The organism is Labilithrix sp., from assembly GCA_019637155.1.
Taxonomy (GTDB): domain Bacteria; phylum Myxococcota_A; class Polyangia; order Polyangiales; family Polyangiaceae; genus Labilithrix.
Genome location: JAHBWE010000004.1, coordinates 459,039 through 514,266, shown reverse-complemented (window position 1 = coordinate 514,266; position 55,228 = coordinate 459,039). Strand labels below are relative to the sequence as shown.

The 55,228-nt window shown below is 70.3% G+C and carries 61 protein-coding genes (2 of these 61 only partly in view); 27 read left to right on the top strand and 34 right to left on the bottom strand.

All coding sequences use genetic code 11. From position 1 onward, the window contains the following. Together KF837_10860 and KF837_10855 are read right to left on the bottom strand one after the other, a co-directional pair. Positions 1–738, bottom strand: the 5' portion of a protein-coding gene (locus KF837_10860; GenBank protein MBX3227809.1) for a VWA domain-containing protein. It extends 162 nt beyond the left edge of the window; the window shows 738 of its 900 coding nt (coding positions 1–738); the start codon lies at positions 736–738; its stop codon lies beyond the left edge, outside the window. A 35-nt stretch (positions 739–773) separates the two neighbouring features. Then, the gene (locus KF837_10855) at positions 774–1,709 is read right to left on the bottom strand and encodes a hypothetical protein (GenBank protein MBX3227808.1); all 936 of its coding nucleotides are present in this window, start codon (positions 1,707–1,709) and stop codon (positions 774–776) included. Positions 1,710–1,955: 246 nt separating this feature from the next. Here KF837_10855 and KF837_10850 point away from each other — a divergent pair, with 246 nt between their 5' ends. Next, complete coding sequence (locus KF837_10850) at positions 1,956–2,807, top strand: phosphatase PAP2 family protein (GenBank protein ID MBX3227807.1); 852 nt, start codon at positions 1,956–1,958, stop codon at positions 2,805–2,807. Between the two features lie 198 nt (positions 2,808–3,005). On the opposite strand, the gene KF837_10845 is transcribed toward KF837_10850, so the two are convergent. The 8 genes from KF837_10845 to KF837_10810 form a co-directional block, all read right to left on the bottom strand. After that, positions 3,006–4,064 carry an NADH:flavin oxidoreductase/NADH oxidase gene (locus tag KF837_10845; protein MBX3227806.1) on the bottom strand — a complete coding sequence of 353 codons (1,059 nt, stop codon included), beginning with the start codon at positions 4,062–4,064 and terminating at the stop codon, positions 3,006–3,008. A gap of 127 nt (positions 4,065–4,191) precedes the next feature. After that, positions 4,192–4,485 (bottom strand): DUF3817 domain-containing protein, encoded by a 294-nt coding sequence (locus KF837_10840; protein ID MBX3227805.1) that lies wholly within the window; start codon positions 4,483–4,485, stop codon positions 4,192–4,194. Then, positions 4,464–4,832, bottom strand: a complete 369-nt coding sequence (locus KF837_10835) for a hypothetical protein (protein ID MBX3227804.1) — start codon at positions 4,830–4,832, stop codon at positions 4,464–4,466. The genes KF837_10840 and KF837_10835 overlap by 22 nt, the downstream gene beginning before the upstream one ends. Next, the gene (locus KF837_10830; GenBank protein ID MBX3227803.1) at positions 4,829–5,296 is read right to left on the bottom strand and encodes a DUF1905 domain-containing protein; all 468 of its coding nucleotides are present in this window, start codon (positions 5,294–5,296) and stop codon (positions 4,829–4,831) included. The genes KF837_10835 and KF837_10830 overlap by 4 nt, the downstream gene beginning before the upstream one ends. Positions 5,297–5,312: 16 nt before the next feature. After that, positions 5,313–6,704 carry a hypothetical protein gene (locus tag KF837_10825; protein MBX3227802.1) on the bottom strand — a complete coding sequence of 464 codons (1,392 nt, stop codon included), beginning with the start codon at positions 6,702–6,704 and terminating at the stop codon, positions 5,313–5,315. Next, on the bottom strand, positions 6,704–6,919 hold the full coding sequence (locus tag KF837_10820; GenBank protein MBX3227801.1) for a hypothetical protein: 216 nt from the start codon (positions 6,917–6,919) through the stop codon (positions 6,704–6,706). The genes KF837_10825 and KF837_10820 overlap by 1 nt, the downstream gene beginning before the upstream one ends. After that, positions 6,919–8,355, bottom strand: coding sequence for a signal peptidase I (gene lepB / locus KF837_10815; GenBank protein ID MBX3227800.1), 1,437 nt, complete (start codon positions 8,353–8,355; stop codon positions 6,919–6,921). Before lepB ends, KF837_10820 begins: the two co-directional genes overlap by 1 nt. Next, on the bottom strand, positions 8,352–9,413 hold the full coding sequence (locus tag KF837_10810) for a hypothetical protein (GenBank protein ID MBX3227799.1): 1,062 nt from the start codon (positions 9,411–9,413) through the stop codon (positions 8,352–8,354). Before KF837_10810 ends, lepB begins: the two co-directional genes overlap by 4 nt. A 37-nt stretch (positions 9,414–9,450) precedes the next feature. On the opposite strand from KF837_10810, the gene KF837_10805 reads away from it, so the two are divergent. From KF837_10805 to KF837_10795, 3 genes are read left to right on the top strand one after another with little or no spacing between them, the layout of a single operon-like run. Continuing rightward, the gene (locus KF837_10805; GenBank protein ID MBX3227798.1) at positions 9,451–10,506 is read left to right on the top strand and encodes an NAD(P)-dependent glycerol-3-phosphate dehydrogenase; all 1,056 of its coding nucleotides are present in this window, start codon (positions 9,451–9,453) and stop codon (positions 10,504–10,506) included. Positions 10,507–10,517: 11 nt separating this feature from the next. Continuing rightward, on the top strand, positions 10,518–11,732 hold the full coding sequence (locus KF837_10800; GenBank protein MBX3227797.1) for a hypothetical protein: 1,215 nt from the start codon (positions 10,518–10,520) through the stop codon (positions 11,730–11,732). Between the two features lie 44 nt (positions 11,733–11,776). Continuing rightward, on the top strand, positions 11,777–11,956 hold the full coding sequence (locus tag KF837_10795) for a hypothetical protein (protein ID MBX3227796.1): 180 nt from the start codon (positions 11,777–11,779) through the stop codon (positions 11,954–11,956). A 7-nt stretch (positions 11,957–11,963) separates the two neighbouring features. On the opposite strand, the gene KF837_10790 is transcribed toward KF837_10795, so the two are convergent. After that, positions 11,964–12,131: a hypothetical protein gene (locus KF837_10790; protein ID MBX3227795.1), complete on the bottom strand. Its 168-nt coding sequence runs from the start codon at positions 12,129–12,131 to the stop codon at positions 11,964–11,966. Positions 12,132–12,188: 57 nt separating this feature from the next. Between KF837_10790 and KF837_10785 the strand changes: the two genes are divergently transcribed. The 8 genes from KF837_10785 to KF837_10750 all read left to right on the top strand — a co-directional run bounded on the left by KF837_10785 (position 12,189) and on the right by KF837_10750 (position 21,088). Then, on the top strand, positions 12,189–14,108 hold the full coding sequence (locus KF837_10785; GenBank protein MBX3227794.1) for a sigma 54-interacting transcriptional regulator: 1,920 nt from the start codon (positions 12,189–12,191) through the stop codon (positions 14,106–14,108). Positions 14,109–14,121: 13 nt separating this feature from the next. After that, on the top strand, positions 14,122–14,712 hold the full coding sequence (locus KF837_10780; GenBank protein MBX3227793.1) for a hypothetical protein: 591 nt from the start codon (positions 14,122–14,124) through the stop codon (positions 14,710–14,712). 17 nt (positions 14,713–14,729) lie between these two features. After that, entirely contained in the window at positions 14,730–15,788 is a 1,059-nt protein-coding gene (locus KF837_10775) for an acyltransferase (protein MBX3227792.1), read from the top strand. 87 nt (positions 15,789–15,875) lie between these two features. Then, a complete protein-coding gene (locus tag KF837_10770) occupies positions 15,876–18,326 on the top strand; it encodes a Smr/MutS family protein (protein ID MBX3227791.1) in 2,451 nt (816 codons plus the stop codon). A 220-nt stretch (positions 18,327–18,546) separates the two neighbouring features. Then, entirely contained in the window at positions 18,547–19,206 is a 660-nt protein-coding gene (locus tag KF837_10765; protein MBX3227790.1) for a hypothetical protein, read from the top strand. A gap of 359 nt (positions 19,207–19,565) precedes the next feature. Further along, positions 19,566–20,558 (top strand): alpha/beta fold hydrolase, encoded by a 993-nt coding sequence (locus KF837_10760; protein ID MBX3227789.1) that lies wholly within the window; start codon positions 19,566–19,568, stop codon positions 20,556–20,558. Between the two features lie 9 nt (positions 20,559–20,567). Next, positions 20,568–20,744: a TIGR02996 domain-containing protein gene (locus KF837_10755; protein ID MBX3227788.1), complete on the top strand. Its 177-nt coding sequence runs from the start codon at positions 20,568–20,570 to the stop codon at positions 20,742–20,744. A gap of 23 nt (positions 20,745–20,767) precedes the next feature. Further along, positions 20,768–21,088 carry a hypothetical protein gene (locus KF837_10750; GenBank protein ID MBX3227787.1) on the top strand — a complete coding sequence of 107 codons (321 nt, stop codon included), beginning with the start codon at positions 20,768–20,770 and terminating at the stop codon, positions 21,086–21,088. Here the strand turns inward: KF837_10750 and map are convergent. Next, positions 21,081–21,845, bottom strand: a complete 765-nt coding sequence (gene map, locus KF837_10745; GenBank protein MBX3227786.1) for a type I methionyl aminopeptidase — start codon at positions 21,843–21,845, stop codon at positions 21,081–21,083. The two genes, KF837_10750 and map, sit on opposite strands and share 8 nt — an antisense overlap. Before the next feature lie 65 nt (positions 21,846–21,910). Here map and KF837_10740 point away from each other — a divergent pair, with 65 nt between their 5' ends. Continuing rightward, positions 21,911–22,189 carry a LysR family transcriptional regulator gene (locus KF837_10740; GenBank protein ID MBX3227785.1) on the top strand — a complete coding sequence of 93 codons (279 nt, stop codon included), beginning with the start codon at positions 21,911–21,913 and terminating at the stop codon, positions 22,187–22,189. On the opposite strand, the gene KF837_10735 is transcribed toward KF837_10740, so the two are convergent. Further along, on the bottom strand, positions 22,155–22,607 hold the full coding sequence (locus KF837_10735) for a TerB family tellurite resistance protein (GenBank protein MBX3227784.1): 453 nt from the start codon (positions 22,605–22,607) through the stop codon (positions 22,155–22,157). The genes KF837_10740 and KF837_10735 overlap by 35 nt on opposite strands. A 99-nt stretch (positions 22,608–22,706) precedes the next feature. Here KF837_10735 and KF837_10730 point away from each other — a divergent pair, with 99 nt between their 5' ends. Further along, on the top strand, positions 22,707–23,540 hold the full coding sequence (locus KF837_10730; protein ID MBX3227783.1) for a Uma2 family endonuclease: 834 nt from the start codon (positions 22,707–22,709) through the stop codon (positions 23,538–23,540). A gap of 94 nt (positions 23,541–23,634) precedes the next feature. On the opposite strand, the gene KF837_10725 is transcribed toward KF837_10730, so the two are convergent. From KF837_10725 to glpK, 5 genes are all read right to left on the bottom strand, one after another. Further along, positions 23,635–24,663 carry a BMP family ABC transporter substrate-binding protein gene (locus tag KF837_10725; GenBank protein ID MBX3227782.1) on the bottom strand — a complete coding sequence of 343 codons (1,029 nt, stop codon included), beginning with the start codon at positions 24,661–24,663 and terminating at the stop codon, positions 23,635–23,637. Continuing rightward, positions 24,660–25,685 (bottom strand): cation transporter, encoded by a 1,026-nt coding sequence (locus KF837_10720; protein ID MBX3227781.1) that lies wholly within the window; start codon positions 25,683–25,685, stop codon positions 24,660–24,662. The genes KF837_10725 and KF837_10720 overlap by 4 nt, the downstream gene beginning before the upstream one ends. Next, on the bottom strand, positions 25,682–26,383 hold the full coding sequence (locus KF837_10715) for a hypothetical protein (protein ID MBX3227780.1): 702 nt from the start codon (positions 26,381–26,383) through the stop codon (positions 25,682–25,684). The genes KF837_10720 and KF837_10715 overlap by 4 nt, the downstream gene beginning before the upstream one ends. A gap of 5 nt (positions 26,384–26,388) precedes the next feature. After that, positions 26,389–27,240 carry a hypothetical protein gene (locus tag KF837_10710; protein ID MBX3227779.1) on the bottom strand — a complete coding sequence of 284 codons (852 nt, stop codon included), beginning with the start codon at positions 27,238–27,240 and terminating at the stop codon, positions 26,389–26,391. 189 nt (positions 27,241–27,429) lie between these two features. Next, a complete protein-coding gene (gene glpK / locus KF837_10705) occupies positions 27,430–28,926 on the bottom strand; it encodes a glycerol kinase GlpK (protein MBX3227778.1) in 1,497 nt (498 codons plus the stop codon). Between the two features lie 33 nt (positions 28,927–28,959). Between glpK and KF837_10700 the strand changes: the two genes are divergently transcribed. The 4 genes from KF837_10700 to KF837_10685 all read left to right on the top strand — a co-directional run bounded on the left by KF837_10700 (position 28,960) and on the right by KF837_10685 (position 33,503). Next, entirely contained in the window at positions 28,960–30,294 is a 1,335-nt protein-coding gene (locus KF837_10700) for an aminotransferase class III-fold pyridoxal phosphate-dependent enzyme (protein ID MBX3227777.1), read from the top strand. 20 nt (positions 30,295–30,314) lie between these two features. Further along, positions 30,315–30,866 (top strand): hypothetical protein, encoded by a 552-nt coding sequence (locus tag KF837_10695; protein ID MBX3227776.1) that lies wholly within the window; start codon positions 30,315–30,317, stop codon positions 30,864–30,866. A gap of 579 nt (positions 30,867–31,445) precedes the next feature. Further along, positions 31,446–32,954 (top strand): hypothetical protein, encoded by a 1,509-nt coding sequence (locus tag KF837_10690; GenBank protein MBX3227775.1) that lies wholly within the window; start codon positions 31,446–31,448, stop codon positions 32,952–32,954. Between the two features lie 3 nt (positions 32,955–32,957). After that, positions 32,958–33,503, top strand: coding sequence for a YbhB/YbcL family Raf kinase inhibitor-like protein (locus KF837_10685; protein ID MBX3227774.1), 546 nt, complete (start codon positions 32,958–32,960; stop codon positions 33,501–33,503). 23 nt (positions 33,504–33,526) lie between these two features. On the opposite strand, the gene KF837_10680 is transcribed toward KF837_10685, so the two are convergent. From KF837_10680 to KF837_10660, 5 genes are all read right to left on the bottom strand, one after another. After that, complete coding sequence (locus KF837_10680) at positions 33,527–34,165, bottom strand: hypothetical protein (GenBank protein ID MBX3227773.1); 639 nt, start codon at positions 34,163–34,165, stop codon at positions 33,527–33,529. Positions 34,166–34,169: 4 nt separating this feature from the next. Beyond that, the gene (locus KF837_10675) at positions 34,170–34,814 is read right to left on the bottom strand and encodes a hypothetical protein (GenBank protein MBX3227772.1); all 645 of its coding nucleotides are present in this window, start codon (positions 34,812–34,814) and stop codon (positions 34,170–34,172) included. Between the two features lie 146 nt (positions 34,815–34,960). After that, positions 34,961–35,737, bottom strand: coding sequence for a peptidylprolyl isomerase (locus KF837_10670; GenBank protein ID MBX3227771.1), 777 nt, complete (start codon positions 35,735–35,737; stop codon positions 34,961–34,963). Between the two features lie 15 nt (positions 35,738–35,752). Continuing rightward, a complete protein-coding gene (locus KF837_10665) occupies positions 35,753–36,412 on the bottom strand; it encodes a DUF192 domain-containing protein (GenBank protein ID MBX3227770.1) in 660 nt (219 codons plus the stop codon). A gap of 233 nt (positions 36,413–36,645) precedes the next feature. Beyond that, the gene (locus KF837_10660) at positions 36,646–37,551 is read right to left on the bottom strand and encodes a hydroxymethylglutaryl-CoA lyase (GenBank protein MBX3227769.1); all 906 of its coding nucleotides are present in this window, start codon (positions 37,549–37,551) and stop codon (positions 36,646–36,648) included. A gap of 112 nt (positions 37,552–37,663) precedes the next feature. On the opposite strand from KF837_10660, the gene KF837_10655 reads away from it, so the two are divergent. After that, complete coding sequence (locus tag KF837_10655; GenBank protein MBX3227768.1) at positions 37,664–38,404, top strand: hypothetical protein; 741 nt, start codon at positions 37,664–37,666, stop codon at positions 38,402–38,404. A gap of 19 nt (positions 38,405–38,423) precedes the next feature. Here the strand turns inward: KF837_10655 and KF837_10650 are convergent, their stop codons facing one another. Then, positions 38,424–38,678, bottom strand: coding sequence for a hypothetical protein (locus KF837_10650; protein MBX3227767.1), 255 nt, complete (start codon positions 38,676–38,678; stop codon positions 38,424–38,426). Positions 38,679–38,690: 12 nt separating this feature from the next. Continuing rightward, positions 38,691–38,936: a DUF485 domain-containing protein gene (locus tag KF837_10645; GenBank protein MBX3227766.1), complete on the bottom strand. Its 246-nt coding sequence runs from the start codon at positions 38,934–38,936 to the stop codon at positions 38,691–38,693. Here KF837_10645 and KF837_10640 point away from each other — a divergent pair. Next, positions 38,935–39,783 carry a tetratricopeptide repeat protein gene (locus KF837_10640; GenBank protein ID MBX3227765.1) on the top strand — a complete coding sequence of 283 codons (849 nt, stop codon included), beginning with the start codon at positions 38,935–38,937 and terminating at the stop codon, positions 39,781–39,783. The two genes, KF837_10645 and KF837_10640, sit on opposite strands and share 2 nt — an antisense overlap. A 14-nt stretch (positions 39,784–39,797) precedes the next feature. Here the strand turns inward: KF837_10640 and KF837_10635 are convergent, their stop codons facing one another. Together KF837_10635 and KF837_10630 are read right to left on the bottom strand one after the other, a co-directional pair. Then, a complete protein-coding gene (locus tag KF837_10635) occupies positions 39,798–41,306 on the bottom strand; it encodes an amidophosphoribosyltransferase (GenBank protein ID MBX3227764.1) in 1,509 nt (502 codons plus the stop codon). 59 nt (positions 41,307–41,365) lie between these two features. Next, positions 41,366–41,641, bottom strand: coding sequence for a hypothetical protein (locus KF837_10630; protein MBX3227763.1), 276 nt, complete (start codon positions 41,639–41,641; stop codon positions 41,366–41,368). A gap of 232 nt (positions 41,642–41,873) precedes the next feature. On the opposite strand from KF837_10630, the gene KF837_10625 reads away from it, so the two are divergent. Continuing rightward, complete coding sequence (locus tag KF837_10625) at positions 41,874–42,278, top strand: hypothetical protein (protein ID MBX3227762.1); 405 nt, start codon at positions 41,874–41,876, stop codon at positions 42,276–42,278. Here the strand turns inward: KF837_10625 and KF837_10620 are convergent. After that, positions 42,247–42,945: a hypothetical protein gene (locus KF837_10620; protein MBX3227761.1), complete on the bottom strand. Its 699-nt coding sequence runs from the start codon at positions 42,943–42,945 to the stop codon at positions 42,247–42,249. The two genes, KF837_10625 and KF837_10620, sit on opposite strands and share 32 nt — an antisense overlap. 9 nt (positions 42,946–42,954) lie before the next feature. Then, entirely contained in the window at positions 42,955–44,673 is a 1,719-nt protein-coding gene (locus KF837_10615; protein MBX3227760.1) for a protein kinase, read from the bottom strand. Positions 44,674–44,928: 255 nt separating this feature from the next. On the opposite strand from KF837_10615, the gene KF837_10610 reads away from it, so the two are divergent. From KF837_10610 to KF837_10590, 5 genes are all read left to right on the top strand, one after another. Next, positions 44,929–45,426, top strand: coding sequence for a hypothetical protein (locus tag KF837_10610; protein ID MBX3227759.1), 498 nt, complete (start codon positions 44,929–44,931; stop codon positions 45,424–45,426). Between the two features lie 182 nt (positions 45,427–45,608). After that, a complete protein-coding gene (locus tag KF837_10605; protein ID MBX3227758.1) occupies positions 45,609–46,382 on the top strand; it encodes a LexA family transcriptional regulator in 774 nt (257 codons plus the stop codon). A 99-nt stretch (positions 46,383–46,481) separates the two neighbouring features. Next, the gene (locus KF837_10600; GenBank protein MBX3227757.1) at positions 46,482–46,940 is read left to right on the top strand and encodes a helix-turn-helix transcriptional regulator; all 459 of its coding nucleotides are present in this window, start codon (positions 46,482–46,484) and stop codon (positions 46,938–46,940) included. A 71-nt stretch (positions 46,941–47,011) separates the two neighbouring features. After that, positions 47,012–47,761 (top strand): Uma2 family endonuclease, encoded by a 750-nt coding sequence (locus tag KF837_10595; protein ID MBX3227756.1) that lies wholly within the window; start codon positions 47,012–47,014, stop codon positions 47,759–47,761. Between the two features lie 19 nt (positions 47,762–47,780). Then, complete coding sequence (locus tag KF837_10590) at positions 47,781–48,569, top strand: Uma2 family endonuclease (protein MBX3227755.1); 789 nt, start codon at positions 47,781–47,783, stop codon at positions 48,567–48,569. Between the two features lie 17 nt (positions 48,570–48,586). On the opposite strand, the gene alaS is transcribed toward KF837_10590, so the two are convergent. Further along, positions 48,587–51,337: an alanine--tRNA ligase gene (alaS, locus tag KF837_10585; protein ID MBX3227754.1), complete on the bottom strand. Its 2,751-nt coding sequence runs from the start codon at positions 51,335–51,337 to the stop codon at positions 48,587–48,589. 51 nt (positions 51,338–51,388) lie between these two features. Between alaS and KF837_10580 the strand changes: the two genes are divergently transcribed. Further along, a complete protein-coding gene (locus KF837_10580; GenBank protein ID MBX3227753.1) occupies positions 51,389–51,946 on the top strand; it encodes a Uma2 family endonuclease in 558 nt (185 codons plus the stop codon). Positions 51,947–51,948: 2 nt separating this feature from the next. Here KF837_10580 and KF837_10575 read toward each other — a convergent pair whose 3' ends face one another. The 4 genes from KF837_10575 to KF837_10560 all read right to left on the bottom strand — a co-directional run. Then, positions 51,949–52,749 (bottom strand): HEAT repeat domain-containing protein, encoded by an 801-nt coding sequence (locus KF837_10575; GenBank protein ID MBX3227752.1) that lies wholly within the window; start codon positions 52,747–52,749, stop codon positions 51,949–51,951. Between the two features lie 195 nt (positions 52,750–52,944). Further along, entirely contained in the window at positions 52,945–53,826 is an 882-nt protein-coding gene (locus KF837_10570; GenBank protein ID MBX3227751.1) for a hypothetical protein, read from the bottom strand. Positions 53,827–53,853: 27 nt separating this feature from the next. Then, the gene (gene dapE / locus KF837_10565; GenBank protein MBX3227750.1) at positions 53,854–54,939 is read right to left on the bottom strand and encodes a succinyl-diaminopimelate desuccinylase; all 1,086 of its coding nucleotides are present in this window, start codon (positions 54,937–54,939) and stop codon (positions 53,854–53,856) included. Beyond that, positions 54,936–55,228 carry the 3' portion of a 2,3,4,5-tetrahydropyridine-2,6-dicarboxylate N-succinyltransferase gene (locus KF837_10560; GenBank protein MBX3227749.1) on the bottom strand. It continues 529 nt past the right edge of the window, so 293 of the gene's 822 nt are visible here — the last part of the coding sequence; its start codon lies beyond the right edge, outside the window; the stop codon is at positions 54,936–54,938. The genes dapE and KF837_10560 overlap by 4 nt, the downstream gene beginning before the upstream one ends.

Below are 55,228 nucleotides of genomic sequence, written 5' to 3'. Positions count from 1 at the left end.
GTCCTCCGGGCTCGCGAGCACGATCGCGCGTTCGCCGAGGTACTTCTTCCAGAACGGCGCGACGCGGGCGCCGCGCGCGGCGTCGGGGACGAGATAGAAGGCGTGGAAGGTCTGCTCGAGATCGGCGACGACCTTGTCGAGCGGGATGTCCGCGGCGGGCTTGTCGCCGACGAATCGCTCCACCCACTCCGCCTTGAGCGCCGGGTAACACGGCTCGTCGCCGCTCATGAAGAAGTATCCCTTCTTCTTTCGCTTCTCGAAGCAATCCATCTTCGTGTGATGCGCCGCGAAATAGAAGGCGAGGTCGTACGACTCGTATGCGCTCGCGCCGCCGCCCATGATCCAGCACCACGTGAGCCACTGATCCATGAGCTCGGCGGTCGACTCGAACTGACCCACCTGGAGCGGGGCCACGCCGCCGGCGCAGTCCTGGAATGCCATGAAGAGGACCTGCGGGTCCGCGACGCCGGCGTTCCCGAGCGCCTTCATGAAGGTCGGGAGCTCCTTGCGCGCGATCTGCTCGGGGATCTGGCCCATCGATCCGCTCACGTCCAAAGCGAAGACGATGCCGATCGAATTCGGGTGATCGGGGCTGTCGCGGCACTCGCGGAACTTTACCCCTTTCGGATCCATGAGCGGATGAATGCTGCGCTGGCTGAAGACCTCTTGCGCCGGCAGCGCAGCGCGCTTCGCGGCGATCGCCTGGTGCGCTTCGTAGCTATAGCTCCCAAACCCCATATCGTTGCCTCCTCGTGCTCAATTGCCCAATAGCGTCAAGACCAACCCGGCATCTCGAATCGAACGAACCGCGGCGGTCCGAAGACCTCGCGCGCGACGGCGTCGAGGCGGTCCTTGAGCGCCCAGGCGTCGGTCTCGCACCCTGCCTCGCGGTGAGCGTGCATCTCGAGCAGTCGCGCGAGCGGCGCGGGCGCGGATGCCCCGCCGAGCGCGCGCAGGATGGCCTGTGCGCTCATCGCGATGTCCGTCTGCGGCGTGACGGAGCCGCCGCTCCGGGCTGCGCTCGACCACCCGGCGAGGACGACGCCATGATCCCGCGCGTGCAAGAGCATGTGCGCCGGCACCACCGCGCCGTGCACGACGTCGTTTCGGTGAACCCACCCGAGGAGCTCGAGGACGCGCTTCCACATCCACACCGAGCTCTCCGGCGTGACGCCGGCGGAGTGCGCGCGGAAGACGTCGTCGAAGGTGTGAACGAAGCCGCTCCGCCAGCGCAGGACGGTGCAGCGGCACTCTCCGTCGCGGCCGTTCATGCCGAGCCGCGCGACGCCGTGATCGACGCGTTGCGGAAGGAGCCGCGTGAAATGCGCGGCGCCCTGGACGCGCGACGACTCGAGCGCGGCGAGCGTCTCCTGTTCGCGTTCGAGGCGCGCGTGGTCGGCCTCCGTGCGCGCGATCTTGAGGAGCACGTGCTCGGTGAGCCGCGCGTCGCGTCGCGCACGATAGACGTCGCTCGCGTCGCCGTGGGCGAGGCGCCCGAGCACGGCGTAGCGGAGGCCGCCGACCCAGAGCCGCGGCAAGTGCGGCTCGAGCAGCGGTTCGTCCCGCGCCTCCGCCGGCGCCGCGCGCCACCCACCTGGTCCCGGCGCGAGGAGGAGCGAGCAGAACTTGCAGCGCTCCATCCGCGTCGCCGACGGCGCCGGCAAAGGACCGCCGCAGTGCGGACAGCGATGAACGGTGTAGCCAGTCACGTTCCCTCCTCGACCTCGCCCGGCGCCCCTCGACCCTCGACCGAGCCACGCTATCCGATCTCGCGACCGTTCGACGCCCGTTCCGACCGGTCACCACGTTCCGCCTCGCGCGACGCGGCAAACCGCGCATGCTGAACGGGAATGCGCGCAAGGTGGTTGGTCGTACTGATGGGGCTGGGAATGGTCGCGTGTGCCCTCGCGCTCGAGCATGTGGCGCCGTCCGCAGGTTCGCTCCTCGGTCGAGCGTTGGCCAGCGAGCCCCTTCACATCGTCGCGCACAGCGTCCTTTATGGCTCGCTGGCGGTGGCGCTGGCCGCGTGGTTGTTTCCGTCGTCGTCGCCTGGCGCGGCGCGCGTGGTCCTCGCCGCGGGGGCGTTCTTGCTCGTGGCGGGCTCGCAGGAGCTCGCGCAGGCGCTCTCGAGGTCACGTCTTCCCGGTGGTGAGGAGCTGTTCGATCTCGTGGTCGACGCGGCAGGTGCGTCCGTCGGCTTGATCGTCTGGTCGCTCTTCGACCGGCGCCGCGTCTACCCGCTCGCGCGATCGCTGGGCGTGGCGCTGCATCCGGGGTTCATCGGTCCTCTCGGCGTCTTCGCGCTCGCGTGGAGCACGCTCCGCGACACACGCGCGGCCCTCGGCTGGACGCTGGTGCTCGTCCTCGCGGTGCTCCCGCTCGCGGCGACCTGGTGGGTCGGCTTGAAGCGAGGCTGGTACTCGGATCGTGACCTGTCGGTGCGCGCCGAGCGGCCCCGGTTCCTCTTGCTCGCCCTCGTCGCCGCGACGGTCATCCTCGTCGCGGTGCATCTCGTGGACGCCCCGGCGATCGTGCGCGACATCACGACCGCGAACCTGATCGCGACCGCGCTCTTCACGCTGACGACGGTGGTCGGGACCAAGGTGAGCGGCCACGTCGCGGTCCCGGTCGGCGTGGTCGTGCTCATCTCCGCGACGTCGTCGCGAGGCCCATGGCCGTTCCTCATCGTCGCGCTCTCGGTCAGCTGGGCCCGCGTGCGCGAGGGCCGCCACACGCCCCGCGAAGTCCTCGCGGGATGGGGCATCGCCGGCGCCTCGTGCCTGCTCACACGACTCGTGGGTTCGTAGTCGCGTCGAGCCCCACGTCCGGCCGCCGTGGCCAACGAATCGAGGCAGCTCACGTAGCACTCACACCCAAGCGACAGCTCGTCCGCGCCCATTCCCGTTCAACACGCAGATCGAATTTGCCTCGAATCTAACTAGCCGCCGACCGCGAAAACAGCGACAGGCCGACAGCTAGCGCGCCTCGAGGAAGATGCGATTCGCCTACCACGCGCGGGCGTATTGGCGCGGCGGCGCCACCCCCGCGCCCAGCGCGCCTGCGGCGCGCTGGGGCCAATATGGGTCGCGAAGGAGCTCCCGCGCGAGGAAGACCAGGTCGGCTTGCTCCGTCCGGATGACGTGGTCCGCTTGCTGCGGCGACGTGATGAGGCCCACCGCGCCCGTGCGTAGGCCGCTTCGGCGGCGGACCTCGGCGGCGAAAGGTGTCTGGTAGCCCGGGCCGAGCGGGATCCGCTGCTGCGGGGAGAGGCCGCCGCTCGAGACGTCGAGCAGGTCCACGCCTGCGTCTACCAGCGACTGCGCGAGGGTGCAGGTGTCGTCGAGGGTCCAGCCACCGTCGACCCAGTCCGTCGCCGAGACGCGGACGAAGAGCGGGCACGCGTCCGGGATCGACGCGCGCACGCGCTCGACGACGCGGCGGAGGAGGCGCGTGCGGCCCTCGAACGTGCCGCCGTAGTCGTCCGTGCGATGGTTCGAGAGCGGCGACAGATGTTCGTGGAGCAGGTAGCCGTGCGCGGCGTGGATCTCGACGACGCGGAAGCCCGCGGCCACCGCGCGCGCCGCGGCGGCGGCGAAGGCCTCGACGACGCCGTCGATCTCCGCGCGCGTGAGCGCCGCGGGGAGCGGGTAGCCGTCGGCGAAGGGGAGCGCGCTCGGCGCGACGGGTTGCCAGCCGCCCGCGGCGGGAGGCACCTCCTTGCCGCCGTCCCACGGCGGGGCCGTGCTCGCCTTGCGGCCCGCGTGCGCGAGCTGCATCGCGGGGACGGCGCCGTGCGCGGCGATGAAGCGCGCGATCGGGGCCCAGCTCTCCGCGTGCGCGTCGCTCCAGATGCCCGTGTCGGCGGGAGAGATGCGGCCCCGCGGCTCCACCGCCGTCGCCTCCGTGAAGACGAGCGCGGCGCCGCCCACCGCGCGGCTGCCGAGATGGACGAGATGCCACGTGCCCGGATGCCCGTCCTCCGCCGAGTACTGGCACATCGGAGAGACGACGATGCGGTTCGCGAGGGTGACGCCACGAAGCGCGAGCGGCTCGAAGAGATGCATCGCGCACGAGTCTAGACCGCGCCGAAGAGACGCGTCAGGAGACCCGGACGCCGCCACTGCGCGGCCGGCCCCGCGTTTCAGTCGAAGCCCTGCTGCACGATGAACTGCACGAGGTGCTTCGTGCTCGTCATGCGTCGCGTCGCAGCTCGCGCTCGATCGGGATGAACCCGAACGGGAGCAGCGCGAGGGCGATGAGGCGCGCGACGCGCGACAACGGCCAGCCGCGCTCGCTCTGCGTCCGCACCAGCGCCGAGACGAGCGCGAGGAACAAGACGCCGTGGATCATCCCGCAGATCCGGACCGCGAGCGGCATGTGCCAGACGTGCTTCAGCGGCATCGCGATGCCGACGAGCACGAGGAGCGAGATCCCTTCGAGCAGGCTCACGAGCCGAAGCGTCTTCATCGCAGCACTCCTTCCCACGTCGGCTTCAACACCATGCACGCGACCACGACGACGAGCGGCGCCGCGGTGCCGACCCACGCCCAGCGCGGGAGCGACGGCCGCCCGACGTTGCGGATCAGGATCAGGTTCGCCGCGAGCGAGCCGACCGCGCCCGCCACGATCCAGAGCTCGGTGAACCGGATCTCCTTGAGCGTCATCAGCGTATAACCCGCCGTCCACACGACCGTGATCGCCGGCCCCGCCACGCGGTGCGCCAGCCACTTCCGCGCCGCCGCGTCCGGCGCGAGATAAGCGGCAGTCGCCGCGCCGGCATAAGCCATTACGGCGAGGAACTTGAGGATCAGCAACGTCGCGTAAAAGGTCATTTCGCCTTCGATTTTGCCTTCGGCTTCGACAGCATCTCCACCGCCTTCTCGAGCCGGCGCGCGCGGGTCTCCGGCTTCTTCGCCTCCTCGATCGCCTCGACGTGCTCGCGCTGGTGCGAGAACGAGAGCGCCTTCCAGGCGTCCCACGCCGGCGGCGCGGCCTCGAGCGCCTTCACGAGGTCGGCCGGCGGCTTCACCTCCCGCTTCTCCTCGTCGAGCTCCAGCGTGACCTTCAACGTCTCGCTCCCCGCGACGCCCGCCGCCTCGCGGTTGCTCTTCCGCAACGGGATCCAGAGCGAGCCGCCCATCGACGCGATCGTGCTCCGGTACGTGTGCCGGTTGATCGTCACTACAACCTTTGCGCGCGTCTTGCCGAAGACTTCCTTCGGATCGAACGGCACCGGGATCGCGCACGTCGAGCCTTCCTGGAACAACGTCACCATCACGGTCTTCTTCGTGCTCATCACCGGGAGTCGTACCTCATAGCTCGCGCGTCGTCGCGGGTGCGAAGGGCTCGAGGTCCACCTCTACGAGGACGTAGGCGCGCGCGCCGGCGGAGACCGCGCGGCGGCGGCAGCTCGCGCCGTCCCGCTCGAAGAGCGCCTTCACCTCGTCCGTCACCTCGAACACGCGGCCGCTCGAGCGCACGAACGCCGGGAGCGGCGCGAGCCCACACGGATCGGGGTGCTGCTCGAGCGCCGGGATCGTGCACGCGGGATCGGCGAAGAGGACGCCGGACGCCGACACGGTCGGGAGGCAGCGCGTCGTCCCGTCCGCCGCCGGCATCGGCGCGCAGGGAGCCGACGTCGCGGTGTCGTAGAACGTGTCGAACGCGAACGCGTACCCGTGGAGCCGGACGCGCCCCGCCCCGCGCTCGGTCGGCACCGCCTCCGCGAACGACGCGCGCGGGATGACGGGGCCCCGCGCGAACGCGAGCACGGACGCGCCCGCGCCGCCGTCGGCGCCGACGCAGCGCCCGCTGCCGTCCTCTTGCCAGAGCGTCGCGGGATCGAGGCGCGCGCCGAGCGCGACGTAGTCTCCTCCACCGCATTCCCCGGAATACGCGAACGCGGCGGTGAGCGGACACTGCGCGTCGCGCGCGTTCTTCGTCAGCGCCGGCGCTTCGCACCCGGGCCGCGAGAAGAGGACGGTGCCGCCGCCGGCGAACGCGACGCGCGCGGGGAACCAGCGCGCCTCGCCGAGCACCGCCGCGTTCGGGACGCGCACGACCTCCTTCCGCTCGTCGTCCCAGCCGCCGAGCGGCTGCCGCGCGCCGTCGGCGGCGGCGAGCACGAGCGGCCGGATCCGCGTGTCCGCCAGCGCCGGCTCCTCGACGGCGCGCACGAACGACGCGAGCGGGATCACCTCGCCGAGCGACTGCACCACCGCGGGGCCTCCGCGCGGGAGACAGCCGTCGTCCGTCCGCACGTACGGCTCGATCGTGCGCGGCGCGCCCGCGCGGTGAACGACGAACGACGCGGCGCACGCGTCGCGAGGCCGCGCGACGACGTACCCCGACGGCCCGTCGAACGGCGAGAGCGCGACCGGCGCGGTGCAGCTCGCGTCTTCGTACAACGCGAGCAGCCCGTCGACGTCGTGGACCGCGGCGCCGCGAGGGAGGCAGTAGTAGACGGGACCCGGCGCGACGTTGGCGCGCTCGCCGTCGACGAACGCGCACTCCTCGTTCCGCGCGAGGTCGAAGAAATGGTCGAAGCGCCGGACGTCGGGATCTCCGCCGATCTCCCAGACCACCGCCTTGAGGCGAGCGCCGCTCGCGATCTCGACGTGCTCGCGCACCTGCCGCGGCGACGCCGCCATCCCGCTCTCGCATGCGACGGCCGCCACGACGGCGACGGCGCAGGCGCGGCGCATCAGCGACCGAGCTTGGACGGCGCCTGCATCTGCTCGCAGCGCTCCATGCAGGCGGGATCGTCCGTGCACTGCGTCGAGCAGTCCGCCGTGCGACCGCGCTTTTTATCGCACTTCGGATCGCGCTCGCACTTCATCGGGTCTTCGCGCGCGCCCTTCTCCGCCGCCGCGCACGCGCCGAGCAAGGCCGTGACCACGAGCACACCCGCGAGCTTCATCACCGGATCGTACCCCCGCCCGCCGGCGGCCGCGTCTTCTCGAGCGGAGGGCGCGCGCGGAGGCACTTGTCGACCGGGCCTTCGAGCGCCTTCAGCGCGGGGTTCATGCCGGGGAACGGACCGTGGCTCGGCGGACGCCCCATGACCGGCGCGAACATGCGCGACCAGTCGATCGAGTCCGAGACGCTGAGCCAGACGAAGAGCGCGCGCCCCTTGATCTTCTCGTAAGGGACTCCGCCGCCGGTGCCGCCGAACCAGAGCCGCGAGTCGTGGCTGTTGTGACGGTTGTCGCCCATGACCCAGACCTCGCCCGGCTTCACGAAGTACGGGCCCTGGTACTCGGAGCCGAGGTTCGAGCGATCGTAGAACGTGAGGTAAGCCTCGTCTTCGAGGAACTCGACGAAGACCTCACCTTCGCGCTTCGAGCCGTCGGGGGCCTCGCTGTAGCTGTAGGTGCCGGCGGAGCAGCTCGGCACCTCCCACCCGTTGATGATCGGGTGGCCGCCGCGCGCCTCGAGCTTGTCGCCCGGGATCGCGATGACGCGCTTGATGAAGTCCTGATCGGGGTGCTCGGGGAACGCGAAGACGATCACGTCGCCGCGCTCGGGCGGCATGCGCGACCACAGCCGCGACTGCGTCCACGGGATCGCGGGGCCGTAGGTGAACTTGTTGACGAAGATGTGATCGCCGACCTGCAAGGTGGGGATCATCGAGCCGCTCGGGATCTTGAACGCCTCGACCACGAACGCGCGCAGCGCCATCGCGACCGCGATCGCGATCAGGATCGACTCGGCGTACTCGCGCGCCTCGCTCTTGCGCCAGCGACCGAGCTTCGTGTCGACCTCGCCGTCGGCCTTCACCGCCGCCTCGAGGAACGCCTCCTCGTCGAACGGCTCACGCTCCATCGCGTCTTCGAGCGCGTCGAGGTCGGCCTTGAGCGTCGCGCGCTCCTTCGCCGAGAGCTCCTTCTCGATCGCGCCCTTGTTCTTCTCGAGGATCGCCTCCGCCTCCTCGACGAGCGCGCGCGCCTTCTCGAACGGGCCGCGGATCCCCTTCGGCAGGCCGTCGCGCAGCGGCGGATGGGCGTGGTACGCGAGCGGGAGGTGATGGCGCACCCACCACAGCGCCATCTCGAACATCGTGAACGTGACGATCCCGAACGGGACCGGCTGATCGCGCACGCGCTCCTCGATCCAGCCGAGGACGCCGCCGCGATCGATCCCGCTCGCGGGCGTGAGCGCCCAGACGAGGATGCAGGCGAGGAGGAACGGCGTGAGGACGAACCAGAGCGCCCAGTACACCGTGCGCAGCACCTTGATCGGCGGCCGCTCCGGCTTCTTGTGCTCGCGCGCGGGCTTTGGCGGCGCATCCTTCGCCGGGGCGACCTCTTCCTTCGCCTCCTCCTTCGCCTCGACCGTCTCTTCTTCTTCGCTCACGACGCGTCGCCGATCTGGATGAGGTAGTTGACGACGGCGGCGCGGTCGTCGAGCGCGTTCACCACCGGGGCCACCTGACCGGCGGTCGGGGTGTTGTCCAGGACGATGTAATAGGTCCCGGGCGGAACGACAATCGAACGCTTCAGTTGATTCCCCTGCGCGAGGACCTCCGACCGCATCGGCGTGCCCTGGAGCGGGCCCGACTGCGCGTATTCGTAGTAGAGGCCGAGCGACTGCTCCGCGTCCGCCTTGCGCATCACGAGGACGTCGATCGCGGGGATGCCGTCGACCGCGGCGGTGAGGTAGATCGCCTTCTTCTCCTCCTCCACCACGATCGGACCGATGAAGTCGCGCTGGTTCTGGTGGACCTCGGTGCGCTCGTTCTCGTAGGTGACGCGCCCGTCGCCGCGCTCGACCTGGTACGGGTGGAACGGCTTCTTTCCGAGCGGGACGATGCCGAGCGCGAGCTCCACGTTGGCCTCGCTCCCGTCCTTCGCGATGACGGTGAACCCTTCCTGCAGCTTCTGCGCGAGCGTCTGCTTGCCGAAGTCGTTCCCGAGCGAGGAGATGCCGGCGAACATCGTCGCGAGCGGGCTCTCGATGCGATGGGTCTGGAAGTTGGACGCGTCGATGCGCTGCGGGCGGAAGTACGAGTAGATGTCGCACTGATCGCCGTCGGTCACCTGGAAGTCGTACCGGAACGCGGCCGACCCGCCGCCGTTGAAGGTCACCTTCTTCGTGACGTTGGTCCAGGCGTAGCCCATGCCGGCGAAGGTCACGTGGAGCGTGTCGCCCTCGCTCGCGGTGCACTGGCTCGGATAGAAGCGCCCAATCACCGGCGAGTCGGCGCTCAGCTTCAGCGGGGCGTTGCGGCTCTTCATCTGCTTGCAGAAGTCACCCATCGCCTTCCGCAGCATCGACCGGCGCATCGAGAGGTTCTCGGGCTGGTTGATGGTCCCCCGGAACTGGCAGGCCGGGTTGCAGCTGCAGCCGGCGTTGAGAGCGGATGACCCGGCGAGCGCCACGACGGCGAGCCAGGCCCCAAAGGTCTTCTGCAAAGCCCCCGCAGGCTACCAGAGTTGGTATCTTGGAGCGATGACGAGCGCGCAGGTCGAACGGAAGGTCGCGGTGCTGGGCGCGGGCGCGTGGGGGACCGCGCTCGCGAAGGTGCTCGCCGACAAAGGCGACACCGTCTCGATGTACTGCCGCCGCCCCGACCTCGTCGCGCAGATCAACGAGGACCAGGTCAACGGCCGCTACCTCCCGAGCGCGAAGCTGCCCCCGCGCCTCCGCGCCACCGTCGACCCGGAAGAGGCCCTCTCCGGCGCGGAGATGGTCCTCTTCGTCGCGCCGAGCCACGCCACGCGCGAGGTCGCGCAGCTCGTCGCGCGCAAGGTCCCGAAGAGCGCGCCGATCGTCAGCGCGACGAAGGGGATCGAGAACGGCACCCTCACGTTCGTCGACGAGATCCTCGCCGCGGAGCTGCCGGGGGAGACGCACCATCACTTCGCGTTCCTGAGCGGCCCCTCGTTCGCGAAGGAGCTCGCGGCCGGCCTCCCCACCGGCGTCGTCATCGCGGCGGAGGACGACGGCGTCCGCGACACGGTCATGCACCGCTTCCACGCGCCGTACCTGCGCACGTACGCGAGCAAGGACATCCCCGGCGTCGAGTGCGGCGGCGCGATCAAGAACGTGATCGCGATCGCGGCCGGCTGCGCCGACGGCCTCGGCTTCGGCCACAACACGCGCGCGATGCTCATCACGCGCGGCCTCTCCGAGATGGTGAAGCTCTCGCTCGCGCGCGGCGGCCAGGCGATCACGCTCGCCGGCCTCGCCGGGATGGGCGACCTCGTCCTCACGTGCTGCGGCGAGCTCTCGCGCAACCGCACGGTGGGCCTCGAGCTCGGGAAGGGCCGCAAGCTGCCCGACATCGTCGCGACGCTGGGCCACGTCGCCGAGGGCGTGAAGACGGCGAAGAGCGCCTACGACCTCGGGCAGAAGCTCGGCATCGAGCTCCCGATCATCAACGAGACGTACAAGGTCCTCTACGAGGACAAACCGGTGCTCGAGGCGCTCAAGGACCTGATGAGCCGCGAGCTGACCCCCGAGTTCGAGAGCATGAGCGGCCTCAAGGCGAGTCCCCAGGTCTGAGTCGAGGAAACATGATCCGATCCCGCTTGCTTCGCATCGCCGGCCTCGCCGCGCTGACCACCCTCGCCCTCGGCGCCGAGGACGCCGCCGCGCAACAGCCGTATTACCCGCCGCCGCAACAGCCTTATCCGCAGCAGCCGCCGCCGGGATATCAGCCTTATCAGCCATATCCCAATCAGCCGCCGCCCGGATATCAGCCTTATCCCAATCAGCCGCCGCCGGGATATCAGCCCGGATATCAGCCTTATCAGCCCTATACCCCGCCGCCGCCCCCGATCGCGCTCCAGCGCACCAACACCGAGATGCTGGCGCTCTACGTCACGGGCGCGCTCTACGGCGTCGGCACCGGCATCTGGCTCGACGCGCTCTTCAAGATCAAGGACCCGGGCCTCGCCGTCATCATGCCGATCGGGTTCGGCGCCGCCGTCCCGATCGGCTTCTGGGCGGTGGACGAGCACGTCGGGCGCTTCCCGCGCGGCGTCCCGTCCGCCACCGCGGCGGGCCTCGTGCTCGGCGGCCTCGAGGGCATGGCGATCGCCGGCACGCAGTGGCAGTACACGCGTGAGAAGGGCAACGACTGGGACTTCCGCACGCAGACGACGGTGACGTTCCTCCTCGCGACCGGCGGCGGCGTCGGCGGCTTCGCGTTCGGCGAGTGGCTGCACCCCGATCCGCGCAACATGCTCTTCATCGGCAGCGGCGCGGGCTGGGGCGCGGTCAGCGGCTCGCTCTTCGGCATCGCGGTGCAGGGGCGGCACGACGACTGGAAGGACGGGTCGAGCCTGGCCGGGCTCATCGGCTACAACGTCGGCCTCGTCGGCGCGGGCGCGATCAGCGTCTTCCACACGCCGTCGCTCCAGTCGCAGAAGTACATGTGGCTCGGCTACGGCGCGGGCCTCCTCGCCGGCTGCCTCGTGTTCCCGTTCTACCTCTTCGTGGACGATCCGGTCGTGAAGCGCGGCTTCATCGGCCCGTCGCTCGGCGGCGCCGCGGGCGCGGCGGTCGCCGGCGCGCTCACGTGGAACATGCGCGACGCCGGCGACGTGCAGGCGAAGCAATGGACGCCGCCGGTCGACCTCGCCGTCACGCCCATCCCCGCGCTCACGCCCGCCGCGACGAGCCACTCGTCGCAAGCGAGCCGGAGCTTGATGCAGCTCGTCGGTCCCGATCCGCGATTCTCGACCGCACCCGGCGGCGCGATGATCTCGGCCGCAGGCGCCTTCTAGGACTTCTAGGACCTTCCAAGACGCGCTCCATCGCCGCGCATGCGGTGCATGGACTCGCGTGGTCTCCGCGCGCTGCGTGCGCGTGGTCGCCGGCGCTGGCGGCGGAGCTCGGCGCGGAGCTCACGGCGTCGTCCGCGACGGACCTGATCGACGCGCCGGCTCCTCGGGCTCGCGGCATGAGCCTGACCGAGCGGTCGTTCACGCGCCACGTCGGCGCGGGTTGAGCGCGCGTCAGTTCGCGGGCGGCGTGGTCGTCGCGCCCGCGTCAGCGAGCTCGGCCGGCTTGTCGGTGTCCGCGGTGTCGGGGGTCATCGGCGGCTTCTTGTCGTCGCCGCCGCAAGCCGCGGTGGCGAGAACACACGCGAAGGCGAACAGCACGAGCGCAGCGATCCTCTTCATTCAGTCTCTCCTCCCCAGGTAAGGGACGCACCATTCTATACGGAACGGCCGAGGCTTTTGGGATATGTTTCGCCAGAAGTGCCGATCCTCAAGTGGTTCCCCCCTGCGGGCTCGCCGCGCACCTACGTGCTCTACAAGCCGGTCTCCACGATCGGTCGAGCGCTCGGGAACGACGTCGCCGTCGCGACGGCCGGCATCGGTGAGACGCACGCGCAGGTGCTGTTCGACGGCCGCGACTTCAACCTCGAAGAGGTCGACAAAGGCGGCGAGATCCTCATCAACGGGAAGAAGAAGCGCCGCGCGCGCCTCGTCCACGGCGACCGCATCACGCTCGGCGACGCGGAGCTCCAGTTCAGCATCTTCGACGAGCCGCAGTCCGCCGCGCGCGCGTCCGCCGCCTCCCCCTCGTCGCCGTCGGCCGGCGCGGAGACCACCGCCCAGCTCACCGCGGTGCGGAAGCTCCACGAGTTCAGCGAGAAGCTGATGACGCTGAAGGACCTCGACGAGCTGCTCGAGGCGATGCTCGACACCGTCATCGACATCACCGGCGCGGAGAAGGGCCTCGTCCTCCTCCTCGACGACGCGTACGGCTCGGACGGCTCGCCGTCGGGCCAGGCCGGCAAGCCCGTCATCCGCGCGTCGCGGCAGGTGAACCGCGAGGCGATCACCGACACGACCGGCGCGATCTCGGACAGCATCGTGCGCCGCGTCCTCGAGAGCGGCCGCCCCGTCATCGTGTCGGACGCGCTCTCGGACGACGTGTTCCGCACCTCGGAGAGCGTCGTCGCGCTCCGCCTCTCGAGCGTCATGTGCGCGCCGCTCGTCTCGCAGGGCCACGTCACCGGCGCGCTCTACGTCGGCAACGATCGGGTGAAGGGCCTCTTCCAGAAGGGCCAGCTCGATCTCCTCTCCATCTTCGCCGGCCAGGCCTCGCTCATCTTGCAGAACGCGATGCTCCTCAGCGCGCTCCGCGCCGACAAGGAGAAGCTCGCGGCGGAGCTGAAGGACAAGCGCTTCGGCGACATCATCGGCGTCTGCCCGTCGATGATGGAGGTGTTCCGCAAGCTGCAGAAGGTGGCGACGACGGACATCTCCGTCCTCATCACGGGCGAGACCGGCACCGGCAAGGAGCTCATCGCGCGCGAGCTGCATCGCCGCTCGAACCGCGCGTCGGGCCCGTTCATCGTCATCAACTGCGGCGCGATCCCGGAGAACCTGATCGAGAGCGAGCTCTTCGGCCACGTGAAGGGCGCCTTCACCGGCGCGATCGCCTCCCGCCCCGGCAAGTTCCAGGCGGCGGACAAGGGCACGCTCTTCCTCGACGAGATCGGCGAGCTGCCGCTGAACCTCCAGGTGAAGCTCCTCCGCGCGCTGCAGGAGCGCGTCGTCTTCCGCGTCGGCGACAGCAAGCCGGAGAAGGTCGACATCCGCGTCGTCGCCGCGACGAACCGTATCCTCGAGGAGGAGATCAAGGGCGGCCGGTTCCGCGAGGACCTCTACTACCGCCTCAACGTCGTCAACATCTGGCTCCCCCCGCTCCGCGACCGCGGCGACGACGTGCTCATCATCGCGAAGGCGCTCCTCTCGAAGTACGCGGAGGAGCTGCACTCGCCGGTGCAGGGCTTCACCCCCCAAGCCCTCGCCTCCATCCGCAAGAACAACTGGCCCGGCAACATCCGCCAGCTCGAGAACCGCATCAAGAAGGCGCTCGTCCTCTGCGACAAGACCCTCCTCGGCGTCGAGGACCTCGAGCTCGATCAAGCCGGCGAGAGCTCCATCTTGCCGCTCGAGAAAGCGAAGGAGGAGTTCCAGCGAAAGTACGTGCTGGAGATCCTCGAGCGCAACAACGGCAACCGCACCCAAACCGCACGCGACCTCGGCGTCGACCCCCGCACGATCTTCCGCTACCTCGAGCGCGAGGCGAACCCGATGCCGAGCGGCGCCGGCGGCAGCCCAAGCAGCACGAAGCCGGAGTAGCCACGATGACGCGATGAGAGCGCACCTGCTCGTGGTCGCGTCGCTGCTCGGATGTAGCGGGGGTCCGTCGACGGCGCTGTCCTCCGAGGACGGGCCCTCGTCGTCGTCGTCCGGGCAGGTCGGCGCCGCGACGGCGCAGGCGATCTTCACCGGTCGCTTCGAGGACCCCGACGCCGGCGCGTGCAGCGACGCCGGCGCGCTCGCCGAGGTCGGGGCCTTCGGCGAGCCCAGCGCCGCGGTCCCCAGCACGCCGGCGCCGAACGGCTCGACGTGGAGCGGCAAGCTCGTCTCCGTGACGTGCGCGGTGCGCGAGGTCGCGGACGAGAAGTACGACGTCAGCGCCGCGCTCCGCGTCGGCGACGACCAGACCGTCCGGATCGAGGGCAGGCTCGAAGGGACCGGCGACTCGAAGGACGTCCGCGTCGTGGTCGAACGCCCCACCGGCGCGTGGGAGGACCGCACGTGCGTCGCGCGCCTCACCGAGCCGAACATGGGCGTGGCGTCCGGTCGGGCCTGGGCCGAGATCCGCTGCCCGAAGCTCGAGCAGGGCGAGGCGACCTGCGCCCTCACCGCCCAGGTGCGCCTCGAGAACTGCACGCACTGAAGCGTCGGGCGCGCGTCGTGGCTCCTCCGCTCTCGCCTCGCGACGCCCTCGAGCGCGCGCGCATCCCGTCGTTCGACGGCGTACGCGCGCTCGCGATCCTGCCGGTCGTGTTCCATCACGCGACGCCGCGACCGCTCGAAGGTGTGATGGGGCGCGGGCCGCTCGGCGTCGATCTGTTCTTCGCGCTCTCCGGCTTCCTCATCACGACGCTGCTCTGCCGCGAGAAGGAGGCGACCGGCACGGTGCGGCTCGGCCGCTTCTGGGCGCGCCGCGCGCTCCGGATCTTCCCGCTCTACTACGCCGTCCTCGCGCTCTTCGTCGTCCACGCCGTGCTCCTCCGCGACCCCGGCCCCGTGCGCGACCACTTCCTCCGCAGCCTGCCCGTCCACCTCACGTACACGAGCAACTGGCTCCTCGACACGAACGTCCCCCACTCCGTCGTGTTCGGGTTCGGCTGGTCGCTCGCGACCGAGGAGCAGTTCTACCTCGTGTGGCCCCTCGTCATGCGCGCCGCGCGGCGCACCGGCGTCGCGGCCACGTTCATGCTCGGCGTGCTCGCCGTCGATCAGCTCGCCGATCGCGGGCACCTCGGCGCTCTCCTCGGCGCCGGCGTGCTCCTCCGCGCGCTCCGGAGCATCGCCGCGCCGATCGTCGGCGGCGCCTTGCTCGCCCTCGCGCTGCGGTCACGCGCCGGCCTCGCGCTCCTCGCGCCCGTCCTCGCGCACCGGGCCGCGTCGCTCGCGGCGCTCGCCGCGCTCCTCTTCCTCGCGTGGACCGGCGGCTCCCTCGCGCTCGCGCACCTCTCGATGATCGCGCTCGTCGGCGCGTGCGCGCTTCGCGCCGATCACCTCCTCGCGCCGCTGCTGGAGCACCCGATCGCGCGCTTCATCGGCGATCGCAGCTACGCGATCTACCTCCTCAACGTCCCCGCCGTCGTCGCGGTGAAGCGCCTCCTCGGCGAAGGTTCGCTCGCCCTCGTCTTCGTCCTCGGCTTCGCGCTCTCCCTCGCCTTCGCGCACGCCGCCCACCTCCTCGTCGAGCGCCCTCTCCTCGCCGCCCGCGCGCGCCTCCGGTAGACGGTCGCCCCGCCGGCGACCATATACCCTTGAAACCGGACGCCGCCGTGATCACCATGGCGGCTTCCCTCCCGCTCGGACGTTCCCGTGAGCACTACCGATCAGCTTCGCGATCCGTGTCCGGACAAGACCCGGTCCGACCTCGAGTACGCGCGCGTCCTCGGCGCCCTCGCCGCGCGCTGCGTCTCCGAGGGCGGCAAGGCGCTCGCGCTCGCCCTCCCCTTCGCGCGCACGCGCGCCGAGGTGCGGCGCCTGCTCGACGAGGCCGCCGAGGCGACCGCGCTCCGCGCCGGCAACGAGCCGCTCCCCACGGTCGCGCTCGCCGACGTGTCGTCCGCGGTCGGTCGCGTCGGCGCCGCCGGCGTCCTCGCGCCGACCGAGATCCGCGAGGTCGGCAAAGCCCTCGAGGCCGCCAAGACCCTCCGCCGCTTCCTCGCGAACAAGAAGTCGCGCGTCCCCGCGCTCCACTCCGCGTGCACCACCGACCCCACGCTCGACGCGCTCGCGGACGAGCTCGCCGCCGCCTTCGACCCCGACGGCACCCTCTCCGATCGCGCCTCGCCGCGCCTGAAGGAGCTCCGCGGCGAGTACCACACCGCGCGGCAGCGCCTCCTCGCGCGCCTCGACGACTTCATGTCGAAGTACGAGGGCATCATCCAGGACCGCTTCGTCACCGAGCGCGAGGGCCGCTACGTCGTGCCGGTCCGCTCCGACGCGCACGAGCGCTTCCCCGGCCTCGTCCACGCGACGAGCGCGAGCGGCGCCACGCTCTTCGTCGAGCCCCGCGCCGTGATCCCGATGGGCAACCGCCTCAAGGTCCTCGAGGCCGAGGTCCAACGCGAAGAAATTGCAATCTACACGAAGCTCTCCGACCGCATCGGCGAGTCGCTCCCGAGCGTCATCGCCGCGATCGAGGCGCTCGCGCGCGCCGACGTCCGCGCCGCCACCGCCCGCCTCGCGGAGGACCTCCGCCTCGCCTTCCCCGACGTCGTCGACGAAGCGCGCCTCGACCTCCGCGCCGCGCGCCACCCGCTCCTCCTCCTCGACAGCGAGAAGAACGGCGTCCTCCGCTTCGACGCGGTCGTGCCCTCGAACCTCGCCGTCGCCGCGCGCGGCGCGGTCGTCGTGAGCGGCCCCAACGCCGGCGGCAAGACCGTGGCGCTGAAGACGATGGGCCTCGTCGCGCTCATGATCCGCGCCGGCCTCCCGGTGCCCTGCGGCGACGACAGCGCGGTCGGCATCTTCGAGGTCGTCCTCACCGACGTCGGCGACGACCAGAGTCTCACGAAGAGCCTCTCCACCTTCAGCGCGCACGTGCGGAACCTCGTCCGCATCCTCGACGACACGCAGCCGGGCGCGCTCGTCCTCCTCGACGAGCTCGCGGGCGGCACCGATCCGCGCGAAGGCGAGGCCCTCGCCGCCGGCATGCTCGACTCCCTCACCGCGCGCGGCGGCGCCGTCGTCGTCACCACGCACTACGAAGGCCTGAAGGCGCTCGCGCTCGCCGACGATCGCTTCCAGAACGCGTCGATGGGCTTCGACCTCCCCACGATGAGCCCCACCTTCAAGCTCGCGGTCGGCGTCCCCGGCAGCTCGAGCGCGCTCGCGGTCGCGCGGACGTTCGGGCTCCCGAGCACGGTCATCGAGCGCGCCGAGCGCTTCCTCACGCGCGAGGACGTCCAGTTCGAGAGCGTCGTGAAGAAGCTGAACGACGAGCGCGCGGCCCTCGAGCTCGCGCGCGCCGCCGCGGAGACACGCGAGCGCGAAGCGGAGGAGACGCGCCGCGCCCTCGAGGGCGAGCTCCGCGCGGCGAAGGACCGCGAGCACCGCCACGTCTCGAAGGAGGCAGAGTCGCTCCTCGGCGCCGTCCGCCGCGCGCGCGAAGAGCTCCGCGAGGCGCAAGCCAAGCTCCGGAGCAAGAAGCTCGACGCCGCCGCCGCGAAGGAGGCGCAAGCCGCGATCGATCGCGTCGCCGCGCAGGTCGCCGTCGGCGGCGCGCTCGATCCCGCGCAGCTCTCGACGCCGGCCCCACCCGCCGTCGCGTCGGCGGCGCCCGCGTTCCTCCCGAAGAAGGGCGCCCGCGTGTTCGTCACGCGCCTCCGCGGCGAAGCCGACGTCCTCGAGGTCCTCCCCGACGGCGCGGTCCGCGTGCAAGCGGGCCCGCTGAAGCTCGTCGTCGACCCTTCCGAAGTGCGTCCCATCACCGCCGAGTCCGAGCCACGCCGAAAGGCCGCCGCGCCCGCCGCCCCCACGAAGGGCGGCGATCCCCCCGGCCTCGACGCGGCGGTGCAGACGAGCGACAACACGTGCGACCTCCGCGGCCTCCGCACCGACGACGCGCTGTCGCTCGCGGTCACGTTCCTCGATCGCTCCATCAACGACGAGCGCCGCGTCTGCTTCCTCGTGCACGGCCACGGCACCGGCGCGCTGAAGGAGGCCATCCGCCGCGAGCTCAAGTCGAGCCCCTACGTCCGCTACTTCCGCGCCGGCACCACCGGCGAAGGCGGCGACGGCGTCACCGTCGCCTGGCTCTCGTAGCAGCCACTCGCGGCAGCCACTCGCAGCAGCCTCTCGCAGCAACCGCACGCAACGTCGCGTGCCCCTCATCGCGTGGTCTTTTTTCTTTGGCCTCGCACGAGTATCCGGCCGTTGGCTACGCCTTTGGTCTGGGGCGCTGGCGGGATCTGCCGTTCGCTACGCTGCACCACCGGCGAGCCCGCTACGCGCGTGGCGGCCCGCGATCCAGTAGGCTGCGATCGTGTCCGACGACGTCGCGCGCGCGGTCCGCTGGATTCCGGACGCGGACGGGATGGGGGGACGCTTCCGCTCGCGGAAGTCACGCGCGAGGTTCCACGCGTTCGCGTGCCTATGGAACCTGCTCCTGCCGCAGCTCACCTCGCCGAAGCCGATATCGACGACGTTCCTCGTCGCCGGCCTCGCCGGCGCCGCGCTGTTCGCCTACTTCTTCGTCCGCGCTCTCCGGAACACGACGACCGTACGCTTCGAGGGCGGCCGCTTCGCCTGTCGCGTAGGCCCCATGCCTCCCGGCGAGCGATTCGAGCACCTGCTCGCAGACATCGACACGTTCGCCGTCGAACCGACCCCCGACCAAGAGGAGTGGAAGATCGTCCTCATCACCCGCAGCGGCCCCCGCCTCCACGTGCCGATCGATCTCGACGGCATCGTGGTCACGCTCCGAGGCTCGAACAAGGCCCTCTTCGGCCGCGCACCGAGAGACCACATCGAGCTCGCCACGACCCTCCTCAACGACACACTCGACCAAGCCCGCCGCGCAAGCTCGAGGTACCGCGTAGCAGGAACGGAGCCCCCAAGCGCCGAAAGCGAGGCCCCCGCAACCTCTTCGCTCCAATCGCCCGAAGCCGAAGCCGACAAGCGATCTGCCCGACACAAAGGATGATCGTGACAAGCTCGAGCCGCGCGAGCGGACACGGCGGTGCTCGCGAGCTGGGCGTGTCGGGCCCGCCGGGATGCGACGTGGCGAACGGCAGATCCTGCCAGCGCCCCTGACCAAAGGCGTAGCCAACGGCCGGATGCTCGTGGTGAGGCCCAGAAAAAACGCGCGGCGCCAATGAAGCCGGACATCCTCGCCGGATGCCTCACCACGTCAGCGACGACGGCACGAACGCCGCGCCATCGTCGACCGCATCGCCATGTGCGAGCCCGGTTTCTGCGCGAGTTGCGCAATGTGTCCCCGACGCGTCTTTCGTTGCGCGTGGCTTGACGCAAAGGCTGTGGCCGAGCACATAAGGCGCCGGCATGAAGGTCGTCCGGCTCGCTCTGCCTCTCGCGATCGCGCTCGCCGCTGCCGCGCTGCCTGCGTGCGCCGTCGATGCCGAAGAGGCCGCGACGACGGAGCTGGCCGCGACCGATCCCGCCGCCCCGCCTTACCCGATCGTCCTCGCGCATGGCTTCTTCGGGTTCGAAGACTTCGCCGGCATCGACTTCATCAACTACTTCCACGGCGTCAAAGAGCACCTCGCGGCCCGCGGTGAGGCGCGCGTCTTCACGCCTACGGTCGATCCGTTCAACGACTCGATTCATCGCGGCAAGCAGCTGCAGGCGCGCGTCGAGGAGATCGTGCGGCGGACCGGCGCGCGGAAGGTGAACATCATCGGGCACTCGCAGGGCGGGCTCGACGCGCGGTACGTCGCGCACGAACGGCCCGACCTCGTCGCGTCCGTCGTCACGTTCGCGACGCCGCATCACGGCACGCCGCTCTCCGATCACTTCGAGCTCATCGACAACCCGTTCACGTCGTGGGCGTTCGACGGCTTCGTGCGCATCCTCGGCGCGCCGCTGTGGGACCAGATCGGGCGCGACACCTCGATCGTCCAGTCGTTCCGGCAGTTCTCGAGCACGAACATCGCGCGGTTCAACCGCGACTACCCCAACGTCCCCGGCATCCCCTACTGGTCCGTCACCGGCCGCACCGCGAGCTCGCTCGGCGGCGACGCGTGCAAGACGAACGACGCGCCCCCGTGGATCGCGAAGTGGAACGACACCCGCGACACGACCGAGGTGCTCCTCAAAGTGCCGCAGCTCCTCCTCTCGGGCTGGTCCGGCGCGCCGAACGACGGCCTCGTCCTCGTCGAGAGCGCGCGGTGGGGCACCTTCCTCGGCTGCGTCCCCGCCGATCACTTCGACGAGATCGGCCAGCTCTTCGGCGGCCCCGCCGGCGCCGGCAACCGCTGGAGCCACCTCGACTTCTACGCCGACCTCGTGACGTTCCTCCGCGATCGCGGGCTCTGATCCAAGCAGGTGACGAGAGAGCCGAAGCGGCCGCTCAGTCGCTCGAAGTGGACCGGGCAGCAGGACGACGTCCCTTTCCTCGAGGCGATCACCGCCGCGCCCGACGACGACGGACCGCGCGTCGTCTTCGCCGACCACCTCATCGAACGCTGCGACCCGCCGAGAGGCTGCCTTCGCGCCGGCTGACGGAGCTGCGCCTCGAGCTCGACGTGCGGTGCGCCGAGCGCGACCCAGCCGAGCATGTCCCGCTGCGCCACCCGCTCGCTCCGCTCACGCGCCTCGACCTCGGAGCGCTCGAGGAGCTGCGCCTCGGGCACTTCGTCGTCGACGGGTCGTTCGCGGACCTCCGCCTGCCGGCGCTGGCGAAGCTCCAGCTGAGGCGATGCTCGCTCCTCGAAGCCGGCGTCGACGCGATGCTCGCCGCCCCGGACCTCCCGCACCTCGCGTCGCTCGCGGTCCATCGTTGCTCGGTCGACGAGGCCGGGACCGCTGCGATCCGGCAACACTTCCCGCGCGCCGACATCATCTAGAATCGGCGAGCAGCGTGGTGAGCTCGTAGCCGGTTGGGGTCACGATCACGGTGTGCTCCCACTGCGCCGAGAGCTTGCGGTCGGCGGTCAGCACAGTCCAGCCGTCGTCGAGGAACTCCACGTCGGGGCGGCCCTCGTTGATCATCGGCTCGATCGTGATCGCCATCCCGGCCTTGAGGCGGATGCCGGTGCCGCGCTTGCCGGTGTGGCTCACGTGCGGATCGAGGTGCATCTTGCGGCCGATGCCGTGGCCGCCGAGCTCCGTCACCACCGTCACGCCGTCCTTGCGCGCTTGCTCCTCGATCGCGGCGCCGATGTCGCCGAGGCGGGCGCCCTCGCGCACCACCGCGATGCCGGCGTCGCGGCAGCGGCGGGCGGCCTCGACGAGCCGTCGCGCGGCGGGCTTCGCGTCGCCGACGATGAACGTCGCGGACGTGTCGCCGTGGTAGCCGTCGAGGTTCGTCGTGACGTCGACGTTCACGATGTCGCCGTCGACGAGGAGCTCGTCGGCGCGCGGGATGCCGTGGCACACGACCTCGTTCCGGCTCGTGCACACCGCGGCGGGGAAGCCCTTGTAGCCGAGCTGGCTCGGCTTGCCGCCGCGTCGGGCGGTGTCCTCCCGCACCCAGCGCTCGATCTCGCCGGTCGTGATGCCCGGGCGGATGCGCTCGCCGACGTAGGCCAGCGTCTCCGCCGCGACGCGGCCCGCGCGCCTCATCTTCGCGATCTCCGCCGCGCTCAGGATCTCGATCGCCATCGCTCCGCACGAAAGATGCGGGCGCGAGGCGCGAGCGTCCAATACCGATTTGGTATGCTGGAGGGGTGAGCCTCGCGCAGATTCGTTATTTCGTGGTGGTGGCGGAGGAAGGCAACGTCGGGCGCGCCGCGTCTCGGCTCCGCGTCGCGCAGCCGCCGGTCAGCCGGCAGATCCGCGCGCTCGAGGACGAGATCGGCACCCCGCTCTTCACGCGGACGCCGCGCGGGATGAAGCTCCTCCCTTCGGGCGAGGCGTTCCTCGGGCGCGCGCGGCAGATCCTCCGCGCGGTCGACGAGGCGAGCGACGCGGCTAGGCGGGCGGCGGCGAGTCGAGCGGAGGACTGAGCGCGACGCGCACCTCCTTCGCGACCTCCTCCGCGCGCGCCTCGTCGAGGCCGAGCGAGTGGAAGAGCACGTCGATGAGGGCGTCCTCTTGCGGGCTCGCGTCGCGATCGATGAGCGCGAGCGCCATCGCGACGCGGAAGGCCGCCTCGCGGAGATCGGCGGGGAGCTTCGGCGCGACGAGCTTCACGCGGTCGATGCACGAGGTGCCGTCGAGCGCCTTCGTGAACTTGGTGTAGAGCGCACCTAGCTCGTCGTCGCTCGCGGCCTTGCCTCGCACGCGGGCGACGAGCTCGCGGAAGGCGTCCGCCTCTTCCTTCGCGAGCTTGCCGTCGGCGGCGGTGACGAGAAAGGCGAGCTCGAGCAGCGCGTCGGCGTGGTCCTCGGCGCTGATGGCCTGAACGGGAAGGAACGCGTTCATCGTCATGATGCCGAGGTTATGCGAGTCGCTCGACGAACGGAACGGTGTCGCGGATGCGGGTGCTAGGATGACGTCATGAGCCCGCGTCATGTTCGTCCGATGGCCGCGCCTGGTCCGTTCACGGCGGACCAGCTTCGTTCGAAGGACCCCTACGAGCTCTCCAACGGACACGCGATCTTCACTCCGCCGACGGGACAACGCGGCGGCAGCTCGAACCGCGCGGGCGGGCAGGTGCTCGGTACGGATCCGAAGGTCGAGTCGGCGGGGATCGACGTCGGCGTCTCGACGGGCCCGAAGGAGCTGCGAGCGCCCGACATCTCCGTCGGCAACGTCAAGGACGAGCCGGGGTGGGCGACCACGGCGCCGCTCCTCGCGGTCGAATACGCGGACGTCGGACAGAACGAGGACGACCTGCACACGAAGATGCAGGAGCTGTTCGCGGCGGGAACGCGCATCTTCTGGGTCGTGCGCCTCGTCGGCCCTCGCTGCGTCGAGGTGCACGAGCCCAAGAAGCCGATCCGCGTCGCTCTGCCGGGGGAGCTCCTCACCGCGCCCGGCATCCTGGCCAACCCCGTCCCGGTCGAGGCCCTCTACGATCGCGACGCCGCCGACGTCGCCACGCTGAAGAACCTCCTCAACCGTCAGGGCTACGAGGACCTCGACGCGGTGCTCGAAACCGGCCGCGAGGAAGGTCGCGAGGAAGGTCGCGAGGAAGGTCGCGAGGAGGGCCTGCGCGACGCGCTCTCGGGTGTGCTCGCCGCGCGCGGGCTCGAGCCGACCGAGGCGCAGCGCGCCCGCATCGCTCATGAGAAGGACCTCCACACGCTCTCCCGGTGGGTCACGGCGGCAGCCACCGCCACGAGCTGCGCCGCCGTGCTCGCGACGAGAGAGAGCGAGAGCGAGAGCCGACCGAAGACGACGCGCCGCAAGTAGCTTCGCGTGTCCGCGGCGCGAGCGTGAGCGCAGCGGGCTCGCCGGTGGTGCAGCGTAGCGAACGGCAGATCCCGCCAGCGGCGTCAGGCGCGCATCAACGTGTCTTCGGGACGTGGATGCGGCCGGCGACGACGTCGGCGCGGAGGTCCTCGACCTTCGCCTTCACCGCGGCGGGGATCGCCGCGGCGTGGGGGCCCTCGTGGACGTAGTCGACGCCCTCGTCGGCGAGGCCGAAGACGTGCGCGCCGGCGACGAAGCGGTCCTCGAGCACCGCCTTGATCGTCTCGAAGACCGCGACGTCGACGCGCTTGATCATGCTCGTCACGACGACGCCCGGCATCTCGTCGTGCTGGTCCGCGTCCACGCCGATCGCGAGCGCGCGCGCGTCCGCCGCCGCCTCGAACACCCCGTGCCCGGTCGAGCCCGACGCGTGGTAGAGGACGTCGCTCCCGGCCGCGATCTGCGCGTTCGCGAGCGCCTTGCCCTTCGCCGGATCGCGGAACGCGTCCGGCGTCATCCCGGCGTAGGCCGCGTGCACGGTGCAGCGCGGACACGCGGCCGCGACGCCGGCGGCGTAGCCGGCCTCGAACTTGAGGATGAGCGGGCCCGTCATGCCGCCGACGAAGCCGACGTGGCCCGTCTTCGACATCAGGCCCGCGACCGCGCCGACGAGGAAGGAGCCCTCCTCTTCGCGGAACGAGAGCGCGGCGACGTTGGGTGGGACGCCGTCCTTGCCCTCCGCGTAGTCGACGCCGGCGAAGCGGATGTCCGGGTACGCCCGCGCCACCGCGTCGATGTCGCTCGAGAAGATGAAGCCGACGCCGATCACGAGGTCGAGCTTCCGCGCGGCGAAGAGGCGGAGCGCGGCCTCGCGGTCCTCCGTGCTCGACGGCTCGAGGTAGCTCACCTCCACCCCGAGCTCCGCCTCCGCGCGCGACACCCCGAGGTACGCCGCGTCGTTGAAGCTCTTGTCGCCGCGCCCGCCGACGTCGAAGACGAGCCCGACGCGCGCGCGCGGATGCTCGTTCCTCCGCTTGTCCGCCGCCGACCGCGCCGGCAAAAACGTCACGACGGCGGCGAGCGCGACGAGCGCGAGCACCACGCGCGTGGGGCCCCAGCTCACTCCGCGGCCTTCTCCGGCGCGTCCTTCGGCTCGTCCTTCCGCTCCGCCTTTACCTTCGCCCACGCGGCGCGGGCGCGCGCGAGGCCGCGGCCGTCGCCGTGCGCGTCGACCTCGATGAAGATCTTGCGCATCGTCGTCATCTCGGCGCGGATCCGGCGCTCGATCTCGTTGATCGTCGCCTCCACCTCCTCGACGACCATCCCTTTGCGGAACCCGATCTTCATCGAGAGGATGACGACGTCGGGGCCGACGTGGAACGTGAGGAGCTGCGTCACCTTCTCGACGCCGGGGGTCCCCTCCGTGATCTCGAGCGCGTGGCCCTCCTCCTCCGGCTCCGCGCTCGCGCCGATGAGGAGCGAGTGCGTGATGCGCGCGAGCACGATCGCGACCGCGGCGAGGAGGAGGCCGATGCACACGCTGCCGACCGGGTCGAGGAGCGCGATGCCGGTGAGCTGGCTCGCGAGGACGGCGACGAACGCGATCGTGAGGCCGAAGAGCGCGGTCGTGTCCTCCGCGAGGACGAGCGGGATGGTGGGGTCGCGCGTCTCCTTGATCGCGTCGATCCAGTGCCGCCCCTTCGCGAGCACCTTGAACTCGCGCCACGCGACGCGGAAGCTCATCGCCTCGAAGACGAGCGAGACGCCGAGCACGCCGTAGCTCCACCAGCGCGAGCCGGTCTCCGCCTTCGGATGGAGGATGTGGTGCACGCCGTCGTAGACCGCGAACGCGCCGCCGAGCGTGAAGAGCATCAGCGAGACGACGAACGGCCAGAAGTACTTCTCGCCCGAACGACCGAACGGGTACTTCGCGTCGGGCGGATGCGCGGCGAGGCGCATCCCGATGAGGAGCAGGCCCTGGTTGCCGGTGTCGGCGACGGAGTGCACCGCCTCCGCGAGCGTCGCGGTCGAGCCGGAGAGGAACGCCGCCCCGAACTTGCACGCCGTGATCGCGAGGTTCCCCGCCAGCGCCGCGATGACGACCTTCCTCGTGTCCGCCGCCCCCTCTCCGCCGCCGGCGCTCACGGTTTGTCCGCCTGCTTGCTGGTCGGCGTGAGGATCGTGACGACGCGGACGCGGGCGCGCGCGCTCTGGAGGAACTCGGTCTCCGCCGCGCGCAGGCGCTCGACGACGAGCCAGCGGCGGAGGTCGGCGCGGACCTTGTCGAAGGGCTTGCCGCGGAACGGGTGGAGCATCGCGCGATGGGCCTCGCGCAGCGCGTCCTCGCTCACGGCGAGGATCGGCGTGATGGTGCGGTCGACGTAGAAGGCCGCGCGCGCCTGATCGCGGAGGAACGCGAGGAGCTCGTCCTCCTCGATCCCTTCCCGCTTCATCACGTCGAGGAGGACGTTCGGGCCGCCGATCCGTTGCTCGAGCTCGCTCCGACCTTCGAGCGCGAGGCGCCCGAGGTCGGGCGGCTCCACCCCGCGCTGGATCATCAGGTTGGCGAGCATCGTGCGCGCGACGAAGCGATCGAGCGCGGCGCGGACGTAGCGCTCCGGGTAGTCGCTGGCCTCGAGCGGGGCCTGCTCGACGAGCGCCTCGATGCGCGTGAAGAACGCGAGCTCTCGCTCGGTGATGAAACGTGGCCGCGCGGCGCCGCCGGTCTCGGGCGTCACGAAGCGCACGGCGACACGATCGCCACGCGTCGACTCCGCTCCGGCGGGGGCCGCGAGCGCGAGGGACGTCAGGAGCACGGCGGCGAAGAGACGACGCGTTCCCACGGCAGTCAGGAAGAGGAGCCGCCTTTGGTGTCGAGCGAAGGTGAGCTCGGCGGATCGACGATCCGCCCCGAGCGCGTCGCGGCCGGCACGTCGCGCTCGTTCATCATGTGCTCGTGGTGGTGCGCGAAGCCCCGCGCCGCGCGCCGCGCCTTCAAGAACTCGGCGAACGAGACGAGGAGGTCGAGCTCGCGCGGACCGAGCGCCTCGCCGAGATCGACGAGGAGCTTCCGCAGCGACTCCGCGTTGCGCTGGCGGCGGCCGCTCTGCGACTTCGGCGCGTCGTCGCTCCCCGCGACGGCGGGGACGTCGGTCGAAGACGGCGGCGCGCCCGGCGCCGGTAGGCTCGTCGGCGCGAGGCTGTCGGGCGCGGCCTCGTCGGTCGAGTTCGGCGGCGCGTCGCTCCATCCCGGCCGCGGCACCGCCTGGATCGCGTGCGCGTTGAGCCACGCCTCCATGAAGGTGCGCAGCCGCTCGCTCCGGAACGCGAACCAGCGCTCGCGATCGGCCGAGTAGGTCATCAGCACGTCCTTGAAGCGACGGAACGCGCCCTTGCCGTCGATCGCGTGGGCGAGCTTCCCGCGAAGCTCCGCCTCGTCGACCATCGGGATGAAGCGCTCCATCCAGCGGTACTGCTCGCGGGACGACACGGGATCGATCCGCAGGTAGTTCGTGTCCGCGCTGATGCGCGCGTGCATCTGCGGATCGGCGACGCCGTCGACGACACGCAGCACCTCGCCCGTGGTCAGGTGCAGATAGCTGTGCACCTCGGGCGCGTTGTTCTCGAATGCATCCTCGAGCGCCTCCCAGTCCACGGGGACTTCCCGTAGGGGGGCCGTCGGATGACGGTCATTGGTCATGGATAGTCTCCCTTTCGAAGGCAAGCCGTCCTCGGGGGCTGACCGAGGGGAGCGCGCGCGTGGGCTGAACGCCGTGCTCCTCAGTTCGAAGCGAATAAGAAGATCTCAAGCGTCGCACGCCTCGACGAATCGTGGAAGCGGATCGGACGTGTCGGACACGGTGCGCATCGTGCCTCAGCCAAGGACGTCTTAGGATGCCGCGCGGGGGCCCCTGGTTTGCGCGATCGCGCGCCGCCACCTCGCGATGTGCTCCTCGCGCTCCGAGGCCGTAAAAACAGGCTCGAACGTACGGTCGACCTTCACCATCTTCGACGCAGCGGCGAGGTCCGTCAGGCCCGCCCCGATGCCGGCGAGCATCGCCGCGCCGCGGCCGGTCGACTCGACCTCGACCGGCCTCACCACCTTCACCTTCGCGATGTCCGCCTGGAACTGCACGAGGAGGTCGTTCTTCGACGCCCCTCCGTCGACGCGGAGCGACGCGAGCGGGCGGCCCGCGTCCTTCGTCATCGCCTCGAGGAGGTCCCAGACCTCGAACGCGATCCCCTCGAGCGTCGCGCGCGCGAGGTGCGCCGCGGTCGTGCCGCGCGTGAGTCCCACGATCGTCCCGCGCGCCGATTGATCCCAGTACGGCGCGCCGAGGCCCGCGAGCGCGGGGACGAACGCGACGCCCTCCGACGACGCGACCTTCCGCGCGAGCTCCTCGATCTCGGGCGCGCTCTTGATGAGGCCGAGCCCGTCACGGAGCCACTGCACCGCCGCGCCGGCGATGAACGCGCTGCCCTCGAGCGCGTAGGTCACGTCGTCGCCGATCTGCCAGCCCACCGTCGTGACGAGGCCGTGCTGGCTCGGCGTCGGCGTCTTGCCGATGTTCATGAGCGCGAAGGCGCCGGTGCCGTACGTGCACTTCGCGTCGCCCTCGGTGAAGCACGCCTGACCGAAGAGCGCGGCCTGCTGATCGCCCGCGATGCCGGTGATCGGGATCCCGTCCGGCAAGAAGCCGACGCCCTTCGTCGTGCCGATCGGGCCGGCGCTCGGCACGATCTTCGGGAGCACGCTCGCCGGCACCGCGAAGAGCTTCAGCATCTCGTCGTCCCACGTGCGCGTCGCGAGGTCCATGAGGAGCGTGCGCGACGCGTTCGTCACGTCGGTCGCGTGGACCTCGCCGCCGGTGAGGCGCCACACCACGAACGAGTCGATCGTCCCGAACGCGAGGTCGCCCTTGTCCGCCCGCGCGCGCGCGCCGGAGACCTCGTCGAGGATCCACGCGATCTTCGTGCCCGAGAAGTACGCGTCGATGACGAGGCCGGTCTTCTTCCGGACGCTCGCTTCGGCGCCCTCCGCCTTGAGGCGGTCGCACGTCGGCGCGGTGCGCCGGCACTGCCAGACGATCGCGCGATGGACCGGCTTGCCGGACTTGCGGTCCCACACGAGCGTCGTCTCGCGCTGGTTCGTGATCCCGATCGCGCCGATCTCGGTCCCCGCGACGCGCGCGGCGGCGAGCGCGCCCTCGACGGACGCCTCGACGCTCCGCCAGATCTGCTCCGCGTCGTGCTCGACCCAGCCCGGCTTCGGGAAGTGCTGCTCGAACTCGACGTTGGTCTTCCCGAGGACCTCGCCCTCGAGGGTGGAGACGATGGCGGTCGAGCCGGTGGTGCCTTGATCGATCGCGAGGAGCTTCTTGGCCATGGGGCGTCCGAGCATACGCTACAATCGCGGCTCATGAGCACGGCCGAGATCCAGGCGAAGCATGCAAAGTACATCCTTACCCCGTGGGCGGCGCAGGGCGGCCTCGTCGCGCCCGTCATCGTCAAGGGCGAGGGCTCGTACCTCTTCGACGTCGACGGCAAGAAGTACCTCGATCTCGGGAGCGGCCTCATCGCGGTGAACCTCGGGCACGGCCACGAGAAGGTCGTCGCCGCGATCCAGGAGCAGGCCGCGACGCTGTGCTACGCCGCGCCCTCCTTCTTCCACGACAAGCGCGCCGAGCTCGGCGAAGAGCTCTCCGCGATGAGCCCATGGGCCAAGGACGGCGGGGCGCGCACGTTCTTCACCACCGCCGGCGCCGACGCGAACGACGACGCGGTCCGCATCGCGCGCGCGTACACCGGCCGCACGAAGGTGCTCTCGGCGTACCGCTCGTTCCACGGCTCGAGCGGCACGTCGATCATGCTCACCGGCGAAGACCGGCGCTGGGGCGGCGAGCCGGGGCCGCCGTCGATCATGCGCTTCTGGGCGCCGTACCCGTACCGCTCGCCGTTCTACGCGACGACGCCGGAGGAAGAGACCGCGCGCGCGATCGAGAGCCTCGAGCGCGTGCTGATGCACGAGAACCCGAAGCACGTCGCCGCGATCCTCATCGAGCCCGTCGTCGGCTCGAACGGCGTCATCGTCTACCCCGACGGCTACCTCCCCGCGCTCCGCGCGCTCACCGAGAAGCACGGCATCCTCCTCATCGCGGACGAGGTCATGACCGGCTTCGGCCGCTGCGGCCCCGCCTTCGCGGTGCAGAAGTACGGCGTCGTCCCCGACATGATGACGTTCGCGAAGGGCGTCACCTCCGCCTACGTGCCGCTCGGCGGCGTGATGGTGCGCGAGAAGATCGCGGCCGCGTTCGACGCGCGCGCGCTGCCGAGCGGGCACACGTACTCGGGACATCCGCTCGCGATGGCGGCGGGCCTCGCCACGCTCCGCGCGTACAAGGAGGACAAGGTCTTCGACAAGGGCGCCGCGCTCGAGCCGCTCCTCCGGAATGGGCTCCTCGCGCTCGCGGAGAAGCACAAGGTCATCGGCGAGGTCCGCGGCGCGGGCGCGTTCTTCGCGCTCGAGATGGTGAAGGACCGCGCGACGAAGGAGCCGCTCGTCGCGTGGCACGGCGAGGGCGGGCTCGGCGTGATGAAGGCGTTCTACGGTGAGCTGCGGAAGCGCGGCGTCTACACGTTCGGTCGCTACAACGTCACGATGGTCGCGCCGCCGCTCACCGCGACGAAGGCCGAGATCGACGAGGGCTTGAAGGCGCTCGACGAGTCGCTCACCGCGTTCGAGGCCACGCTCTAAGCCACTCTCCCGGGGGGGACATGTCGATCGATCTCGACCTCGCGCTGCCCTATCTCTCGCCGTCGCAATCGCCGGAGGACACCGCGCCCGTGCACGCGTACGGCTCCGCCGACGCGCCGATCGTGCGTCCGTTCTCGCCTTCCCTCCTCGTCAGCTACGTCATCGACGAGCCGGGCGCGCTCCTCTTCGTGCGCGAGCGCGACGTCCCCGCGAAGGGCACCGCGCGCGAGGACCTCCACGCGCGTGCGCTCACGAACCTGCGACGCCGCGTCGAGCGGAAGACGGTCCGCTTCGAGCCGCGCGGCCCGATCTCTCGCGCGCGCCTCGACGGCCAGCACGACGCGAGCCTCTTGCTCCTCGACGAGATCTGGGACGCACCGGAGCGTCTCGCCGGTCACGAAGGTGACCTCCTCGCGATCGTCCCGGCGCGCGGCACCCTCGTCTTCACCGCGACCGCACGCGCAGGTGCGATGCAGGAGCTACGCGCCCACACCGAGCGCCCCTCCCTCTCTGCGGAGATCTTCGTGCGCCGCGACCGCTGCTGGCACCCGCTCCCGATCGGAACCGCTTGATTCTCAACGCAGGGGCTGCGCCCCTGCACCCCGCTCGCAGCTAGGACGCGGCCGAATCTTCAGCGCAGGGGCTGCGCCCCTGCACCCCGCTCGCAGCTAGGACGCGGCCGAAGACGGCCGCATCCTCTGCTGCTCGCTTTCGACCGACCGTGCGGCAGCTTTCGATCGGAGCTGCTTGATCCGATCGCTTTGACTCCGCCCGGAGACGTCGCCTGAGCGAGGTCGGATCCATATTCAACGCAGGGGCTGCGCCCCTGCACCCCGCTCGCAGCTAGGACGCGGCCGAAGACGGCCGCATATTCAACGCAGGGGCTGCGCCCCTGCACCCCGCTCGCAGCTAGGACGCGGCCGAAGACGGCCGCATCCTCTGCTGCTCGCTTCCACTGCTGGGGTGGTCGGGACCGAGCCTGCGTCCGGCACGGACGGTGCACCACTTCTTTGCGTCGCGGACGGGAGCCGAACCCCGCTGCGGCGCTCTTTCACGAGCCCTGTCACAGCGTCGGTCCCGCGGCCCACTCCTCCCTCCGCGGGACCAACGCTGTGGCGGGGCGCGTGCTTTTTGTCGTACCGTGCGCGGCGATGAGCGCGGAGAGCGACAAGCCCGAGCCCGCGTCGGCCGCGCCCGAGGCCGCCGCGCCCGAGGCGGCGCCGGCGAAGCGCGATTGGATGGCGCACGGCTCGCGCTCGCGTCGCGTGCTGATCGGGCTCGCGATCTACGTCGCGTGTTTCGTCGTGTTCGCGATCATGGCGGGGGAGCGGATGGTGCGGCACACGCCGTACAACCACTACGCGCTCATGGCCGACGCGTGGCTCCACGGGCGTCACGACATCGGCCAGCCTCCGAGCTACACCGGCATGAACGACTTCGCGCTCTTCGAGCAGAAGTGGTTCATCAGCTTCCCGCCGTTCCCCGCGCTCCTGATGGCGCCGTTCGTCTGGCTCTCCGGCAGCCCCGAGAACTTCCGCGACGGGCAGCTCGTCGTGTGGCTCGCCGGCGTCGGGCCGGCGGTGATGTTCCTCGTCTTCGAGAAGCTGCGCCGCACGGGGCGGTCCGCGCGCACGGAGGTCGACAACGTCCGCCTCGCGCTGCTGTTCGCGTTCGGCACCGTCTACTTCTTCACCGCCGTGCAAGGCACGGTCTGGTTCGCGGCGCACGTCGTCGGGGTCGGCCTCGCCGCGCTCTTCGTGCTCTTCGCGCTCGACGCGGAGCGGCCCGCGCTCGCCGGCGCGATGCTCGGCTTCATGTTCCTCACCCGCACGACGACGACCCTCACCGCCGTCTTCTTCGCGTTCGAGGCCGCGCGCGTCGCGTACGAGGCGAAGCGCGAGGACAAGTCGCTGCCGACCGAGGGCGACCTCCTCGATCGCGCGCAGGCGCTGATCGCGGGGATCGACCGCGCGACGTTCGTGCGCCTCGTCGTGCGCTTCTCGCTCCCCATCCTCGCCTGCATCGCGTTCGCGTCGTGGTTCAACAACGCGCGCTTCCACACGCTCTCGCCGTGGGCGTTCGGGCACGAGTACCTCCAGGTCGGCTGGAAGACGCGCATCGATCGCTGGGGCCTCTTCAGCTTCCACTTCCTCCCGCGGAACCTCTCCGTCATGCTCGCGAGCCTTCCGTGGAAACCACCGCCGAGCGAGGCGAAGGTGCCGCTCGAGCTCCTCGGGATGACGTTCCAGGTCCCGCGCTGGATGATCAGCGGGCACGGCCTCGCGCTCTGGTGGACGACGCCGTTCTACCTCTGGCTCGCGCGGCCGAAGAAGGTGGGCTTCCTCTGGGGCGCCGCCGCCGTCGCCGCGGCGGGGCCGCTCGTGATGAACCTCCTCTACCAGAACAGCGGCTGGTTCCAGTTCGGGTACCGCTTCTCGAACGACTACGCCGTCTTCTTGTTCGTGCTCCTCGCGATCGCGACGCCGCGCCTCTCGCGCGTCTTCTGGGTCGCGGCGGCGTGGGCGATCGCGTGGAACCTCTTCGGCGCGCTCAGCTTCGAGCGCGCGAAATACGACGCGTTCTACTCGCACGAAGCGGCCGCGCCGTGGCGCAAGTACGGCGGGACCGCCACGCAAGACCTCGTCTTCCCTGCGGACTGAACCATGCGCATCGCCCTCCTCGCCCTCGTCGTCGTGACAGCTTGCGGCAAACCGCAGCTCGTACCGCGCGCCGCGCCCGGCGTCGTCGTCGCGTCGATCACGGTGACGAGCCCCTCCTTCACCGAGGGCGGCCGCATCCCCGTCGACTGCACCTGCGACGGGAAGGAGGTCATGCCCGAGCTCGTGATCAGCTCGCCGCCGGAGGGGACGAAGTCGCTCGTCGTCACGGTCGACGATCCCGACGCGTCGTCGGGCGTGTTCGTCCACATGGTCGCGTTCAACCTGTCGCCCGATCTCCGCAAGCTCGAGTCCGGCACCGAGCTCACGAACGCGGGCGAAGGCGCGCGCTTCGGCCTCAACGACTTCTCCGTCGCGCACTACTCCGGCCCCTGCCCGCCGAAGGGCGAGGCGCACCGCTACCGCTACCGCGTCACCGCGCTCGACACGATGCTGAACCTCTCGGAGGGGACGCCGCGCTCGCAGATCGACGAGGCCATCGACGGCCACATCCTCGGCGAGGGCGTCCTCAGCGGGCACTTCGGCCACTGACGACTGACCACTGACGCGCGCGCTCAGCTCACGAGAGCGCGTCGGCGGGCGGCGGCGTAGCGATCGGCGTCGACCTCCTTGCCCGCCACCCACGCCTCGAGCGCGGGCACCACCGTTTTGTCCCACGCGGGGGAGAGGCGGAGCGCGAGGAAGTCGCGGTAGAGCGCGGTCGTGAGCCCCTCGACGTCGCGGACGAAGTGCATGCGATCGTAGAACGCCGCGTCGGCGAGGACCGCGTCGGCGTCCGCTTCCTTCTTCGCGCGCTTGCGCGGCGCCCGCGGAGCCGCGTCGAGCGCGGGCGCCTCCTCCTTCTCCTTCTTCGGCGGGAGCAGGTTCGCGAACGCGAGCGTCTCGCCGCGCAGCGTGAGCGTGCACTCGTGGTCGCCGAAGGAGAGGTGGAGCCCCGCGCGCTCGGGCGTCTTCCCGCGGAGCAGCGCCTCCTTCGCCTCGCGATGAAGCCCCGGCGCCGTGCCCTTGATCGTCGTCGACTCCTTGCCTTCGTCGAGCACGAGGCGCCCCTCGACCCAGAGGCCGAACGAGCCGTGCTCCTTCGTCGAGAGCGTCGCCTCGAAGACCTCGCTCTCGAACCACAGCCACAAGAGGAGCTCACGCCCGACGAAGCGCCGGAGCTCGATGCGGTCGGCCAGATTCAGCTCGCTCATCTCTCTACTCCTCCGCCGCCGCGTCGAGCGGGCGGCGCCCGGCGAGCGAGACCATCTCCATGTCCTGCCACGCGCTCCGCTGCGCCTTCTCGAGGCCGACGCGCTCCGCGAGCGTGAACGGCGACTCGGGGACGAGCGCGAGGCCGAACGTCTGCTTGAACAGCTCCATCATCTGCGCGCCCGGCTTCGACGCGTGGGAGAAGAAGCGGACGACGCCCTCGTTCAGCGACCACGAGAGATCGATCGTGCGCGTCGACGGCTCGGCCGCGCGGCGGAGCTTCTTCGTCACCATCAGCTTCAGCTCCGCCTTCTCCGTGCGCGAGAGGCGCTCGCGGCCCTTCTTCTCGAGGTACGCCGCCTCCGCCGCGCGGAGCGTGCTGCGGACGAGCGAAGGCGAGAGCTTCCAGCGATCGGTGCGGAAGCCGAGGTTGACGTACTCGTTCCAGAACACGTCGTCGTGACCGAGGTCGACGACGAACGGCTCGCCGATCTTCGACCAGCCGCTTCGTTCGAGCTCCTCGTCGTCGGGCTCGAGCGGCCTCATCGCGCGGAGGCGAACGACCTTGAGGAAGCGCTCTCGATGATCGGCGGGGAGCTCGCCGTCGACGAAGAAGCGCGCGTACGTGAGGGAGCCTTTGAGCGCGGGCACGCCGCCCGTCTACCACGCGCCGCGCGATCGGCGAGCCCGGACACGAAGAATCGCGCGCGCTGGGGTAGAGCTGTGGAGAGTGTGTGGGGAGCGTGTGCCTAGCGTGGGAGAGGATCGTGGACGACCTGTGGCGATCGTCGCCGGCGTTACTTCTTCTTCTCGTCGCGGGTGATGGTGACGGAGTTGATCTTCACCGGGGTGACCGGGCGTTCGCCGGCGAGGGGGACGCTCGCGATGTCGTGGACGAGCTGCTCGGGGCCGCACTCGCCGAAGATCGTGTAGTTGTTGTCGAGGTGCGCCGCGGCGGCGTCGGTGATGAAGAACTGCGCGCCGTTCGTGTTGTTGCCGCGGTTCGCCATGCAGAGGAGACCCGCGCGATCGTGCTTCGCGCCCTCCCAGATCTCGTCCTTGATCACGTAGCCCGGCTCGCCGGTGCCGTTCCCGAGCGGATCGCCGCCCTGGATCATGAACCCTTTGATGATGCGGTGGAACGTCGTGCCGTCGTAGGCCGGGCGCGTCACCCACGTGCCGCTGCGCGAGTCCTTCCACGCGCGCTTGCCGGTCGCGAGGCCGATGAAGTTCGCGACCGTGATCGGCGCCTTGTCGTCGAACAGCTTGCACTGGAACTTGCCCTTGCTCGTGTCGATCGTCGCGACGATCGGACCTGCACCCTTCAGGTCCTTCGTCGCCTCCGCGAGCGTGAAGCTGCCGTTGTGCGGATCGCCGCCCGGCTTGCCGGGCTCCTTCGGCTTGTCGTCGGTCTTCGGCGCGCTGCCGGGCTCGTCGTCCTTCTTTCCTCCGCCCGTGCTCGCGGCGGCGGCCTGCGTCGCGACCGGGGCCGGCGCCGGTTCGGGCTGCGGCTCCGGCGTCTTGTTGCACGCGACGAGAGCGAGGGCGGCGATGGCAATGAAACGGGAGCTCATGGGCCCGTTTTTACCCTAGCGGGCCGCGAAAGGGATCGTGATCCGTTGCCCCGGCTGGACGCCGTGCTTGCGGGACCAGCCGCCGTTCACCTCGAGGACGTAGGCGGACTCGCAGTCGACGCTCCGGATCGTGTCCGTCAGCGGGGCCGCGCCTTCGACGATGCCGACGATGAGCCCGTCGGTGTCGACGAACATCATGTCCAGCGCGATGCATGTATTATGCATCCAAAAGGTGTGCACGCTCCGCTTGTCGAGCTTGAAGAACATGCCCTGATCGTCGCCCATCGAGCGCCGGTACATGAGGCCGCGCTCGACGTCGCGCGGGGTCCTCGCCAGCTCCGCCGTGATCTTGAGCTTCGGGCCGTCGCCGCCGACGTCGAGGAACGTGATCTCGTCCGCGGGCATGCGCCCGCTGCCCCCCGGGTCCGGCGGACAGGCGGCCGCGCTCGCGTTCGGAGGGATCCGCGGCGCCGTGTCCGCCATCTTCACGACGCAGCGGCCCTCGAGCGATCCCGGCGCGGCGCCATCCGCGGGCTCCGGCGCGGACGCGCTGGCCGCCACCGCGCGCGGCTTCACCGGCGGCACGCTCACCGGCGGCGGGGCGGGCTCCGGCTCCGCCGGCGTGCGGCTGCACGCGGCGACGGCGGTGAGGCCTACGAAGATCGCGAGGCGCATCGCGCCGGACTCTGCCACGCGCGTCCGAAGCGCGAACACAAAAAAGCGGCACCGCGTCCGGGCTCGGGGGGGGGAAGCCTCAACGCGGTGCCGCCCGCCTGTAATGCGAGCTCCGTGCCGAGAGCTAAGTCCGCGAAAGCGCCCGTCGCGGGTCGCTCCATCTTTCAGTTAAGAAAGGATCGCCGACATGCATGAAAGGGTGCGCCGGCCAGCGCCGCCGCAATGCGCGACACTTACGCGCGAAGCGATCGCAGACCCGCGCGGTGGACCTTCCCCGGGAGCTGCCGTCCGACGATGCCCTCTGCCGCACGCGCGGCCTCGACGAGCCGCTCGAGGTCGACGCCCGTCTTCACGCCCATGCCCTCGAGCATGTAGACGAGGTCCTCCGTCGCGACGTTCCCCGCGGCGCCGGGCGCGTAGGGGCAGCCGCCGAGACCGCCGACCGCGGCGTCGAAGTGGCGGACGCCGAGCTCGAGCCCGACGACCACGTTCGCGAGCGCGGTGCCGCGGGTATCGTGCATGTGCATCGCAACGGCGTCGACGGGGAGAGCATCGAACGCCCGCGCGATGATCTCGCGCGTTTGTCGGGGCGTGCCGGCGCCGATCGTGTCGCCGAGGGAGATCTGGTAGCAGCCCATCTCCTTCAGCCGGAGCGCGATCGCGATCGACTGCTTCGGATCGACCGCGCCCTCGTAAGGACACCCCCACACCGTGGACACGTAGCCGCGGACGCGCATGCCCGCGTCGCGCGCGGGGCCGATCGTCTCCTCGAACGCGGCGAAGGTCTCGTCGATCGTCTTGTTGATGTTCTTCTTGTTGTGGGTAGGGCTCGCGCTCATGAAGACCGCGACCTCTTTCATCCCCGCCGCCTTCGCGCGCTCGAGCCCCTTCGCGTTCGGGCAGAGCGCGGTGAACGCGACGTCGGGATGGGCGGGCGCGCGGGACGACTGGACGACCTCGCAGAGATCGTCGGCGTCGGCGAGCTGCGGGATCCATTTCGGCGAGACGAAGCTCGTGATCTCGATCCGCTTGAGGCCGGCCGCGACGAGGGCGTCGACGAGGCGGAGCTTGCCCGAGAGCGGGACCGTGACGCCTTCGTTCTGCAGCCCGTCGCGCGGAGAGACCTCGTAGACGCTCACGGCGTCGGGGACGGCGGAAAAGAGGTCGGGGGACGAAGCGGCGCTCACCCTCTTCTTCTCGTACGGCGCGGGCTTGGACGCAAGGCGACGATGTGGGTATGCTGCCGCTCCGATGAGCGAGGAGCGCGGAGCCGCCAGCACGTTGAAGGGCCGCCTGGCCGACGTCTACGTCCCGGCGCTGGTGTCCAACGCGCTCCCGGCCCTCTCGAAGCGACTCGGCAACCGCGCGACGATCGACGATCCGCTCTTCGGCCGCGCGTCGACGCTCTCCTCGATCGACCCGCTCCTCGAGCGCTTCGCCGCCCATTTCAAGGGCGCGACCTACCGCCACGTGGCCTCGGCGACGGGCGTCGACCGCGACGTCTCGGAGGGCGTCCTCACCCGCGGCGGCGCCGACGTCCCGATCGCGGTCGTGGCCGAGCGCCGCCGCCTCCGCGAGATCGAGCTTCGCCTGTACTATACATCCGGTCAAAACGAGCGCCGCGCCCGCGCGCCGATGCTCGAGGCCAACCCCGACGCTGCGGTCCCGCAGGTCGTCCTCCACGTCCTCGACGCGCTGCGGAAGGGCGCGGTCGAGCGCGTGCTCGCGGCCTTCGAGGCCTCGGCGCGCTTCGTCGATCCCGACGGCAAGGCGTACGCGAAGAAGGACGGCTCGATGGCGGCGTTCGTGAGCGACGTCGGCAGCCGCATGCAGATCGCCCCCGCCGGCGCCGCCGACGACGGCCGCTGCTGCTGCGTCGAAGCGGTGATCTCGCGCACGCGCCCCACCGGCGATCCGGAGCCCGCCGCCCTGACCTTCGAGCGCGGCGACAGCGGCCTCCTCCGCGAGCTCCGCTTCTACTACGAGCCCTGACGACCGCGCATCGCCGCGGTCAGACGAGCTTCGAGACGGCTTTGCCCAGCTCCTCGCAGCAGGACTCGTATTTGAGGTCGCCGTTGCCGCCAGCGTCGAAGTGGAGGCGCACGTCGGTCGGGCCCTTGCCGTGGGTCGGGCACTTCGCGGCGGCGAGGCGCGCGCCGACGTCCTTCGCCGCTTGCTTGAGCGCCGTCTTCACGCTCGCGTCGCGCACGTCGTCGACCGGCATGACCTTTCGCCCCACCATCACCGTCACTCGAACGGGAACCATGACGCGAGGGTATCAGGCGTCCGGCCCGAGGTGCATGCGCCGCTCGACCTCCGCGAATTTCTTCTCCGCGGCGGGCTCCGGCGAGAGGCAGATGAGGACCACCCACGCGACGACGATGACGAGCGCGCCGAGCAGGATCCCCCACGAGAGGCCGGGTCCGACGAGCGCGCCTGCGCTAGCCTTGTCGTAGGCGACGAGCATGATGAAGCCGAAGTACGTCCCCATCATCAGCGCACGAAGCTCGATCTCCGCCGCCATGTTCGCGCGATCCTACGCCGTCGGCGTTGTTGCGATCGTGCTCGCATCGACGGGGTGCAGCGGCGACGAGCGCGCCGCGCCGTCGGCGGCGGACACGCCGGCGCAGCAGCTCGTGATCCCGCCGATGGACGCGGGGGCCGCATCACGGGACGAGACCGCCGCGCCGGCCGCGACCGAGCCGCCGCCGCCGCCGGAGCCCGCGACGACCGACGAGATGCCGCCCGACACGCGCGACCCTCGCGCCAAGAGCGCGCCGCGGCAGCGCGCCGTCCTCGAGGTGGAGGCGCAGAACCTGGAGCGGCTGCTCGTGACGACGCCGGCGACGAGCAGCACGCGCCCGCACCTCTTGAAGCGCCTCACGGCGGCGTACGGCGAGCTCGCGCGCGGAGCGAGCGGCGCGGACGCGGCGCAGGCGCGGAAGCAGGAGGCCGCGCACTGGACGACGCTGCTCAACGACCATCCGTCGACCGCCGGGCTCGACGAGGCGCGCTACTACCGCGGGCTCGCCTACGAGCTGAGCGGAGAGCCGCAGCGGGCGCGCAGCAGCTACTACGACCTCATCAAGACGAGCCCGCAGTCGAAGCTCGTTCCGTACGCGTACTTCGCCTTCGGGCAGATGTTCTTCGACGACGCGCGGCAAGACCCGAGCAAGTACGCGCTCGCGGAGCAGGCGTTCGTCGAGGTGCTCAAGTACCCGCCGCCGGCGAACGGCATCTTCGCTTACGCGCTGCTCCGCCTCGGCGAGACGGAGCTCGCGCTGAACCAACCCGCCAAGGCCAAGGCGCACTTCGATCGCCTGCGCCGCGACTTCCCGGGGAGCCCCGCGACGACGCACGTCCCGCCGTGACGGGACCGTGACGGCTACAGCCCGACGAGGCGCATCTGCCGGCGGTTCGTCGGCGAGAACGGGATCGCGTACTGCCCGCTGAAGCAGGCATGACAGAAGTGCGAGGGCGGCATGTCCGGCGCGTTCGGGCCGCCCATCGCGCTCACCGCGTTCACCATCCCCTCGAGCGAGAGGTAGCCGAGCGAGTCGGCGGTGACGTAGCGCGCGATCTCCTCGACGGAGTGGCTCGACGCGATGAGCTCGCGCCGCGTCGGCGTGTCGATGCCGTAGTAGCAGGGCCACTGCGTCGGGGGGCTCGAGATGCGGAGGTGCACCTCGCGCGCGCCGGCGTCGCGCACCATCTTGACGATCTTGCGCGAGGTGGTGCCGCGCACGATCGAGTCGTCGATGACGACGACGCGCTTGCCCTTGAGGATCGGCTCGACCGGGTTCAGCTTCAGGCGCACCCCGAAGTGGCGGATCGACTGCTGCGGCTCGATGAAGGTGCGGCCGACGTAGTGCGAGCGGATGAGCCCCATCTCGAAGGGGACGCGCCGCTCGCCGGCGTAGCCGATCGCGGAGGGGACGCCGGAGTCGGGGACGGGGATCACGACGTCGGCGTCGACGGGGGACTCGCGCGCGAGCACGCGACCGAGCTCCTTCCGGACCTCGTAGACGCTGCGCCCGGCGAGGCTCGAGTCGGGACGTGCAAAGTACACCCATTCGAAGATGCACTGCTTCGGGACCTCGTTCACGGGGAGGCGCACGCTCTTGATGCCGGACGCGTCGATGACGAGCATCTCGCCGGGCTCGACGTCGCGCACGTACTCGGCGCCGATGAGGTCGAACGAGATCGGCTCGCTCGCGATGACGTGCGCGTCCTTGCGCGAGGGGAGGATGCCGAGGCAGAGCGGGCGGATGCCGCGCGGGTCGCGGACCGCGATGACGGAGTCGCCTTCGAGGAAGAGGAGCGAGTACGCGCCGTGGACGCGGGAGAGCGCGTCGACGACGCGGTCTTCGAAGGCGATCTCCTTGCTCCGCGCGACGAGGTGGACGAGCACCTCGGTGTCGGAGGTCGACGAGAAGATGGAGCCCGCGGCCTCGAGCTCGGCGCGGAGCTCGTCCGCGTTGGTGAGGTTGCCGTTGTGACAGACCGCGAGCGATCCCTTCGCGTAGTCGACGGCGAAGGGCTGCGCGTTGCGGAGGTGCGAGCCGCCGGCGGTGGAGTAGCGGACGTGCCCGATCGCCATCCGCCCCGGCAGCTTCGCGAGCTGATCCGCGCTGAAGGCGTCCTGGACGAGCCCCATCGCGCGGTGGGCGTAGAGCTGCTCGCCGTCGCTCGTGACGATACCGGCCGACTCCTGCCCGCGGTGCTGGAGCGCGTGGAGCCCGAGGTAAGTGATGTTCGCGGCCTCGCCGTGCCCGTAGATCGCGAAGACGCCGCATTGATCGTGGAAGTGATCGTCGCTCTCTTCGTCGATCGTCGGCCCACGCCGCTCCCCAGCGACCACGGCGGGATCGAGGACGGTGAGCCGGCGCTTCATGAGGCCCCGGAACCTAGTCGGCTAGCGCCCGGGGCGCCAGCACGAGCGTCGCGCGCGGGCTAGTTGATGATCAGCTCGTCGTAGTCGATGCGGTAGTTGGAGCCCTCGAAGTATCCGAGGGTCAGCGTCGGCTGCCCGTCGTCCCCGTTGAACGAGAACTGAATGGGCAGGTCGTCGTCGAGGGAGATCTTGGCGTAACTTCCGCCGGCTGCCCCGAAGTCGAAAGTGATTTTGATGTGGTGCCACGCGTCGGCGCTGATCGACCCCGAGCCCCGAGACGTCGTTGTCCAGCCCGTCGACGACTCGACCGTGAAGGCCCCCCGGTCGATCGTCATCCAGAACGCGTCCGGGGTCGGGGTCCCGATGCGGAAGAGGTGTACTGCCGCCGCAGGCGTGGTGACGATGCGAAAGCGAAACCAGACCTCGACGGCGGAGGTCGTAGCGATCGTGTAGTCCTGTACGCGACCGTCGTGCGCGGACCCCGCGTTGCCGTTGTAACCATCGGCGACGATCTCGAGCAGCGGCTGGGTTGGCGGCCCCCACGGTTTCCACGCAGCGTGCGTCGCCGTGAAGTCGTCGCAGAAGATCGCGCCTGGCAGGCATTCGAAAGGCGGCCGTCCACCGCCGCTCGACGACGAGGACGAGCTCGACGACGAGGACGAGCTCGACGACGAGGAGAACGTGCCAGAGGACGAGCTCGAGGACGACGTCTGTTGGCCCGAGGACGACGCGCTCGAGCTGCTCGAGCTGCTCGACGACGACGCGTTCGCGTCACTGCCGGAGACCGAGCCGTCGCTCGTCAGGGGGCTCGGTCCGCCGCTGTCCGGTGTCGTGGCGCCACCGTCCGGGGCCGTCAACGCGGCCGGGTCGGTCACGTCCAGGAACGTGCCGCATGCGCCGGCGAGCACGGCGAGGACCGCGATGGCGAGGTCGCGCGACTTCACCGCGACGCCCCCGGGTACGTCGCGGTGATCGAGAGGAAGTAGCGTGCGTGCTCGTGTTTCGTGGTGTCGTACGGCAACGATGGAAGCTTAGCGCGCAGCGTCTTCTCGCATGAAGAGATGACCTTCTTGCTCTTCATCGTGTTGCCGGCCTTGGCCGCCATCGCGAGGGCGGTCTTCCGCTTGAACGTGACGTCGAGGACCCACACGATCGAGCCGCCGCCGGGATCCTTCGACGCACACCCGGCGCTGTCCTCGATCGCCTTCGCGAAGAGGCGCTCGATCTCCGGCAGGTGATCGCACTTCTCCGGCGGCGTCGTCTTCGGGCCGGCGTCATGGCACGAGACGACCTTCGGATCGCCGAGGGTCAGCTTCTCGTCCGGCGCCGAGCCCGGGCCGCCCGCGGTGACGGCGGGGAGCGCGCCCGCGTCGGTCGTGCCGATCGTCGCCGAGATCGACTCCGCGCGCGGACGCCGCCATAGGTAGAGCGGGATCGCGACGAGCACGAGCCCGAGGATGAGCGCGACGATCATCTGGATGCGTGCCGGACGATCGACGTGCGCGTCGAGCGCGTCGAAGCTCGCGCGCGACGAGCGCGGCTCGCTCGGCGGCACGGACATGCGCGACGCAGTCGGTCTTCCGAGCGCGTCATGACCAACGGTCGGGCTCACGCTCGGCGGGGACGGCTGCTCCGCCATGGCGCGGCCTTACGTCGGATCGACGAGCGAGCGGACCTGCATGCCGGGCTCGTAGCGCGCGATCGACGCGACGAGATCGAGCCCCTCCGGCAGCATTCCCTGCACCTGCCCGACCACCTGCTCGACGAGGTTCCGCGCCTCCTGCGGGCCGGGGCCCGTCATGCAGACCGCGAAGCGGAGCGGCCCGGTGCGCCCCGCCGTGACGGCGATGAGCGAGAGGAGCAGCATGTCGGTGAGCTCGATGACGCGCAGCGCGGCGCGGCGGAAGGCGAGCATCTCGAGGATGGTGGGGCGATCGGAGACGAGGCGGTTCGGGCCGCGGATCTCGTAGCGCGCGATGCTGAGCGGCTGCTCGATCCACTCGCTGTAGGCCGCCTCTTCATCGAGCGCCTTCAGGAAGTTGTCGCGGAGGAGGAGGCCGGTGAGGCCGTCGCGCCGGGTGAGGTACTGGCGCGCGCGTTTGTGATGCGGGCTCTCGCGCGGGAAGCTCACGAGCTTGAGGCGCAACTCGCCGAGCTGGAACTCTCCGCCGTGCATCAGGTTGACGACCTTCTTCCGCTCGTACGTGTGCTCGACGTACGTGCCGTTCGTCGACCCGAGGTCCTCGATCTGCCACGAGCCCGCCTGCCACTTGCAGTTCGCGTGATGCCCCGACACCGTGGCCTCCGGCACGACGATGTCGACGTCGGCGCGGCGGCCGATGCTGAGCGTGGGGCGATCGAGCGCGATGAGCTCGCCGACGAACTCGGGCGCGTTCGTCGCGAAGGTCGCGAGCAGCCCCTGCGCCGAGGGCGTGAAGGCCGACTGCGCGTTGCGTCCCGGCGGCGGCCCGGGATCGAGGCGCTCGCGCGCGACCTGCACCGGGTTCGTCGTGAGCTGGACCGGGTTGAAGAAGCGGAGGTGACGCGCGGGCAGTCGCTGCGACGCGTCGTCCGAGAGGCAGCGGAAGATCTGTTTGATCTCGTCGACGCTGAGCCCAGCCGGCACGTCGAACATGATCTGCTGGCGCATCGGCTTCGCGCGCGGCTTGTAGCCGGGCTCGGGGACGCGGCAGGTCCACATCTCCCAGAGCGTGAGGCCGAGGGCGTAGAGATCGTCCTCGATAGAGGCGCCGCCGGAGCGGATGCGCTCGGGCGCCATGTAGTTCGGGGTGCCGCCGTCGGGCGGAGCGCCGGGCCGACGCGCCGACAGACGCGCGCGCTCTTTGGCGAAGCCGAAGTCGAGGACGATCGCCTTGCCGATCGACCCGTCCGGGTTCGACGTGACCATGACGTTGCCGGGCTTGAGGTCGCCGTGCACGAGGCCGGTCGCGTGGATGGCGGCCACGCCCTGGCAGACGTCGGACGCGATGCGGCGGAACTCGTCGGAGGTGTATCCGCCCTGGGCTTTTTTGCGGCGGATATGCGTGTGCAGCGTCTGCCCGGTGATGTGCTCCATCACGAGGATGGGGCCGTACGGTGACGGAGCGAGATCGTGGACGCGGCAGACGTTGGGGTTCGAGACGGAGCGCGCGAGGATCAGCTCCTGGCGCAGCGCCTCGTCGTCGCCCGGCATGCGCGCTTCTTCGCGAACGATCTTGAGCGCGACCGGCTGCTGCGTCGTGCGGTCGTACGCGAGAAACACCTCGCCCATGCCTCCTTTGCCGAGGCTCTGGCGAATCTCGTAGCGGTCGTTGATGACCGTCCCATGCGAGATCGGGGGCGGCGTGCTGCGCTGCGTCTCAGTCATTAGGGAAGAAGGCTCTTACGGAAGCGTGTCATGACAGCACGCCCGTCCGCAACCCCGAAAGAAGCCGTGGTTTTGGCCGGCGCGAGGCGATCGAGGTTGACCCAGAACCGCTCGATCGGGATCGTCGCGCCGATGCTCGCGGTCGCCTTCCCGCTGCGGGGGCGCGGCATGGATACGGCGAAGACCAGGTGTCTCAACGCGCTCACCTCGCGGCGTGAAGGTTGCCGATGGCAGGCCGCGCGATAGAGCGTACGGGTGGAAGCGTCGCGGCTCCTCGCGTTCGGTGTCGTGGTCGCCGTCGCCGTCGTCGGGTGCGCGGAAGACGTCGCGGAGGGCGACACGTGGACACCGCCTGCGTCCGACGCGATGGGCGTGTACGAAGGCGTCGGCGACGAGGGATGCGCGGGCGGCCTCAAGCCGGGAACGAAGGAGCTGGGCGAGCGGCTCGAGGCCCAGTTCGACACGACGTTCGGCGGCTACTCGTGCCGCGCGAACACGGCGAACGCGAAGGAGCTCTCGCTCCACGCGGTGGGTCGCGCGCTCGACGTCGACGCGTCCGGCGAGCTCGGCGATCGGATCGCCGACTACGTCGTCACCCACGCGAGCGAGCTCGGCGTGCAGCTCGTGATCTGGAACCACACGCTCTGGCGGATCACGCCGGACGGCGCGACGTCACGTCCGTACACGGGCCCGAACCCGCACGTCGACCACGTCCACGTCGAGGTCGACCGCGCGACCGCCACGCCGCGCTGAAGCACCGAGCGCATCACGGCGTCGGGGCCGCTCGTCCGCTTGCCGTCCCATCTCCTTCACGATCTCCACGCTGAGGTGGAGAGTCGCAACCCAAGCATTGTAGGTCCGCGCTTCGACAATAACCCATCGTTTAGGATGGTGGTCAAGGTACCTTCATTCGCGCCCAACTCGTTCGCGTGCGCGTGCCCAGCTCCGAAGGCCTGATTTATCGCGTCGCTCGTGCGATCGCGGCGCGGCGTCGAGCGCTCGGGCTGACGCAGGAGGCGCTCGCGGAGCGGCTCGAGCTGGCGACGAAGAACGTGCAGCGGATCGAGTCCGGGGCGCAGAACCTCACGCTCGCGACGCTGGAACGCATCGCCGTCGCGCTCGAGACGACACCCGGCACGCTCCTCGGCGTCGCGGCCGCGGAGCGAGACACCGGCGCCACGGCCGTGGTGCCGGCCGCCATCGCGCGCCTCGAGGCCGCCGGGTACCGCGTGCGAGCCGCGAGCGCGCCCGGGCGCCGATCGATCGCCGCGGTGCCGCTCACCACGATCCGCGCCGCCGCCGGCTCGGCGTTCGGGTCCGCCCGCTCCGTCGAGGCCCTCGGATGGGTGACGCTGAACCGCCGAGGAGAGCCGCCGAAGGGACAGTTCGTCGCCTCGATCGAGGGACGATCGATGGAGCCGCGCGTCCCCGACGGCGCGATCTGCCTCTTCGGACCGCCGGGACCGCAGCCGTACCGCGATCGCATCTTCCTCGTGGCGCACAGCGCGATCGAGGAGGAGGGGCTCGAAGGACCGTTCGCCCTGAAACAGATCGAGGCGAAGAAGCGACGCGACGACTCGCGGCGGATCACGCTGCGCTCGCTCAACCCGGACTTTCCGCCGATCGTCATCGACGACCGCAACGGCGACCTTCGCATCATCGCCGAGCTCGTCTCCGTGCTGGCGCCGCCGGAGCCGGCCCCTCGCTGAGGACGTCGCCGAAGACGTGGAGTGGGGCAGCGCGAGGACGAGCGCATGTAGTCATATGCCACTCTGTTTTGACGAGCCGCGACGAGCGATTTCGGAGCGATGGCTCGCCGGGACGACCAGCTGTGTCGCGCCGTCGGCGCGCGACTGCGCGAGCTTCGCCGCGAGCAAGGCCTCACGCAGGAAGCGCTCGCGGAACGGATCGGCGTGGAGGTCGGGAACTACGCGCACGTCGAGCAGGGCGTCGCGAACCCGACGCTCTCGACGCTCGGCCGATTCGCCACTGCGCTCGGAGTGCCGGTGCTCGAGCTCTTTCGCGCGCCGATCGAGCGCAGCGTGCGCGTCGGCCGACCGCCGAGCGTCAAGGCCGGCGGGTCGAACGCGAAGACGGCGGGCGCGCGCGCGGCCGCGGCGAGAGCGGCTCGACGACCGACGCGTGGTGAGCGCGTCGAGCTGCGCGCGCTCGCGGCGAAGGCGACGGACGAGAGCGCGTCGCTCGACGACCGCATCGACGCCGTCCGCAGCTACGCCGCGATCCTGACCCGCCTCGCGAAGACGTAGCCCTTCCTCATGCGCGGGTGCGCGAACGGCGTCGCGTATCCTCGACGTCCGCGGTGCGGTATCCTCGAGTCATGGCTCAACACGCGAAGCCTGGGTCGACCCCCGATGACGCGTGGCTGCCGCCCGCGCCCGACGTCAGCCACCTCATCACCGAGGACGGAAAACCGGTGGACAGCTTCCTCTCCGAGAAGCAGATGCGCCTCCTCACCGCGACGCTCTACGAGAGCTGGACGCCGCCGGAGGGACGCCGCTTCCTCGCCGCGATGAACGTCGGCGTCTTCGCGGTCGCTCGCAACCCCGCGATCGTGCCGGACGTCTTCCTGAGCCTCGACGTCGATCCGCCCGCGCTCACGGGTCCCGATCGCCTCCGGTCGTACTTCATCTGGGAGTTCGGCAAGCCGCCCGACATCGCGATCGAGATCGTCTCCGACACCGAAGGCGACGAGCTGAGCGCCAAGCTCCGCGACTACGAGCGCATGCGCGTCGCGCACTACGTCGTCTTCGACCCGCTCAAGAAGCTCTCGAAACAGGAGCTGAGCGCCTTCGCGCTCGACGGCGTCACGTACGTGATGCATCCGGCCGCTCGCTTCGAGAAGATCGGGCTCGGCCTCGTCGTCTGGGAGGGCGAGCTCGAGGGTATCCGCGAGCGTTGGCTGCGCTGGACCGACCTCGAAGGAAACCTCATCCCGACCGGCGCGGAGCGCGCAGAGACCGAGAAGCAGCGCGCAGAGACCGAGAAGCAGCGCGCAGAGACCGAGAAGCAGCGCGCAGACCAGCTCGCCGCGAAGCTCCGTGCGCTGGGCGTCGATCCCGACGCCTGAGCGCTGGTACGCTCGTCGGATGACGCTCCCCATTCGCCTGAGCCCCGCCGGGTTCCCGATGGCTCCGACGCAGGAGGAGTGGGACGCGCTCTCGTCGACCGAGCGCGCGGCGGTCGTCGCAGCGTTGCCGGGCGAGGTGACCGACGCCGAGATGACGCCGCCGGAGGGAGATCGGCACTTCAAGGCGAAGACGAAGACGCTCGGCGCGCTCCGCAGCTACTTCTCGAGCGCGAAGCGTCGTGTGTACCTGGCCGCGGAGCTGCCGGTGTACTACCCGAACGCTCCACGGTTCGCGCCGGATCTCCTCGCGGTGCTGGACGTCGAGGACCACGATCGCGACAAGTGGATCGTGAGCGCCGAGGGGCGCGGTCTCGACTGGGTGATGGAAGTCCACGTCGGCGGAGATCGGAAGAAGGACGCAGAGCGCAACGTCGTTCGGTATGCCCAGCTCGGTATTCCCGAGTACTTCCTCTACGACCGAAGCAAGAACAGCCTCTTCGCCTATCGGCTCTCGACGCCGAGCGCGACGACCTACACCCCCATCGTCCCGCAAGCGGGCCTCTACGCGTCGAACGTGCTCGGGCTCGAGGTGCAGGTCCAGAAGGACCGCCTCCGGTTCTACGCCGGCTCCGCGATGCTCCTCGAGAGCGAAGAGCTCATCTCGCGCCTCGAAGACATGCTCGAGCAGGCCCAAACACGCGCCGAGGAAGAGGCACGCCGGCGTGAAGAAGAGGCGCGACGGCGCGAGGAGGTCGAGGCCGAGAACGCGAAGCTGCGCGCCGAGCTCGAGGCGCTCAAGAAGAAATAAGAGCCGCCGAGGCGGACTCAGCCCGCGGCGCCGACGAGCTCGTAGAGCTTGCCGAGGGCTTCATCGATCTTGCCGACCTCCGTGCCGCCGGCTTGGGCCATGTCGGGGCGGCCGCCGCCGGAGCCGCCGAGGATCTGGGCGATGGGGCGGATGAGATCGCCGGCCTTGAACTGCTGCGTCAGCGCCTTCGAGACGGTGAGGACCAGCATCGCCTTCGGGCCCGCGACCGAGCCGACGAGGACGACCGACTCGCCGAGCTTGTCGCGCAGCTTCTCCGCCACCTCGCGCAGCATCGCGTTGTCGGGGACGTCGAGCTTCAGCGAGAGCACCTTGCCGAAGGAGGTGGTGCGTGCACTCTGCACCCACGTGTCGAGCCCGCCGCCGGCGCCGCCGTTGCCGCCGCCGCCCATCGCCGCCTTGCGCTTCGCCTCCGCGAGCTCCTTGTCGAGCTTCTTCGCGTCGGCGAGGAGGCGCTCGATCTTCTCCGGCAGCTCGCTCGGCGCCGCCTTCACGAGGCTCGCCGCCTGACGCATCGTGCCCTCGAGATCGCGCACGTACTTGAGCGCGTTGAGGCCCGTCGCGGCCTCGACGCGACGGACGCCCGCGGCGATGCCGTTGTCGGAGAGGATCTTGAACATGCCGATCTCGCCGAGCGCGCGCGCGTGCGTGCCGCCGCAGAGCTCGACCGAGTCCTTCGTCATCGTGAGGACGCGCACGACGTCGCCGTACTTCTCCTCGAAGATCGCCATCGCTCCGCGCTTCTTCGCCTCCGCCTGCGGGAGCACCTCCGTGAGCACCGGCGCGTCGAGGAGGATCTTCTCGTTCACGAGGTCCTCGATCTGCTGGATCTGCTCCGCCGTGAGCGGCTTGCCGGAGGAGTAGTCGAAGCGAAGGCGATCGGGCGCGACGAGCGAGCCCTTCTGCTGCGCGCTCTCGCCGACGACCTTGCGCAGCGCCCAGTGGAGGAGGTGCGTCGCGGAGTGGTTGCGCCGCGTCGCCGTGCGCGCGGCGTGATCGACCTCGAGCTTCACCGCGTCGCCCTCGAGGATCTCGCCAAGGACGACCTCGCCGACGTGGACGACGAGGCCGGTGAGCGGCTTCAGCGTGTCGTCGACGCGGACCTTGCCGCCCGACTTCGTCTTGATGACGCCGCGGTCGCCGACCTGCCCGCCCGACTCGCCGTAGAACGGCGTCTCGTCGACGACGACCGCGACCTTCTCGCCCTGCTTCGCGTGTTTCGTCGCCGTCGTCGCGCGCTCGGCGCCGTGGGCGAGGAAGAGGACGCGCCCCTCCCCTTCTTCGCGCTCGTAGCCGGTGAACTTCACCGCCGCGGAGTCGCTGCCGCCCGCCGCGTCGCGGAGCGCCTGCTGCGCGTGGCGCCACACGTCGCCGACCGCTTCGTCGCCGACCTTCGAGCCCTCGGAGAGCTTCTTGTGCTTCTCGAGCTCGTCCTTGTAGCCCGCGTAGTCGATGTGGACCCGACGCTCGCGCGCGATGACGTCGGTGAGGTCGTTCGGGAACCCGTAGGTCGCCTCGAGATCGAAGACGACCTTGCCCGGGATCGTGGACTGGCCCGCGCTCGTGAGGCGCGCCACCTCGTCGTCGAGGATCTTGAGACCGCGGTCGATCGTCTCGCGGAAGCGGACCTCCTCTTGCTCCGCGACGCTCGCGATGAGCGCCTGGCGCTCGCGGAGCTCGGGGTACTGATCGCCCATCGTGCTCACGACTTCGAGCGCGACCTCGTGCAGGAACGGCTCCTTGATCCCGAGGCGGTGGCCGTGGCGGATCGCGCGGCGCATCACGCGGCGGAGCACGTACGGGCGGCCGGCGCGGTCGGGCTGGATCCCCTCCGCGATGAGGAACGCGGTGAGGCGCGCGTGGTCGGCGATGACACGCATCGAGACGTCGTCGTCCGCTTGCGTGCCGCCGTACGGCTTCTTCGCGATCACCGCCGCCTTGTCGACGAGCGCGCGGAGGAGGTCCGTCTCGTAGTTGCTCGTCTTGCCCTGGAGCACGCTCGTCACGCGCTCGAGGCCCGCGCCGGTGTCGACGCACGGCTTCGGGAGCGGCGCCAGCGTGTAGCCCGCCGCCTCCGAGCCCGCGCGATCGAACTGCATGAAGACGAGGTTCCAGATCTCCATCCAGCCCTTGCCGTCGGGCGTGGGCTCTTCGCCGAACGACGCGATGTTCGTCTCGCCGTCGCCGGTGAAGAAGTGGAGCTCGGTCGAGGGGCCGCACGGACCGGTCTCGCCCATCTGCCAGAAGTTGTCGCCCGGCACGCCGGGGATGCCGAGCACGCGGTCGTCGCCCCAGCCCGTCACCTTCTTCCAGATCGCCCGCGCCTCGTCGTCGGCCGGGACGCCCTCGGCGCCGCCGAACACCGTCGCGACGAGCTTGTTCGGCGAGATGCCCCACTCCTTCGTGACGAGCTCCCACGAGAACGCGATCGCGTCCTCCTTGAAGTAGTCGCCGAACGAGAAGTTGCCGAGCATCTCGAAGAACGTGTGATGGCGCGCGGTGACGCCGACGTTCTCGAGGTCGTTGTGCTTGCCCGAGATGCGGATGCACTTCTGGCTCGACGTGGCGCGCGTGTACGGACGGCGGTCCTGACCGGTGAACACGTCTTTGAACTGGACCATGCCGGCGTTGGCGAACATGAGGGTGGGATCGTTCTGCGGAACGAGCGACGACGAGGCGACGACCTCGTGCCCCTGACGCTTGAAGTAATCGAGGAACGACGAACGGACTTCCGACGCGACTTTGCTCATGACCGAGGGCCCGATTCTTACCACTTTGCCGCGTGCTACGCTTCAGAGGCGATGGCGAAGGCACCGAGGATCCCCACCCTCGCCGACCTCGACGCGCTGCCGCCCGGGATCAAGGGCGAGATCATCGAGGGCGTGCTCTACACGATGACGCGGCCGCGCGGGCCGCATCAGGCGCTGGGACTCGAGATCGGCGGTGACCTCAAGAATCCGTTCGGCAAAGGTCGTGGCGGGCCGGGCGGCTGGTGGCTCCTGATCGAGCCCGGAATCGAGCTCCCCGGCACGCCCGAGATTTCCCCGGACATCGCGGGCTGGCGGAAGGAGCGGATGCCCGAGCTGCCGCGCGATTCGGCGATCTCGGTCGTGCCCGACTGGGTCTGCGAAATCCTCTCGCCCACGACACGCCGCCACAACCTCCTCATCAAGAAGCCCTACTACGCCAAGATCGGCGTCAAGCATCATTGGATCGTCGACCTCGAGGCGCGGACGCTCACGGTCTATCGCCTCACGAACGGCCAATGGCTCGAGCTCGCGACCTATGGCGACGAGAGCGAGGCGCGCATCGAGCCGTTCGACGCGGTGCCGCTCGACGTCGCCGGATGGTGGGTCTGACCTTACTTCGAGAGGCTCGCGAGCTCGTTGCCCATCGAGCCGACGGCGCTCTCGACGGCGCCGCCGACGACGCGGTTCTGGAGCTCGCGGATCCCCTGATCGCTCGTGCCGCGGCTCGAGCCGGCGCTGCCCGATGCGTTGCCGCTCACGGTGCCCTTGAGCGTCTGCGCCGGCAGCTTGCGGACGGACATGTCGACCTTCGCGCTCACGACCGTCGCGCCGTCGGTGCCCTTCGACGACGTGAGCTTCGTGAGGTTGCCGTCGATCTGGAGGACCGGGATGTTCGCCGCCGTCGCGCGCTTGAGGACGCCCGGATCGGAGCCGTCGATGACGACCGCGTGCTTGATCGAGCCCGCCTTCGCGCGCGCGGCGGAGCGCATGATCGCGTCGAGGTCGTCGCCGCGCGAGCCCGACACGTTCTTCATCGCCCCGAGCTGCACGACGTAGTGCGCGCCCGCGAGCGACGTGTTGCCGCCGGGCTGCTTCACCGCGCCGCCCGCCTTCAGCTTGTCGATCGCGTCCTGCATCGTCGTCTTCGCGCCGGCGTACGACTCGCCGCTGAGCGCGCGCGTGAGGGCGGGGATCGCGGCGGCGTCGCCGATGTCCTTGAGGCCGCCCGCGCACGCGATGCGCACCGCGGGGTGCGAGTCCTTCAGCCCCGCCTCGAGATCCGGACGCGACGACGCGCCCGCCTTCGCGAGCCGAAGCGCCGCCTGCACGCGAACGCGGAAGTCGGCCGACTCCGTGAGCTCACGGTCCAACGCGACCGAATGAACGGTCGTCGTCAGAGCAGCGATGATCATCGCTGCACCAACCGCTTGCTTCACGAGAGAACGCGCGTGCACCCGGTTAGCCTCCGAGCCTTTGACAGCGAGCTCGTTAGACGACGCTGTCCATTTTTCGTAGCTGAAGTTCTGATCCAAAACACCTGTTTTTTAGGCGTCGTTTGAACACCCACAACACCTCCATCGTGGCGCTATCCCGACGGGCGGAGGGCGTCACTTGGTGCACTGCTGGGACTCGGCGCAGACCAGGTCCTTGTCGTTGCACTTGATGCAGAAGAACGGCTGGTTCTTGCACTCGCCGCCGGCGGGCCCCTTCGGGCACGGTCGATGACACTTGCCCGTCTTCGGGACGAACACGAACGTCGCGGGACACTTGGTCGTCCCCACGGCAAGGACTGGGACGACGTCCGGGCTCGCGGAATTCACCGGCGGGCCGGGAACGCCCGCCTCGGCGGCGACCGCGGGTTTTCCCGCGTCAGGCGCCGACCCCGCGCCCGCGTCGTGCGCGACGAACGGCGTGCACACCTTCACCGCCTCGCCGGGCTTGTTGCCGGGGAGGACCTTGTTCGCGCTGCCGCTGCAGGCCTGGCCGGTCGCGCACTCCGCGTCCGCCGTGCAGAGTTTCCCACAGGCGAGGCCGTCGCTGATGACCGCCGTCTCGCCGGGAGCGCAGGCGAGCACGCCCGCGTCCGGGATCGACGCGCTGAAGACGTCCTTGTGGACCCACCCCATCACCTGGGTCCCCGGCGTCTTCTCGTAAATGATCAGCACGAACGCTCCACGCGAGGCGATCTGGGTGACCTCCGTGCCCTTCGCGAGGGGGCCGACGATGGCGCCGGACGGCGGCGCTTCACGCACACTGAACGTGCGCTGAGCCGTATGGCGGGTCGACGCGATCGGCGTCTCGTCGGGGAACCGCGCGATGTCGCCCTGGTTGGTCGCCAGCATGACCGGGGCCGGGACGATCGCGGCGTCGAGCGCCTCCACGACGCCCGCGTCCACCCCCGCGTCCTCCGGTTGCTTGGAGACGCGGGTGCAGCTCACGACGAGCATCAGCGCGACGACGACCGCCGCCCCCCGCATCACCGAGTTCATGCGCGAGCGCAGGCTACTCGATTTCCGTCAGCCCGACATGCCGAGAAGCCACCCCAGCAGGATGCGATAGCCCTCGAAGACCAGCTTCGTATCGGTCGACTCGTTCTTCTGGTGCGCCTGCGCATTTTCGCCCGGTCCGAAGTTGACGGCGGGGACGCCGAGGGCGGCGAACCGGCCCACGTCCGTCCACGCCTGCTTCGGCTCCACCCCGCGGACGCCCGCCGCGACGAGCTTCTGGACGAGCGGGTGGCTCGCGTTCGGGAGCGCGGCGGGCGAGACGTCCGTGATCTCGACCTTCGGGCCCTCGCCGATCAGCGCGCGGAGGTCCGCCTGGGCCTGCTCGGACGACGTGCTCGGCGCGAAGCGATGGTTGAGGTTCAACACGAACGTGTCGGGCACGATGTTCTTGCCGCGGCCGCCGTTCGCGAGGGTCACCGTCGTCACCGTCTTGTAGACGTGACCGTCGATCTCGTGCGCGATCGGCTCGAGCTTCGCGAGGCGATCGAGCAGGCCCGCCGCCTTCACCACCGCGTTGTCGCCCTCCCACGGACGCGCCGAGTGCGCGGTGCGGCCCTGGAACGTGACCGTCGCGTGGATCGCGCCGCAGCAGCCGAGGTGCAGCTTGTTGTCGGAGGGCTCGAGGCAGATCGCGAGGTCCACCGTCTTGAGGTCGTCGTCCTTTTCGAGCACCGGCCCGAGCTCGTTCTCGAGGTACGGACCCTCCTCGCGCGCATAGAAGACGAGCGTGAGGTCGCACGCGACGAGCTCCGTCACCGACGCCGTCTCGGCGAGGACGATCATCACCGCGAGCCCCGCCTTCATGTCCGCCGCGCCCGCGCCGTAGATGCGGCCGCCCTCCGCTCGCGCGGGGCCGTTCTCCGTGCGCACGGTGTCGAGGTGGCCCACCAGCGCGACGTGCGGCCGGCCCGCTTGCTTCTTCCGCAGGACCGGGACGACGATCGAGTCGTTGTAGCGGCGGATGGGACCGGCGAGCTCCTGCCGCGCGAGGCGCTCGGCGACCGCGTCGCAGAGCTCCTTCTCCTCGCCGATCGGCGAAGGGATCGCGCAGAGCCAGAGCAGCGTCGCGTCGAGCGACTCGACCTCTCTCGTCATACCGGAACAGCGAAGTCGCGGAGGGCGTCGTTCAGGCTCGTCTTCTTGTCGGTGCTCTCGCTGCGCTTGCCGATGATGAGCGCGCACGGGATCTGGAACTCGCCGGCGGGGAACTTCTTCGTGCGCGTGCCGGGGATGACGACCGAGCGCGCCGGCACCTTCCCGCGGTGCTCCACGACCTCGCTCCCGGTCACGTCGTACACCGGCGTCGACGCGGTGAGCGACACGCCGGTGCCGATGACGGCCTCCTTGCCGATGTGGAAGCCCTCGACGATGACGACGCGCGATC

Excerpts from the sequence above, each read along its gene's own strand:
- glpK (MBX3227778.1), bottom strand. The coding sequence starts at position 28,926 with ATGGCCAAGAAGCTCCTCGCGATCGATCAAGGCACCACCGGCTCGACC.
- dapE (MBX3227750.1), bottom strand. The coding sequence starts at position 54,939 with ATGACGAGAGAGGTCGAGTCGCTCGACGCGACGCTGCTCTGGCTCTGC.
- KF837_10570 (MBX3227751.1), bottom strand. The coding sequence starts at position 53,826 with ATGAACTCGGTGATGCGGGGGGCGGCGGTCGTCGTCGCGCTGATGCTC.
- KF837_10760 (MBX3227789.1), top strand. The coding sequence starts at position 19,566 with ATGAAGGTCGTCCGGCTCGCTCTGCCTCTCGCGATCGCGCTCGCCGCT.
- KF837_10700 (MBX3227777.1), top strand. The coding sequence starts at position 28,960 with ATGAGCACGGCCGAGATCCAGGCGAAGCATGCAAAGTACATCCTTACC.
- KF837_10635 (MBX3227764.1), bottom strand. The coding sequence starts at position 41,306 with ATGAAGCGCCGGCTCACCGTCCTCGATCCCGCCGTGGTCGCTGGGGAG.
- KF837_10690 (MBX3227775.1), top strand. The coding sequence starts at position 31,446 with ATGAGCGCGGAGAGCGACAAGCCCGAGCCCGCGTCGGCCGCGCCCGAG.
- KF837_10800 (MBX3227797.1), top strand. The coding sequence starts at position 10,518 with ATGATCCGATCCCGCTTGCTTCGCATCGCCGGCCTCGCCGCGCTGACC.
- KF837_10685 (MBX3227774.1), top strand. The coding sequence starts at position 32,958 with ATGCGCATCGCCCTCCTCGCCCTCGTCGTCGTGACAGCTTGCGGCAAA.
- KF837_10695 (MBX3227776.1), top strand. The coding sequence starts at position 30,315 with ATGTCGATCGATCTCGACCTCGCGCTGCCCTATCTCTCGCCGTCGCAA.
- KF837_10630 (MBX3227763.1), bottom strand. The coding sequence starts at position 41,641 with ATGACGATCGACCGGGGGGCCTTCACGGTCGAGTCGTCGACGGGCTGG.
- KF837_10820 (MBX3227801.1), bottom strand. The coding sequence starts at position 6,919 with ATGAAGCTCGCGGGTGTGCTCGTGGTCACGGCCTTGCTCGGCGCGTGC.
- KF837_10805 (MBX3227798.1), top strand. The coding sequence starts at position 9,451 with ATGACGAGCGCGCAGGTCGAACGGAAGGTCGCGGTGCTGGGCGCGGGC.
- KF837_10580 (MBX3227753.1), top strand. The coding sequence starts at position 51,389 with ATGGCGAAGGCACCGAGGATCCCCACCCTCGCCGACCTCGACGCGCTG.
- KF837_10615 (MBX3227760.1), bottom strand. The coding sequence starts at position 44,673 with ATGACTGAGACGCAGCGCAGCACGCCGCCCCCGATCTCGCATGGGACG.
- KF837_10845 (MBX3227806.1), bottom strand. The coding sequence starts at position 4,064 with ATGCATCTCTTCGAGCCGCTCGCGCTTCGTGGCGTCACCCTCGCGAAC.
- KF837_10790 (MBX3227795.1), bottom strand. The coding sequence starts at position 12,131 with ATGAAGAGGATCGCTGCGCTCGTGCTGTTCGCCTTCGCGTGTGTTCTC.
- KF837_10780 (MBX3227793.1), top strand. The coding sequence starts at position 14,122 with ATGAGAGCGCACCTGCTCGTGGTCGCGTCGCTGCTCGGATGTAGCGGG.
- KF837_10590 (MBX3227755.1), top strand. The coding sequence starts at position 47,781 with ATGACGCTCCCCATTCGCCTGAGCCCCGCCGGGTTCCCGATGGCTCCG.
- map (MBX3227786.1), bottom strand. The coding sequence starts at position 21,845 with ATGGCGATCGAGATCCTGAGCGCGGCGGAGATCGCGAAGATGAGGCGC.
- KF837_10680 (MBX3227773.1), bottom strand. The coding sequence starts at position 34,165 with ATGAGCGAGCTGAATCTGGCCGACCGCATCGAGCTCCGGCGCTTCGTC.
- alaS (MBX3227754.1), bottom strand. The coding sequence starts at position 51,337 with ATGAGCAAAGTCGCGTCGGAAGTCCGTTCGTCGTTCCTCGATTACTTC.
- KF837_10670 (MBX3227771.1), bottom strand. The coding sequence starts at position 35,737 with ATGAGCTCCCGTTTCATTGCCATCGCCGCCCTCGCTCTCGTCGCGTGC.
- KF837_10645 (MBX3227766.1), bottom strand. The coding sequence starts at position 38,936 with ATGGCGGCGGAGATCGAGCTTCGTGCGCTGATGATGGGGACGTACTTC.
- KF837_10575 (MBX3227752.1), bottom strand. The coding sequence starts at position 52,749 with ATGATCATCGCTGCTCTGACGACGACCGTTCATTCGGTCGCGTTGGAC.
- KF837_10620 (MBX3227761.1), bottom strand. The coding sequence starts at position 42,945 with ATGGCGGAGCAGCCGTCCCCGCCGAGCGTGAGCCCGACCGTTGGTCAT.
- KF837_10830 (MBX3227803.1), bottom strand. The coding sequence starts at position 5,296 with ATGAGCACGAAGAAGACCGTGATGGTGACGTTGTTCCAGGAAGGCTCG.
- KF837_10665 (MBX3227770.1), bottom strand. The coding sequence starts at position 36,412 with ATGCGCCTCGCGATCTTCGTAGGCCTCACCGCCGTCGCCGCGTGCAGC.
- KF837_10825 (MBX3227802.1), bottom strand. The coding sequence starts at position 6,704 with ATGCGCCGCGCCTGCGCCGTCGCCGTCGTGGCGGCCGTCGCATGCGAG.
- KF837_10600 (MBX3227757.1), top strand. The coding sequence starts at position 46,482 with ATGGCTCGCCGGGACGACCAGCTGTGTCGCGCCGTCGGCGCGCGACTG.
- KF837_10595 (MBX3227756.1), top strand. The coding sequence starts at position 47,012 with ATGGCTCAACACGCGAAGCCTGGGTCGACCCCCGATGACGCGTGGCTG.
- KF837_10835 (MBX3227804.1), bottom strand. The coding sequence starts at position 4,832 with ATGACCTTTTACGCGACGTTGCTGATCCTCAAGTTCCTCGCCGTAATG.
- KF837_10710 (MBX3227779.1), bottom strand. The coding sequence starts at position 27,240 with ATGACCAATGACCGTCATCCGACGGCCCCCCTACGGGAAGTCCCCGTG.
- KF837_10655 (MBX3227768.1), top strand. The coding sequence starts at position 37,664 with ATGAGCGAGGAGCGCGGAGCCGCCAGCACGTTGAAGGGCCGCCTGGCC.
- KF837_10650 (MBX3227767.1), bottom strand. The coding sequence starts at position 38,678 with ATGGTTCCCGTTCGAGTGACGGTGATGGTGGGGCGAAAGGTCATGCCG.
- KF837_10640 (MBX3227765.1), top strand. The coding sequence starts at position 38,935 with ATGTTCGCGCGATCCTACGCCGTCGGCGTTGTTGCGATCGTGCTCGCA.
- KF837_10730 (MBX3227783.1), top strand. The coding sequence starts at position 22,707 with ATGGCCGCGCCTGGTCCGTTCACGGCGGACCAGCTTCGTTCGAAGGAC.
- KF837_10735 (MBX3227784.1), bottom strand. The coding sequence starts at position 22,607 with ATGAACGCGTTCCTTCCCGTTCAGGCCATCAGCGCCGAGGACCACGCC.